Raw genomic sequence first — 44,614 nt, 5'->3', positions numbered from 1 at the left:
TCGTTGAAGGGCGGCAGAAAGGTGGTTGGAAAGAAAGGCACCGCCGCCGCCGCCACGATGACCGCCGCGCCAGCCGCCACCATGGCTGCCTTCGGACGATCGAGCGCGCCTTGCAGGCCACCGCGGTAGCGCGCCTTCAGCCAGGCCAGCACCTTGGTGTCGCCGTGGTCGATGTTTTTCATCCGCGGCAGCAGGTAGAAGCTGAGTACCGGGGTGACCGTGACCGAGACGATGAGGGAAGCCAGCGTCGAGACGATGAAGGCGATACCCAGCGGCACGAAGAGCTTGCCCTCCAACCCCGGCAGCGCAAACAGCGGGATGAAGACGAGCACTATGATCACGGTGGCGTAGAGGATTGCCGAGCGCACTTCCATCGTTGCGCGCGCCACCACCTCGATGGGGTGGATGCGGTGCTCGGGGTGTTTGGCGCGGTCCTCCTTCAGCCGCCGCAGCACGTTTTCTACGCCGACCACCGCATCATCGACCAGGCCGCCGATGGCAATAGCCAGGCCACCCAGCGTCATGGTGTTGATCGACAGGCCGAAGTACTTGAAGACCAGCGCAGTGATGAAGATGGAGACGGGAATGGCCGTCAGCGCAATGATGGTCGGCCGCAGCGTGCCGAGGAAGAAGAACAGGATCGCGGCGACGAAGATCGATGCACCGATGAGCTTGCCTTGCAGCGTGGTGATCGAGGCCTCGATGAAGCTGGCCTGGCGGAAGGTGACCTTGGGTGCTTCCATGCCGGCCGGCAGCGAGGTCTTCAAACCAACGAGCGCCTCTTCGATGGCCAGCGTGAGTGCGATGGTGTCGGCCGTGGGCTGCTTCTGAATACCGAGAATGACCGCCGGCTTGCCTTCGAAGCCGGCATCACCGCGCTTGGGCGCCGCGGCAAAGGTCACCTCGGCGATCTGGCGCATCAGGATCGGCTGGCCGTTCTTGGCGGTGAGCGCCAGGTTCTTCAGGTCGTCCAGGCGCGACGTGCGGCCCAGGTTGCGGATCAGATACTCGCGGCCGTTCAGCTCGAGGAAGCCGCCCGAGGTGTTGCTGGAATAGCCCTTGAGCGCGGCTTCCATCTGCTCGTGCGTGATACCCAGCTCGGCCATGCGCCGCGTGTTGGGCTGCACCTGAAACTGCCGCACTTCACCGCCGATGGGGATGACCTGCGCAACGCCGGGCACCGACAGCAAGCGTGGCCGCAGCACCCAGTCGGCGTATTCGCGCACCGCCATCGGGCTGATCTTGCTCGGATCGACCGGAATGGCGATCTGCATGATCTCGCCCATGATCGAGCTGATCGGCCCCATGTGCGGTGTGATGCCTTCGGGTACGCTGGCTTCCATGCCAGCGAGCCGCTCGGAGACGAGTTGCCGCGCGCGGAAGATGTCGGTGCTCCAGTTGAAGGTGACATAGAGGAAGGACAGGCCAGCCGAGGAGATCGAGCGCACCGACTCCACGCCCGGCAGGCCGTTCATCGTCGTCTCGAGCGGGAAGGTGATTAGCTGCTCCACCTCCTCGGCGGCCATGCCGCCGGCCTCAGTGACGATGGTGACGGTGGGCTTGTTGAGGTCGGGGAACACGTCCACCGGCGTGCGCGTCAGCGTGAACGCGCCGTAGGCCATCAGCACCACGCTGGCAATGATCACCAGCAGCCGGTTTCCGAGGCTGTTGTCGAGTAGCCACTTGAACATGTCAGCGCACCTGGTTGATCAGCGTGGCGCCCCGCGTGACCACGCGGTCGCCGGGTTTCAGGCCGTTGGTGACGGCCACGTTGATCCCGTCGAGCGGCTCGGTGGTTACCGTACGCGGCTCGAAGCGCTCGGGTGCAGTCTTGACCCACACCACCGTCTGGTTCGCCGGGTTTTTCATCAACGAGGCAACCGGCACCGAGATGCCCTTGACCTTCTGCTTGGTCTGCACGAACACACGCACCGGCTGGCCGACGGCCAGGCTCGCGAGCGCCGCACCCTGAGCACGAAAGCCCAGTGGCAACGCCTGCTCACGCAGGCTGCGCGCCGCGCCGACGAAGGTGAGCGGCACGCGCTGATCGCCCACTGCCAGCGTGGCGCTGCCGACATTGGCCGCCAGTGCGGGCTCGAAGGTCAGGGCCTCGATGCGCAGGCGGCCTGGGTCGACGATCTCGAACAGCAGCTCGCGCGCGTCGACCACCTGGCCAGCCACCACATGGGCCGAAGCGATCACGCCCGACACCGGGGCCAAGAGCGCCTCGCGCGTGCCCAAGCCGCTGCCGATGGCGGCGATGCGCTCGGCCAGGCTCGCGGCCTCGCTCTCGACGGCCTCGATCTCCTTGCGCGGCACCGTGTCGGCCAGCTCCTTCAAGCGCGCCACGCGCTTGTCGGCCAGCGCCTTGGCTGCGCGCAGCTCGGCCAGTTGCGCCGATTGGTTGGAGCGTTCAATCGGGGCTGAAGACGACAGCACAAAGGCCAACACCTCGCCCTTGCGCACCGCCTGGCCCGGCTGCGGCAGCCCACGCGGGCCGGGCTCGATGCGGCCGGCGTTGATCGGCTGCACCTTGCCGCCGGCGTTGGGGTCCATCAGCACCATGCCGTTCAGCTCCACCGAGCGCGGCAGTTCCGCTTCTTCGCTGACCAGCGTGCGAACGCCCAACTGGCGCTGCGCGGGCTTGGGCAGGAAGACGCTGCCGTCGGGCTGGCGCTGCGGGCCGTTGGCCGTGGGCGCTGCGGGGCCGTCGCCATGGTCATGGCCCGGGCCGGCGTGCACAGGGGTGAAACTTGCCAGGGCAAGCAGGAGACCCAGGCTCGAAACGATCCCAGCGCGCTTCATGCTGCGGCTCCTGCGCGGACGCTGCGAGCAGCCATGATCCGGCGCGCACCAAAGCCGACCACCATCAGGGCGGCGATGCCGCCGCCCGCCCAGGTGACGTACTCCTTCCACGAGTGCGTGTGCGCGGACTCGGCGGGTGTGTCCTCGTGCAGGTCGAGTTCACCGGCCAGCAAGTCGGTCTCCTCGCCCGCCGTCACCGTGGCAGTGATCGGCAGCACACCGGGCTTGGGGGCGTCGGCCAGCACCACCTCGTACTCGTCGTCGCCCTGGGGTCCTTTCGACGATTGGGCCTTGAACTTCTTGCCGGCGATCTCGAGTTCGATCTGTGCGCCACGCACGGGGCTGTTGTCGGCTGCACGGTCAAGGTAGAGCACGATCTGCTTGCCGCTGAGCACGCCGACCAGCTCGAAGGTCTCGGACACGGCCGCAAAGCGCGGCAGCCCCTGGCCAGCTGCCGCAGGGGGCGCGTCGCCGTGGTCATGGCCTTCGCCGGCCCGGGCCGGCAGCGCAACGAGGGTGGCTGCGGCGAGTGCGCAAGCCAACGAGGTGAGGAGTTTCATGGAAGGGTTCCTGAAAAATGGATTCGGTCGCGCCAAAGCGTTGTCATCACTGAGGCAGCAGGCCCAGCGCCTGTCGCCAGATGGAGATTGCGTGGCTCAGCTCGATGGCAGCGCGGGCGGCTTGCCGCTCGGCCTCGGCCGCTTCGAGCTCCACGCGCAGCCGGCTGGGCAGGTCGGTCTCGCCGGCGCGGAAAGACTTGTCAATGAAGCCCTTGGTCTCGCGGGCCAGTTGCGCGCGACGCTCGGCCGCCTGCAACGCGGCACGTGCGGCCGCCACTCTGGCGCGGCTGGACTCGAGCTCGGACGTCAGCCGTTGCTGCTCGACCGCCAACGCTGCTTCGGCCTCCGCCAGGTCGGCAGCCGCCGTGGCCTGCTTGGCACGGTTGCGGTCCTCGCTGCCGAACGGGATGCGAACACCCAGGGTGATGGTCTGGCCGTAGGACTCACCGGCAGCGCCACGGTCGCGCGTTGTCAGTAGCGTCAGGTCCGGGTTGGCGCGCCGTTGCGCCTGCGCGAGGGCCAGTGAGCGCCTGAGCGTCTCCGCCTTGTCGGCGATCTCTCGTGCCGCCGGGTGGTCGGCCGGCAGGCTGGCCGCTGGACTGGGTTCTGGCTCGGCAACGCTGCTCAGACCCGCCGCAACGACGGCGCCTGTGAGCGATCTCAAGTTCTGCGCCGCTGCGGCCTCGGCGGCTACGTTGGCGGCCAGGTCGGCCAAGGCCGACGCAACCGCACCCTCGGCTTGGTTCAGGTCAGCACGGGCGAGGTCGCCCGCGCGCAGGCGGCGCGCCACGTCGGCCGCGAGTGCCTCGGCTGCCGCGAGCCTGGCGCGCGCGGATTGCACGTCCTGCCGCGCCGTCTGCACGGCCCACCAGGCCTCTCGCACTGAGCCGGCAATCCGCCAGCGGGCTGCCGCCAGGCGCGAATCGACGGCGCCAAGCTCACTGTCGGCAAGCGCTTGCGAGCGTGTGCGTTCACCCGGCAGCCACAGCGGCACTGCCACGCCGACTTCGTACTCGCGGGCGCCGTTGTTGCGCGTGAGGCGGTCGGTGCGCGTCGACGCTTCCAACGCTGCGGGCTCGGGCGTCCAACCCGACGCGACCCTGCGTTGCGCCAACGCGGCATCACGCCGCAGCGGTGCGGCCTTGTTTTCGGGTTGCCGTTCCCAGGCCGCTTCAACGGCTGCGCGAAGCGATGCCGCCTGCGGGGTTTGCGTCTGTTCAGTCGCGACCGATGAAGCCTGGGCTGTTGCAGCGGTCGGCTGCGCGTGGGCGGCACTCACTGTCAACAGCACGCCGAGCGCCCCGGCCGCCAAAGCGTTTGATCCGGGCGCCCACAGACGCGGGGCAACGGCCCGCGATGGAACGAGCAGGTCTCGTGGTAGCGAGATCGCCATCTTCTTCTTCCGATCTTCCTCACGGCGCATGCAGGGCTGCATGTGGTTGGCCGTGTTGCCGACGCGCGTGTCGGCGGTGCATCAAACCGCTGGGCTGTCCTTCGTGTGGAGGCAGCAGGCGGCCGCGGATGACGGCGAGGAAGATGCGCGCGAGCGCGCGCCTAGAGAATCAACCCCGCCGACGAGTCACTGGCGCGGGGCCAGCGGAGGGCGGAAGAGGGTTTCTGCGGGAGAAGCGGGCCAGCTCGCTTGGTAGGCGGCCCCAAGCTCGTTGCCGATGGCTGCCATCGAGAGTTCGACAGCCGACACCGCGGCCTGTATCGCGCCCAGGTGGCAGATGCTGCAATCGGCGTCTGAGGCCAGTTCGACGCTTGCGTCGGCCGCAGCGCCTGAGTCGCTCGCCGACGGCAATACGACCCCACCGTCCGAGGCGTTGGGAACCGCTTGCTTGGGTGCGCGAGAGTGCTCATGGTGCCCAAAGTGCGCCTGCCCCGACGCCGCCTCGTGCTTGCAGTACGAAGCCGCAAGTGCGGCGCCCCATTGCAGGGGCAGCAGCACCAATAGGAAGATGGCAACGACTTTACGCACAGGAAGGAGTTTAGTCAGTTTGCAAGGATGCTGAGGCTGGCGCCGTGGCACAAAGCCACGGCGCCGACTGGAAACAGTTTTGTCAGCGCCCGTGCACTCATCGGCCGCGACCGGTCTGCACGTGCATCTGGCGCCGGTCCTGGAAGGTCATCGACGCCGCCTCGCGAGCCACTTCCTCCCGGCTTCGCCCAGGACCCGCGTTGCGCTCGGGCACCGGCAGGCCGCGCTGCAGGTAGCGCAGCGATCCGTCGGCCCTCGCCGCGTCCAGCTCCGCCATCACCTGCTCGCGGGTCTTGGTGCTCTTGAAGTGGTCGGGATGCACGGTGTAGCCGCGTTCGTTATTGGCCGGGTGCATGTAGCTCTCGGCGAAAGCGACCGGCGGCGCGGCAATAGCAGTTGCCAGCGCGCCGATGCCGAGAAGGGTCTTGACAATCATGGTGTTCCTCTGTGGGATGAGTGTCGGCATGCAGTGCTTGTCTTGGTCGGCAGCTCAGCCGCCCGCAAGAAGCGCTTCACGGGCGCGACGCTCGGCGGCCGGCTCGTTGAGCACCTCGGCGACGACCTGAGCGCGCGTCTTGTTCATGCCCTGGGTTTCGGCGGGCAGCGGCAGGCTGCGCTGGATGCGGAACAAGGAGCCGTCCTTCTGCGCGGCCAGCACTTCGGCCTGCACCTGCGCCCGCGTCTTGGTCGACGTCAGGTGGTCGAGGTGCTTGGTCACGCCGGCTTCACCGTCGGCCGGGTGGTAGAGCGAGGTCGCCGAGGCAGCCATCGGCAGCGCTGCGAAAGTGGCAATGGCGGAGAGAATCAGGGTGCGGTTGAACATGATCGAAGTCCTTTGGCCGGAGGTGACGACGAGCGACTTGCTCTGTCGTATGCCGCAAGGCATGGAAGCCACTGTAGAAATTAGGCCGCGACGCGACGCTGGCGCGTTGATTACATGTTTGTCAGCTTCGCTTCGGGGCGGCACAGCCAATCGACAATGGCTGCATGAGATTGCTGCTGATCGAAGACGAGACCAAGCTCGCGAGCTACCTCCGCCAGGGCCTTACGGAGGAAGGCTTCGTGGTGGAGGTCGCCTCCAACGGCGTGGATGGCCTGCACCTGGCCACCCAGGGCCAATACGACCTCATCGTCCTTGACGGCATGCTGCCCGGTATCGATGGCCTGGGTGTGCTGGCGGCGCTGCGGCACTCGCGCGACACGCCTGTGCTGATGCTCACGGCGCGAGGCGCGGTCGAGGATCGGGTGAAGGGACTGCAGTCGGGCGCGGATGACTACCTGACCAAGCCCTTTGCGTTCTCGGAGCTGGTGGCCCGGTTGCATGTCTTGATGCGCCGTGGCAAAGCAGGAAGCACTTCGGAACCCACGGTACTGCGCCTGCATGACCTGGAACTCGATCTGCTCAAGCGCCGTGCCATGCGTGGCGGTAAACGCCTCGACCTGAGCGCCAAGGAGTTCAACCTGCTGGCCCTCTTTCTGCGCCGTGCGGGCGAAGTGCTGTCGCGCACCGAGATCGCCGAGCAGGTGTGGGACATGAACTTCGACAGCAACACCAACGTCGTGGAAGTCGCGATCCGGCGTCTGCGCAGCAAGCTCGACGAGCCCTTCGACATCACGCTGCTGCACACCGTGCGGGGCATGGGTTACGTGATGGAGCTTCGCGCTTGAATGAGCCGACCACAGTGGCCGCCACAGGCTCCCTCGGCGTGCGCCTGTCATGGTGGCTGGCGGCGCAGTCGCTTGTTGGTCTTCTCATCGTCTCAACGCTTGTCTACGTCGTGAGCTCATCCAGCCAAGACAAGAGGCAGGCGGAGTCGCTGCAACAGAAGCAGGCGATCGTGAACCATCTGCTCGCCGAGGTCGATCTCCAGCGCGACCTCGCTGTCCTGAGACACAAGCTCGATGACTTTTTTCTGGGGCACACCGACCTTCGGGTGCGACTGCAAGGGTCTGGCAACAAGGTGCTCTATGAGAACAGCTTTCCGACGCCGGCTGCGCGCCCGACTCGCAGCGTCGCCTACGAGGCACCTGTTCGAATCGACAACGTACCGGTAAGCGTTCTGCTTGAGCTCGACACCACGGCCGACCGCCTTGCGCTGACCCAGCTTGCCTGGACCTTGTGGGTCTCGGCCCTGCTTGGATCTGCGCTGATCTCGGCGGGTGGCTTTGTGCTCGTACGAGCCGGCTTGTCGCCAGTGCGCGGCCTGGTTCGCCAGACCGATGCGCTTGATGCCAGCACGATGAGTCAGCGCCTGGATGGCAGCCAACAGCCGCGCGAACTTCAGCCGCTTGTTCACCGATTCAACGGTCTCTTGGATCGACTCCAAGGCGCGTACGACCAGGTAGAAGGTTTCAACGCTAACGTGGCTCATGAGCTGTGCACGCCTTTAGCCACACTCATCACCAGCACGGAGGTGGTGTTGCGCCGACCGCATGCGGCTGAGGCGCATCGCGACGTCCTGGAATCCAACCTCGAGGAGCTGCACCGGCTCACCGGGATCGTCAACGACATGCTGTTCCTGTCGCGTGCGGAGCGCGGTGCAACGGCACGCCGCGAACACGTCGAGAGCCTGGCATCTCTGAGCGCCGAAGTGGTCGACTACCACTCGGCGGCTGCGGAAGAGGCAGGAGCCGGTTTTTCGGTCGTCGGCGATGCCCGGCTTCACTGCGACCCCGGCTTGATGAGACGCGCGTTGAGCAACCTGCTGGCCAACGCCACGCGCTACGCTGATCGCGGGAGCGACATCTTGGTCAACATCTCCAGCGCTCCCGATCGGATCGAGCTGGTCGTGAGCAATCGAGGCCCGACGATTCCGCAGGAGCAGCAGCCCCGCATGTTCGATCGGTTCTACCGCGCCGATCCGTCGCGTGCCGACGCGATGCAGCATCATGGCCTGGGGCTGGCCATCGTGGCGGCAATCGCCCGCATGCACGGCGGCCAAGCCTTCGTTCGCAGCGAGCAGGGGCTCACGGCCGTGGGGCTGCGACTTCCTGTTGCCGGCAGCAGCGGCGTTAGAGCTTGACGTCGATCCGCTGGGGAAACGAGCCCTCCAATCCCTGGCAGTTTGGAGTGGTGCCCTCCGACTTGGTTGGCGTGCTTGCTCCCGTTGCTCCGGATGCCGAGGCGCAGCGCCTGATGCGATCGACATTCCGATTCATCATGTGCCGCACGACGCGCTCGAACACCCAGCGCTTGGGCCCTGACAGGTTCGCGCCGTATCTGGCGTAGAAGTCATCAGGGTCACCGAATACGCCAAAGTCCTGGTTGATGCCGTCGCGCTGGATGTAGGTGTCCCCGCAGCGCCAGTCCACCGGTGGGTCGGCGAGGTCAGGGGTGCCCACGCCGTACCCCAGGAACGGACCTCGATGACTGGCAAAGCGTTGCTGCAGCGCCGTGAGGTATCGGCGGTCCAGGATGAAGCCTTCCAGGTTGATCCAGCGTCCCTCGTGCCGCACCTCGACCCAGGAGTGCAGGATGTTGCGCGGTGCCAGCAGATACGCCCAGCCGGTCACGGCGCCCTGCTGAAGCGCCTTGTCGATCGTGAAGCCGTGCAGCCGGCACGGAGTGCCGAGCGCCCGCAACAACGTCATCAGCAGCGTGCTCTTGGTGTTGCACTGCCCGTAGCCGTCTGCCAGGACCGCGGAGGCCGGGAGATCGTCGCTCGTGTTGTAGCCGAAGGCGATCTCGTCGCGCACGAAGGCGTACGCCGCACCGATGCGATCGTGCTCGACCATCGCGAGCCACTTGCGCTCGGCGATCAGCGCTTGCAGTGTCGGGTGCTCGAAGTCCAGCAGCGGCGTCGCCTTCAACAGTTGATTCGTCGTCATCTCAAAGCTCCTTGCGCTCGGGCCGCAGCAGCCGCAGCCCGTTGAAAACCACCAGCAGGCTGGCGCCCATGTCAGCGAACACGGCCATCCACATCGATGCGCTGCCGAACACCGCCAGCACGAGAAACACGGCCTTGATGCCCAAGGCCAGGCTGATGTTCTGCACCAGCACGGCGTGCGCCCGCTTGGACAGCCGGATGATCTCGGGCAAGCGCCTCAGGTCGTCGTTCATCACCACGATGTCGGCCGCCTCCATGGCGGTGTGTGTGCCCGCGCCGCCCATCGCAAAGCCGATGTCGGCCTTGGCCAGCGCCGGGGCGTCGTTGATGCCGTCGCCCGTCATCGCAGTCATGCCCCGCGTGGCTTGCAACTGCTGGATCGCGGTCAGCTTCTCGTCGGGCAAGAGCGGCCCGCGCACCTCATCGATGCCCGCTTGCTGAGCGATCGCCCGTGCAGTGGTGGCGTTGTCGCCCGTCAGCATCACTGGGGTCACACCCAGGGCCAGCAGCTCCTGCACCGCCTGCCTCGACGTGGGCTTGATGCGATCGGCCACCGCGACCACGGCGAGCACTTCGCGCTCGCTCGCCAGCAGCGTCACGGTTCGACCTTGTTTCTCGTGCTCGGCCAGGCGGGCTTCGAGTTCGGCGCTGCACAGGCCCTTCTCTTCCACCCAGCGGTGGTTGGCCAGTGTCAGACGCTCGCCACCGACCAGGCCGCTGATGCCCCGCCCGGGCAGCGCCGTGAAGTCCTCGACCGGCAACTCCTCGGGTCGATCGGCCGACACCAGCCCGGCCGCGATGGCCTTCGACACCGGGTGGTCCGACCGCGCGGCGAGGCTCAGCGCCAAGCCGCGCACGGTGGCCTCGGACCTGGCCGCGGTGACCACAACAAAAGCCACGAGCGCTGGCTTGCCCTCAGTCAGTGTCCCGGTCTTGTCGAGCGCCACGGCCTTGAGCTTGCGAGCTTCCTCGAGGTATATGCCACCCTTGATCAACACCCCACGGCGCGCTGCTGCCGCCAGACCGCTGACAACGGTCACTGGCGTGGAGATCACGAGCGCGCATGGGCACGCGATGACTAGAAGCACGAGCGCCTTGTAGATCGCCTGCATCCAGGTCCAGGCCATCAGCCAAGGCGTGAGCAGCGCCACCAGCACCGCCAGCACGAACACGGCGGGCGTGTAGATCGCCGCAAAGCGGTCCACAAACCGCTGTGTCGGTGCACGGCTGCCCTGCGCTTGCTCGACGGCCTGGATGATCCGCGCCAGCAAGGTGTCGCCCGCCGGTGCGGTGGTGCGAATCTGCAACTCGGACGCCGCATTGACCGTGCCCGCGAAGACTTGATCGCCCGGCGCCTTGTCCACCGGAATGCTCTCGCCGGTCACTGCCGATTGGTCCACGGCACCATTGCCCGACGACACCACGCCGTCCAGCGCGAAGCGCTCACCGGGCCGCACGCGGACGATGCTGTCGACTGCAATCGCCTTGGCCAACATGCGCTGCCAGCTGCCATCGGCTTGGCGCACATCGGCTTCCTCCGGCGCGAGGGCCAGCAGGCTGCGGATGGCGTTGCGCGCACGGTCGACAGCGCGCGCCTCGATCAACTCGGCGATAGCGTACAGCGCCATCACCATGGCGGCCTCTGGCCACTGGCCGATCAGGAACGCTCCGGTGACGGCCACCGTCATCAGCGCGTTGATATTCAGCCGGCCCGCCCGCAGCGCCGCAAACCCCTTGCGATAGGTGCCGAAGCCGGCCAGGAAGATGGCGATGGCCGCCAGCGCCATCTTGGCGATGTCCCATTGCAGCGACGATGGCGCAAAAAACGAAAGCCCCTCCGCACCGATCGCGAAGACGAGTGCCAGGATGAGGCGCGGCAAGCCCTCGCCCAGCCATGACGCAGACGGCTGCGAGCCTTGCTCGCCACCGGCGTGCTCGTGGCCAGCCGGCGAGGCATCCGCCGCACCCTGACCGGCAGGCCGCGCGCCCATGACCTCCGGCTGGAAGCCGGCCTTGCGTATGGCCGCGACGGCCTGATCAAGCTGCGCACCTTGCGCATCGAGCGTCAAGGTTCTTCGCCCCAGGTCGAAGCGCAGGTTGTCCAGATCGCCGAAGGGCTCCAGCGCCCGTCGGATCTCGGACTCCTCGCTCGCGCAGTCCATGTTGGCAATGCGCAGCGTGACCGCGCCCGGCGATGCCGCGGCAGCGGGCTGCTCGTCGATGGACAGATCACCGCAGTGGTCGGAGCAGTTGCTGGATACCAGCTTGGTCGGGTTCGGTTGGTTCATGGCTCCATTGAAAACCCTGCACCTACTACAGAGTCAAGCGTCAGTTGACATCGATGTTGCGCGCCGGTTGATCCACAGTCGTGCGTCGCCTGCTCGGTGATCGACCTGCCGACACAAAGCTCAGCACTTCTCATCGTCCTGCCTCGCTTGGTCGCGTGCTCCAAGTCGGCCTGTACCAGGTCAGAACGATGGCCACGACCGCGGCTGACAGCGACACATCGGCCAGATTGAATGCCGGCCAGTGGACGCCACTCCAATGAAAGTCGAGGTAATCGACGACGTAGCCACGCAGCACGCGCTCGATGCCGTTGCCGAGCGCGCCGCCCGTGAGCAATGCGAATCCCAGCGCCTCCATCGGGTGCAGCCGCGTCAGAAGGGTTCCGAGGAGAACGAGGGACACGGCCGCTGCCAGCGAGGCTAGGAAGTACCGCTGCCACCCACCGGCATCGGCCAGCATGCCGAAGGCCGCCCCGGTGTTCCAGTGATGCACGACGTTGAAGAACGCAGTCACTGAGATCGAGACACCGTATGGCAACCCGCCGTGAATGGCGCTCTTGATCATCAGATCGATGCCGGCAATCGAAAACGCCAGCGCCCACCAAGAAAAGCGCAGGCGACTCGGTAGTTCGGCGGGACGTCGTCCATCCGGTTGCGCGCTCGGGGATTGCGAAGCGAACCGCAAGAGCCGCTCGGCGATGAGGTTGGCCCAAGCGCCGGCCGAGCGACCGAACCGTTGCGCCAGTGTCGTCGACAGTACCCAGCCAGCCAAGCCTGCGCACGCCAAGCCCGTAACCCAGCCCCACACCACGTCGGCCGGGAAGTGAAGCCCTTGCGCCACCCGTGCCCAGCCCACCGCCGCGGCCAGCACCGCCGTGGCAGCTCTGCCAGCAGCCCCGGACAGCGGCCAGAGCGTGGCCACCAGCAGCGCGGCGTAGACCGAGTGGCCGCTGGGCAGGCTTGCCGTGCTCGACGGCCGCGCTATTGCCGGCGCAGACAACTCCATGACCTCGAAGGGACGTGGAAACGAGAACAAGTCCTTGATGAGCCAGGTGTTGCCGCTGACATAAATCCGCCTCTATTCGCTGGCGAGGTGGCGGTTTTTCGGGCGAGCGTGAACATGGGTTGAATTGGTCACGGCCCAATGGCAACAGGGTCTGCATGCAGACCCTGCTGGGGCGGGCTGGGTGTGAGGTCGATCTCGGGAGTCTGGGCTGTGTTTGGTGGGTCAGAACGGCTCGTCGGGAATGAACTCGGGCGGGCCCGTGTCAGGCATGAGCTGTTCGCGCCAGGCCTGCTGCATTTGGGACCCATAGCTGGCCCACAGCGCTTGGCGCATGGCCTGCAGGCATTCGGCGACGGCCAGTGCTTGCTCGGGCGTCCAATGCGCCGGCACGACCACCGCGGCGGACGTGGACGTCGGTGGCCACGGTACGGCGCTCATGCTGCTGCCCGTCGAGGCCGCGCCGGCGTTGCCTTGGCCGAGCGTGCCGCCAGGCGCTGGACCTCGCGCTCCTGGGCTTCCTTGGCCCGGTAGGAGTCGCCGTCAATGCGCACCACCTCCGCACGGTGCATCAGCCGGTCGATCAGCGAGACCACGCAGGCCGCGTTGGGGAAGACCTCGCCCCAGTCGGCGAACGCCTTGTTCGTCGTCACCACCGTGCTTTTGTGCTGGTAGCGCCGGCTGACCAGCTCGAACAGCAGATCGGCGTGGCGATTCGAGTACGACAGGTAGCCGACCTCGTCGATGATGAGGACGTCCGGGGCGGCGTACTGGCGCAGCTTGCGCCGCAGGCCGGAGTCGCTGTCCAACGCGGCAAGCTCGCCCAGCAACTGCCCGGCGGTGGTGAAGAGCACCGTGTGCCCGGCCAGCACCGCCTGGTAGCCGATGTTGCAGGCACACATGGACTTGCCCACGCCGTTGGGGCCGACCAAGACAACATTGCTGGCTTCCTTGATGAAGTCCAGTGTCATCAGTTCTTCGACGGCGGCACGGTCGATCTGCCTGGGCCAGGCCCAGTCGAAGTCGGCCAGTGGCTTAAAGCGCCCGAGGTGTGCCTCGCGCAGACGGCGCTCCAGGCTGCGGCGGCTGCGCTCTGCGGCCTCCCAGCCCAGCATCTGCGCCACCCAGTGCGCCTGCTCCGGTTGGGCCATCACTTGGGCCCAGTGCTCGATCAAGCCATGAAGGCGCAGTGCGGCGGCCTGCTCGCGCAGCGCAGCGGGGGTGTTGGGGTTACTCATCGGGGCTCTCCGCAGGGTCCTGGGGCTGGTCGGCTTGCTGGGCAGGCTGGCGGTCATAGGACCGCAGTTCATGGGTGCGCACCGGCGCGTCGCGCTTGGCCACGTGCTCAGGCAACACCAGCGCCACTGGCGGCGGCTCGCCGCTGGCCATACGGGCGCGCTCCAGCGCCAGGCGCACGGCGTTGGGGTGTGCCACGTCGCGCGCCAACGCCTCGGTGATGCCGGCCTGCAGCGCAGCAGCGCCCCAGCGATCGAGCAGCCGCATCAGGGTGGCGGTGATCGAGCCCAGGTTCTCGCCGCGCTCGCCGGCGCGCTGGAGCAACTGGGCGCTGGCTGGCGCGGCCTGCGCCAGGCGGTCGCAGGCGCGGTGGGCACGGCCTGCGCGCTTGGCTTCGACCAGACGCTGCACATGGGCGTCATCCTCGATCTGCGCGCGGCTGTCCCAGCAACGCCGGTGGCGCGCCAGTTCGGTGGCGCCGTCAAGCACGCGCACCCACTGCTCGTCGGCCAGCACCGTCAGCGTGCGTCGCACATGGGTGTGCGGCACCGAGTAGTCGTTGGTGTCGAAGCGCACGTAAGGTGTCTTGCCGACCTTCACGGCCACGCGTTCGCCCAGTGCGAAGGCTGTCTCGGGCAGTGCCATCAAGCTGCGGCCCTCGGCCTCGAAGGCCTGACGTACGCTCAGGCCGCAGTCCTCGGGCCAACGCCGGTTGGCGGCCACGCCCAGGCACCACAGCCGGGCCTGCGCGTTGAGGTCGGCCAAGTCGGTGAACGTGCGTCCGGCGAAGAAGCTGTCGCGGATGAACCGGATGGCGCGTTCCACGCGGCCCTTCTCGTTGCCCCGTGCCACGGCCACTGGGCGCGGCTCGAAGCAGTAGTGGGCAGCCAGGGCCAGCAACTCGGGGTTGAAGCGGATGGCCTCGCCCTGGCGCTCAAGCACCGCGCTCTTCAGGTTGTCATACAGGGCGACCCGGGGGCAACCGTTGAAGGCGACGAAGGCCTCGACATGGCCTCGCAGGAAGCTATCCATGCGAGCGTCCAGGAAGAAGCGCAGGAAGATCATGCGGCTGTGGCTGAGCACCATGACGAAGGCCATCAGCGGGCGCCGGGCACGGCCGATCTGCAGATGACCGAAGTGGCCCCAGTCCACTTGCGCTTGCTCACCGGGCAGCGTTCGCAGGCGCAGGTAGGCCTGGGCAGACGGGCGCGGACGCAATTCGGCGATGAGGTGGCGGAAGTGAGAGTCACAGCCCACATAGCCGCGCTCGCAGACCATGGCGTACAGCCGCGCCGCGGTCAGCGTGGGGAACTTCGCCAGCGTTGCGAGGATGAACGGCCGGTAGGCATCGATGCGACTGGGACGCAGCGGTGAGGGCGGCACGGCTTGCCCGTTGACCGCCAGCACTCGGCGCACGGTGTCGCGGTGGACATGCAGCTGCCTGGCGATAGTGCCAACCCGCCACTTCTCCGCGGTATGCAGACGCAGGATCTGGGCAACCAGGTCAGGGGCTATGGTCATGGCGCCACCCTGGAGGCGCTGGGCGCGGGCCGTGGCGCAAGAAGCCTTGCCGCACCAAGCCGGGCTGAGGCCTGGCACAACGCCGGCATAACCATGGAGCGTGGGCGGTGGGCACGGTTGCAGTGGCGGTCGCCGTGGCGGGCGTCTGCGCAAGCTCGGGCGTCGAGATGTTGGGTTGTGTCCATAAGGCCAGTGGAGCCGCAGCTGCCGCGGGCGGGCAACCCTGGTGCGTCACGTTCTGCCTCAGACCACTGTCGTTGCAAGCGCCACCATCACCATCGCCGCGTGCACGGCAGCGTTGGCGCCATCGACGCGACCGCTCAGCATGGGCCAGCCGGCCGCGCCGCGAGCGTTGGTATCGACGAGCGCTCTCGCGCCGAGCTGCATCTCGCGCCAGGCGCCAGCAGGGCCGGCCACAGTAGCGATTGCCACGGTCGCAGTGGCTGCACAGCACGACCTGTACGCGGCAGCGTGCGCACAAGAACATGCGCCCTGGAGCATCCATGCTCACCCCGGTCGACAACCGAAGCTGCAGTGCTGGACGGACGCGTCCCAGAGATGCCACACTGACGCGGCACCACCTTCATCGGCACGGTGTAGGGCGCGGTACGGTTGTCAGGCTTGCCGGCGAGATTGGCCGTTGCCGCGCCCACCTTCTTCGGCATGAGCGCTGTTGTATCTCGAGCGTGGCCCCCTACGGCCGGCGTGCCGCCGAGGCCGCCACATCGCCCCGGTATGCATCGACCGCTCCAGCATGGCGCCCCAGCCATTGGCGGCACCTGCCCGGCCGCCCTGCAGGGCGGCCGGGCAGGTGCACCCCCAACCAAGTCCAGTCGATCAGCTCAAATGGAAAACCGCCACCTCACCAGCGAATAGGTGCGGTTCCTGACCAGCGTTCACATGCCTCGATCACCGTCGAATAAGTGCTGAAGCCGTGATCAGCCAGCAGGTGCACCACCGGCTTGAAGCGCCCTTGCCCTTCGACATAGATCGGCTCGGCCACCGAATAACCTTGTTGAATCGCCTTCGGGTTGGCGAGGAAGGGACCTAGGTTGTAGTTGTAAGGCTTCAGTGCCTCATCTCGGAAGCCGTGCACGACCTTCAGCCAAGCCCACCAGCTGAATTGCGCATCCTTGGCGATCAGCGCCATGGGCGCCGATTTCAGCGCTCCGAAGTTCTCGTAACCCTGGCCGGGGTGGGCGATCAGGGCTTGTGGGTCCTTCTGGAACATGCCCGCGACGACGACGGTCGGTACGCCGTTCTTCACGTTGTCGAAGCTGTGCAGCAGGTTTCCGGTCATCAGGAAGTCGATGCGACCTGCCGGCAGAAGCGGCCGGTTGTTCACCTGCGGGCCGCCCTGCAGCAGCGTCACGTCCAGACCGTACTTCTTGTAGGTGCCGTCGGCGATCGCCTGGTAGAAGCCGCCATGCGCCGCCTGTGCCTTCCAGTTGGTGGCAAAGCGGATCTTGTCCTCGGCGTGCGCCGAGGATGGCGACAGGCAGCTCAGGACGATGAGCCCATGGAAACAGGCGACCGCACCCAGGCGAAAAGAAAAAGTCGACATCAATGGCCTCCTGGACTACATCGATTCCCGAGACTGTTCCGCGGCGTGCCAGCGTGCCAGCAGCCGGCGCGACAGCGCGTTCGATGCACCGTAGATCATCAGACCCGTGGCCACCAGCAACAGCAAGGCGGCGAACATCTTCGGTGTCTCGGTGCGAAAGCTCGCCTCCAGAATGCGCGAGGCCAGCCCGGTTTCGCGGCCCGCCGCGCCCGCCACCATTTCAGCTGTGACGGCGCCGATCAGGCTGAGTCCGCCCGACACCTTCAGCCCGGCGACGAAGTAAGGCAGCGCGCTCGGCATCAGCAGCAGCTTCAGTCGCTGCAGTGGTGTCGCTCGGTACAGCCGGAACAGGTCGCGCAGCAAGGGGTCGGCCGCGCGCAGGCCCATCACCGTGTTCGACAGGATCGGGAAGAAGGCCACGATCCAGGCGCACAGCAAAAGCGCCGCGGTGGTGCTGTCGATGTAGATCAGCATCAGCGGCGCGATCGCAACGACCGGCGTCACCTGCAGCACCACCGCCAGTGGCAGCAGCACCGCTTCGATCGATGCCGACAAGGTGAACACCGCGGCAATCATCATGCCGCCGAGGCAGGCCAGCGCCAGTGCGCCAAAAGTGATCTTCAGCGTGAACCACCAGCTCATGGAGAGCGAACCGAGGTTGGCAAACAGGGTCTGCAGCACCACGCTCGGTGCGGGCAGGGTGTACGACGGAATCTGAGCGATACGCACCAGCGCCTCCCAGGCCAGCAACCAGCCGACCACGCTCAGCAGCGGCATCCAGCGTTTCACGCGCTGAGCCCGTCTGCAGCAGAGGCGACTTCCAGAGCGCGCGTCACATCTCGACAGGTCTGAGCGTAGCGCTGCGAGGTGCGGAACTCGGCGGTGCGCGGCATTGGCTCGACCACGACGACCTCTGCCACGATGCGGCCCGGCCGTGCGCCCATCACCAGCACGCGCTGGCTCAGGAATACTGCCTCGAACACGCTGTGGGTGACGAACAGCACTGCCAGCGCATTCGATTGCCACCAGGCCAGCAGGTCGGCATTGAGCCGCTGCCGGGTGATCTCGTCGAGCGCGGCGAAGGGCTCGTCCATCAGCAGCACGTGCGGCTTCGTGACCAGGGCGCGGGCGATCGAAGTGCGCATGCGCATGCCGCCGGACAGCTCCGCCGGAAAGGCCGTTTCAAACTCGGCCAGGCCCACCAGAGCCAGCACTTGTCGCACCTGAGCCGTCGCGTCGTCCTTCGATTGCCCCGCCAGCCGCAGCGGCAGCCAGACGTTGTCGAACACGCTGGCCCAGGGCATCAGCGTCGGATCCTGGAAGACAAAGGCGGTGTCGCTCGTCGTGGCGCTGCCGAGCGCGGGTGAGGAGATGCGTCCGCCGGTCACCTCATCGAGCCCGGCGACCAGTCGCAGCACTGTGCTCTTGCCGCAGCCCGAGGGCCCGAGCAGCGAGACAAATTCGCGAGCTCCGACGTCGAACGATATGCCCTGCAGCGCCAAGGTGCCGCTGGCGTAGCGCTTGACGACATCGTGCAGCTCGATCGTCGGTGCGAGGGCTGCCGTTGTGTTCATCCGCATGACACCGGAGTCACTGAAACGCCACTTCGGAGAAGCTGCGCAGCTTGCGGCTGTGCAGCTGGTCGACCCCGTGCTCGCGCAGCAACTCGATGGCGCGGATGCCGATGCGCAGGTGCTGGTCGACCCGCTCGCGGTAGAAATGGTTGGCCATGCCGGGCAGCTTGATCTCGCCGTGCAGCGGCTTGTCGCTCACGCACAGCAGGGTGCCGTAGGGCACGCGGAAGCGGAATCCGTTGGCGGCGATGGTGGCGCTTTCCATGTCGAGCGCCACCGCCCGGCTCTGGCTGAAGCGGCGCTGCGGCGTGTTGTCCGGCAGCAGCTCCCAGTTGCGGTTGTCGGTGCTGGCCACGGTGCCGGTGCGCATGATGCGCTTGAGCTCCTGCGCCGGCACGCCGGTCACGTCGGCCACGGCGGCCTCCAGGGCCAGCTGGATTTCGGCCAGGGCCGGAATGGGCACCCACAGCGGCAGTTCCTCGTCCAGCACATGGTCCTCGCGCACATAGGCATGGGCCAGCACATAGTCGCCCAGCTGCTGGGTGGTGCGCAGGCCGGCGCAGTGGCCCAGCATCAGCCAGGCGTGCGGGCGCAGCACGGCAATGTGGTCGGTGATGGTCTTAGCGTTGGCCGGTCCCACACCGATGTTGACCATGGTGATGCCGCTGCGGTCGCGCCGGATCAGGTGGTAGGCCGGCATCTGCGGCAGGCGTGGCGGGGCCTGACCGGCGGCATCGTCGGACTCGGGCGGCAGGCCCGCCCGGCGCGTGACCACATTGCCCGGTTCGATGAAGGCGTCGTAGGGGCTGTCGGGGTTGGCCATCTCGGCATGGCCGAGCTGGATGAACTCGTCGATGTAGAACTGGTAGTTGGTGAACAGCACGAAGTTCTGGAACCAGGTCGGCGAGGTGCCGGTGTAGTGGCGCAGCCGCTGCAGCGAGTAGTCCACCCGGGGCGCCGTGAAAAGGGAGAGCGGGTGCGGCTCGCCCGGGGCCGGCACATGGGTGCCGTTGGCGATGCCGTCGTCCATGACGGTGAGGTCGGGCAGGTCGAACACGTCGCGCATCTGCGCGCGGCGGGTGGCGTCCATCTGGCCTTCGATGTGGTCGTTCTCGGCGAACGAGAAGTGGATCGGTATGGGCTGGGTGCTGGTGCCGACCTCCAGCTCGCCGCCGTGGTTGGCCAGCAGCAGGCGGAACTGCTCCAGGTAGTAGTCGGCGTAGAGGTCGGGGCGGGTGAGGGTGGTCTCGAACTTGCCCGGCCCGGCCACGAAGCCGTAGCTCAGCCGGGAGGGCCCGCCCTGGCGCAGCACGCTGGGGTTGTGCAGCCGCACGAAGGGGTAGCAGGCCCGCACGTGGGTGTGCTGGAAATCGCCGCCGGCCACGAACTCGCGCATCGCCTGGCGCAGGAAGTCGACGTTGTGCTGGTAGATGCGCTCGACCTGCTGCAGGGCGGCGGCCGGGTCGGTGAAGAAGAGGGGGGCGGTAAAGTCGGGCGATCGTTGCATGGGCTTATTGTGGCCCGTGCAGTACCCGCTTCACCACCATGACCAGCTCCCTCGATCCCGACCTGCTGCGCGCAGCCACCGTGCTGAGCGCGGCGCTGGGCTGCGGGCTGCTGGTGGGCATCGAGCGTGAGCGCCGCAAGGGCAGCGGACCGACCCGCGCCCTGGCCGGCCTGCGCACCTTCACCCTGACCTGCGTCATGGGGGCGGCGGCTGCGCTCAGCGGCGTGACCGGCCTGGTCGTGGTGGGCGCGGCCTTCGTGGCGGCGCTGGGCGTGGTGGCCTACGCGCGCGACCGGTCCGACGATCCCGGCGTGACCACCGAGGTGGCGCTGCTGCTGACCTACCTGATCGGCGTGCTGTGCACCTGGCGCCTGTTGCCGGCGGCCGCACTGGCCGTGGGCCTGACCGCCCTGCTGGCCGCCCGCGAGCGCCTGCATGGCTTTGCCCTGCACTGGCTGCGCCCGGCCGAGGTGCGCGACGGCATCGTTCTCGCCGCACTCCTGCTGGTGGTGCTGCCCTTGCTGCCCGACCGGCAGATGCTGGGGGACACGGTGAACCCGCAGCGCGTGGGTCAGCTGCTGTCGCTGCTGCTGCTGGTGCAGTCGGGCGCCCATCTGGCCCGCCGGCTGCTGCAGGCGCGGCACGCGGTGGTGCTGTCGTCGTTGGCTTCCGGCCTGGCGTCGAGCACGGCCACGATTGCCACCCTGGGCGTGTCGGCGCGCGAGCCCGGGGCGGCGGTGCGGGTGCTGGCCGGCGGCGGCCTGCTCAGCTGCGTGGCCACACAGGTGCAGATGGTCATGGTGGCGGCGGCCGTGATGCCGGCCTGGCTGCCCCATGTGGGCCTGTCGGCGGTGGTCGCGGCGGGTCTGGCGCTGGCCGCAGGCCTCTGGCTGGTGCACGGTGCGACCGAACCCGGCCCGGCCGAAGGGCCGCTGGCCACACCGCGCATCGAAGGCCTGGCCGGCTCGGGATCGGATCGCATGTTCAGCCTGCGCGGGGCGCTGGCGGTGGCTGCGCTGCTGGCGGGTGTGCAGGTGCTGGTCCACCTGCTGCAGCGCTGGCTGGGCGACGCCGGTCTGCTGGCCGGGGTGGTGCTGGGATCGCTGGCGGATCTGCACGCGGCACTGGCCGCCGTGTTCACCGGGGGGCCGCCGGATCCGGTGGCCGAGCGCGCCGTCGTCCTGGCCCTGCTGGTGCATGCAGCCAGCAAGACCGTGACCGCGGCCGTGTCCGGTGGCTGGGCCTATGTCCGCTGGCTGGCCCCGGGGCTGTGGCTGCACACGCTGGCGGGCGTGGCCGTGCTGCTGGTCTGAACCGGCGGCCGGCCCGTCCTCAGCGCCGCACCGGCTCGCGCATGGTCACGAATTCTTCGGCTGCCGTGGGGTGGATGCCAATGGTGCTGTCGAACACCGCCTTGGTGGCGCCGGCCTTCATGGCCACCGCAAAACCCTGCACGATCTCGCCGGCCTCGGCGCCCACCATGTGCAGGCCCACCACCCGGTCGCTGGCGGTGTCCACCACCAGCTTCATGAGCGTGCGCTCGGTGCTGCCCGAGAGGGTGTGGCGCAGCGCCTTGAATTCGCTGCGGAAGATGGTCACGTCGCCGTAGCGTTCGCGTGCCGCCTGTTCGCTCAGGCCCACGGTGCCTATGGAGGGGTGGGTGAACACGGCCGTGGGGATGTACTCGTAGCTCATGCTGCGCGGCGCCTTGCCCGGCGCGGCGCCCAGGATCTGGTCCACCACCACCATGGCCTCGCCCAGGGCCACCGGCGTGAGCTGCACCCGGTCGGTCACATCGCCCACCGCGAAGATGTGCGGCACGCTGGTGCGGTAGTTCTCGTCCACCCGCACCTCGCCCTGCTTGCCCTGGGCCACGCCCACGGTGTCCAGGCCCAGGTCCTTCACCAGCGGCACGCGGCCGGTGGCGTAGAGCACCGCGTCGGCCACCAGGGTCCGGCCGTCCTGCAGGGTCACAAGCAGGCCGTCGGACTGCTTCTGCACCGACCGAACCTCGGCGCCCAGGCGCAGGTCCACGCCGTGCTTGACCATCTCGCCGGCCACGAAGTGGCGGATCTCGTCGTCGAAGCCGCGCAGCACCTGCTCGCCCCGGTAGAGCTGGGTCACTTTCGCACCCAGGCCGTTGAAGATGGACGCGAACTCGCAGGCGATGTAGCCGCCGCCCACCACCACCAGCCGCTGCGGGAAGGGATCGATGTCGAAGATCTGGTTGGACGTGATCACATGCTCGCGCCCCGGAAAGTCCGGCACGAAGGGTGTGCCGCCGGTGGCGATCAGGATGTGGGCCGCCGTGAAGTCGCGGTGCGTGGTCGACCCGTCGGCCTGCTGCGTGGCCACGCTGACCGAATGCGCCCCGGTGAGGCGCGCAAAGCCGTCGATGCGGGTGACACCCGAGCCGCCCAGCAGGTTGCCGTAGATGCCGTTGAGTCGGCTGATCTCGGCGGCGCGGCGTTGCTTCAGCCGTGCCCAGTCGAGCGTGCCGCCCGCGGTGTCCCAGCCGAAGCCGGCCGCCTCTTCGAACGCCTCGGCATAGTGCGCGGCGTAGCTGTAGAGCTTCTTGGGAATGCAGCCGACGTTCACGCATGTGCCGCCCAGCCCGCTGGTGCCCAGCACCTCGGCCAGGGCCACGCGGGCGCCGCGTTGCGCGGCCATGCGGGCGGCGCGCACACCGCCGCTGCCGCCACCGATGACGAAGAGATCGAAGTCGTGTTGTTCCATGCGGCGCATGGTAGCGCCGGGGTCTGCAGGCCCGTCCGCCGGCACGGCCAAGGCCCCGGATCGGCTGCGGCCATCGCCACCGCGGCCGGCAGCGCCGACCGGTCGTTCCTATGATGGGCCGCCATGGACTCCACCCACGACTCTCCCGCCCTGGCCGTGGTGCTCGGCGGTACCGGCGGCATCGGTGCCGCACTGGCCGAGGGCCTGCGCGAGCAGGGCCACACGGTGCTGGCCATCGGCCGGCGCACCGCACCCGGCCTCGACTACGCCGACGAGGCCAGCGTGGCCCGTGTGGCGCAGCACATCGCCGGCGAGCAGGAACGCACCGGCCTGCCGCTGCGCCGCCTGGTGGTGGCCACCGGCATCCTGCACGAAGGCGCCGTACAGCCCGAACGCAGCTGGAACCACCTGGACGCAGCGGCGCTGCAGCGGCTGTTCCTGGTCAACGCCATCGGCCCGGCGCTGGTCATGCGGCACTGCCTGCCGCTGCTGCCGCGCCAGGGGCGCAGCGTGGCGGCCTTCATCTCGGCGCGGGTGGGCAGCATCGGTGACAACCGCCTGGGCGGCTGGTACGGCTACCGCGCCTCCAAGTCCGCACTCAACCAGCTGGTGCACACGGCGGCCATCGAACTGGCCCGCCGCTGCCCGCAGGCCCTGTGTGTGGCCCTGCACCCCGGCACGGTGGACACCGCCCTGTCACAACCCTTCGCCAAGACCGGCCTGGACGTGCGCCCGCCCGCCGTGGCTGCGCAGGAGCTGCTGCAGGTGATGGACACGCTGCCCGAGGGCAGCAACGGTGGATTTTTCGACCACCATGGGTTGACGATTCCTTGGTGACCAGGCGGGTGGTTCAGTAGTGGTAACGAAGCTGGGCCAGCAGCAGTGCGTCCTGCTCGACCCGGTACACCATGCGGTGTTCGTCGGTGATGCGGCGAGACCAGAAACCGGCCAGGGCATGCCGCAAGGGCTCCGGTTTGCCAATGCCGGAAAACGGGTCGCGCTGGGTGGCGGCAATCAATTCATGGATGCGCCTGACGGTGCGTTTGTCCTGCTGCTGCCAGTAGAGGTAGTCCTCCCAGGCTTCCTCTGCGAAGACCAGCTTCACTTGACCAGCTGCCGGGTCTTGCCCTTGCCCGCGCCCAGGGATTCAACCGCCGACAACAGGCGCCGGGCGTTTTCGGGATTGCGCAGCAGATAAGCCGTTTCTTCCAGCGACTGGAAGTCTTCCATCGACAACATCACCACCGACGGTTGCCCGTTGCGCGTGATGATCAGGGGCTCATGGTCTTCGCAGACCCGATCCATGGTGTGGGCCAGGTTGGCCCGGGCGGCGGTGTAGCTGATGGCGTTCATGGCAGGAACCGTCTGTGCAAGTACAGAAAATTGTACAGGCGGGATCCTGCCGATCGGATGCCGGCGATCGGGTGGGGTCAATACGTGTACACACCGCGCCCGGTCTTGCGGCCCAGCCAGCCGGCCGCCACCATTTCCTTGAGCAGCGGGGCCGGGCGGTACTTGCTGTCGTTGAACTCGGCCATGTAGACGTTCATCACCGCCAGGCACACGTCCAGGCCGATCATGTCGGCCAGGGCCAGCGGGCCGATGGGCTGGTTGGTGCCGAGCTTCATGCCGGCGTCGATGTCTTCCGGGGTGGCCAGACCTTCGGCCAGCACGAAGAAGGCCTCGTTGATCATGGGCACCAGGATGCGGTTGACCACGAAGCCCGGCGCGTTCTTGACCGTGATCGGGCTCTTGCCCAGGCGCTCGGCCAGGGCCTTGACCGCGTCGTGCGTGGCGTCACTGGTCTGCAGGCCGCGGATGATCTCCACCAGCGCCATCAGCGGCACCGGGTTGAAGAAGTGCATGCCGATGAAGCGGTCGGCACGCTGGGTGGCGGCGGCCAGCTTGGTGATGGAGATCGAGCTGGTGTTGGTGGCCACGATCACCTCGGGCGCCAGCAGGCCGTCGAGCTGCTGCAGGATCTTGACCTTGAGCGCCTCGTTCTCGGTGGCGGCCTCGATGACCAGGTCGGCGCCCTTGAGGTCGTCGTAGCTGGTGGAGCCCTTGATCAGGGCCAGCGCCTGGGCCTTGCCTTCGGCGGTGAGCTTGTCCTTCTTGATCAGCCGGTCCAGGCTGCCGGCGATGGTGGCCAGGCCCTTGTCCACGGCGGCCTGCGCAATGTCGACCATGACCACGCGGATGCCGCTGGTGGCGCAGGCCTGCGCGATGCCGTTGCCCATGGTGCCCGAGCCGATGATGCCCACGGTCTGGATGCTGCTCATTCAATAAACCTCGTGTCGATGTTGGGGGAAACCCGGCGATTCATGCCGCACGGGTCGCTGTGGCGTCATTCCTAGGCGGTGCTGCCTAAAGGGCGCGCAGGCCCTGTGCTAACTTGCCCGGCGATTGTCGCGCACCACCCGGGGCGCGCGGCTCACCATGGAGACAGACAGGCATGTACGACTACATCATCGTGGGCGGTGGCTCGGCCGGCTGTGTGCTGGCCGGCCGGCTCAGCGAGGACCCTGCGGTGCGGGTGGCCCTGGTCGAGGCCGGCCCGCCGGATGCCAGCGTGCTCATCCACTGCCCGGCCGGGCTGGCCCTGATGGCCCGCAACGGCCAGGCCAACTGGTGTTTCGACACCGTGCCGCAGCCCGGCCTGAACGGCCGCCGGGGCTACCAGCCGCGCGGCAAGGTGCTGGGGGGGTCCAGCTCCATCAACGCCATGATCTACGCCCGCGGCCACCGGCAGGACTACGACGCCTGGGCCGCCCAGGGCAATCCGGGCTGGTCCTTCGACGAGGTGCTGCCCTACTTCAAGCGGGCCGAGCACAACGAGCGCGGCGCCGATGCCCTGCATGGCCAGGGCGGCCCGCTCAACGTCATGGACCTGTGCAGCCCGAACAGCTTCCTGCCTTCGTTCGTGGAGGCCGGCCAGCAGGCAGGCCATCCGTTCAACCCCGACTTCAACGGCCCCGACCAGGAGGGCGTGGGGGTCTATCAGGTCACCCACAGGAACGGCGAGCGCTTCAGTGCCGCCAAGGCCTACCTCACGCCAAGTCTGGGGCGTGCCAATCTCACCGTGGTCACCGGTGCGCTGGTGTGCCGGGTCTTGACCACCCCCGGTGCCGGCGGCCGCCTGCGCGCCACCGGCATCGAATACCGTGCTGATGCCGGCCGTGGCCCGCTGCAGCAGCTGTCCTGCAAGCCCGGTGGCGAGGTGGTGCTGAGCGCAGGGGCCTTCGGTTCACCGCAGCTGCTGATGCTCTCGGGCATCGGCCCGTCCGATCACCTGCGCGGGGTGGGCATCGAGCCGCTGCACCCCTTGAGCGGCGTGGGCGCCAACCTGCACGACCATGTGGACGTGGTGCTGGTGATGAACGCGCCCGGCGTGAAGGACCTGCTGGGCATCTCGCCGCGCGGCATCTGGGCGGCGCTGCGCGGCATCGTTGAATGGCGACGGCACCGTCGGGGCATGCTCACCACCAACTTTGCCGAGGCCGGCGGCTTCATCCGCAGCCAGCCGTCCGAAGCCATCCCCGACCTGCAGCTGCACTTCGTCATCGGCAAGCTGGTGGACCATGGCCGCAAGACGGTGCTGGGCCATGGCTATTCCTGCCATGTGTGCCTGCTGCGGCCCAAGAGCCGGGGCACCCTGCGGCTGGCCAGCGCCGATCCGCAGGTCGCGCCCCTGATCGACCCGGCCTTCCTGCAGGACCCGGACGATGTGGCCCGGCTGGTGCGGGGTTTCCGCGAGGTGCGGCGCATCCTGGGCCAGCCGGCGCTGGCGCGGCATGGCGGGCGCGAGTCGGCGGCCAGTGCCGACGCGCAGACCGATGCCCAGATCGAGCAGTTCGTGCGCCGGCATGCGGACACCATCTACCACCCGGTGGGTACCTGCCGCATGGGGCCCGATGCCGCCGCCGGTGCGGTGGTGGACGCCCAGCTGCGGGTGCACGGCATGGACGGCCTGCGGGTGGTGGATGCCTCGGTCATGCCCGAGGTGGTGGGGGGCAACACCAATGCCCCGGTGATCATGATGGCCGAGAAGGCGGTGGACCTCATGCGCGCGGCGCGCGCTGCCGCATGAGGGTGGACTTGCCGAACAGGCTCTCGATCAGGTCCACGGCCACCAGCGCGGTGCGGTTGCGTTCGTCGAGCGCCGGGTTGAGCTCCATCACGTCCAGCGAGGCCAGGCGCCCGGTGTCGGCAATCATCTCCATGCACAGCTGCGCCTCGCGGTAGGTGGGGCCGCCGGGCACGGTGGTGCCCACGCCCGGGGCGATGGCGGGGTCCAGAAAGTCCACGTCGAAGCTCACATGCAGGTGGGTGTCGTCATCCAGGCCCGCCAGGGCCTGCTCCATGGTGTGGCGCATGCCCATCTCGTCGATGTAGCGCATGTCGAACACCTCGAGCCCGTGCTCGTGCACCAGGCGCTTCTCGCCCGGGTCCACGCTGCGGATGCCGATCTGCCGCACCACCGACGGGTGAATGGCCGGCGTGGTGCCGCCGATGCCGGTGAGCGCCGCCGGCCCCATGCCGCACAACAGGGCCACCGGCATGCCGTGCAGGTTGCCGCTGGGGGTGAGTTCGGCGGTGTTGAAGTCGGCATGGGCGTCCAGCCACAGCACCCGCAGGCGCCGGCCCGTCTCGCGGCAGTGGCGGGCCACCGCGCTGATGGAGCCCAGGCCCAGGCAGTGGTCGCCGCCCAGCACGATGGGCATGCGGCCCCCGTGCAGTTCGGCGTGCACGGCCTCGTGCAGGGTGCGGTTCCACTCGACGACCTGGTCGATGTGGCGGTAGCCGTCCACCGGCGGCAGCCAGGGGTTGGCCGGGCCGCTCAGGTTGCCCCGGTCCAGCACATCCAGCCCATGGCCGGCCAGCACGGAGGCGAGGCCCGCCACGCGCAGGGCTTCAGGCCCCATGGAGGCGCCGCGCGCGCCGGCGCCGATGTCGGTGGGAACGCCAATCAGGCTCACGTAGGTGTTCATGGCCGGTATTGTCGCCAGCGACCGCATGGGGACAAGGCCACTGCCGCACAATCCCGGGGTTCCACGCGGCTGCGGCCGCAACCCCACCTGTCTGCGTGCCCGCCGTGACCTCTGCCCCCGCCTCCCCCACTTCGTCCGCTGCCCTCCTCTGGCCCGGCTGCGGCCTGTCCGCCCTGGGCCGCGATGCGCGCGGCCACTGCGTGCCCACGCCGGATTACTGGCGGGTCTGGCTGCAGCGGCCCGAGCTGGCCTTGGTGGAGGAGTCGTGCGTGGCCGAACAGGGGCTGCACGAGGCCCTGCTGCTCGACCCGCTGCGCAGCGTGCTGCCGGGGCAGATCCAGGCCCTGCGCGACCCCGATGTGCGCGACAACTACCGCCTCTTCCTGGCCCTGCGCGACGCGGTGCAGGGCGCCGGCACGCTGGAGGCGGCGTGGTGCAGCTTCTTCCGCAGCGGGGCCATCCAGCTGCCGCCGCTGTTCCTGGACCTGCTGGTGCAGGCCATTGCCGGTCGTGCCCTGGAGACGGTGGACGACGCCTGGCAGTGGCGTGCCGCCGAGCTGCTGTTCCGCCGGCAACGGGTGCGGGTGCAGGACGGCCGCGTGCTGCTGGGCGATGCCGACACGCTGGACCGCCTGAACGAGACCGGCGGCCTGGGCAGCATCGGCAGCCTGCTGCGGCAGGCCGGCGCCAGCGTGCCCCAGGCCCAGGTGCGGGTGCTGGACGACGGCAACGCCGCCGCCTACCTGGCCAGCCGCGCGGTCAACGACCACCACCCCTTCGTGCTGGACGCCACCCACGAGGTGCAGCAGCACCTCTCGCATGGACTCACGCTCACCATGACCCGCAGCCAGTCCGGCCTGAAGGCCCTGGCCCGGGTGCTGGAGCGCTGGCTGTCCCACGTGCACGGCCTGACGGCCACGGTGACGCCCGAGGCCCGGGTGGACGATCCGGCCTGGCGCTGGCACCTGGGGCTGGATGCCGAATCCACTGCGCTGCTCAACGACCTGTACGAAGGCCGGCCGGTGGACGAGGCGCGGCAGCAGCGGCTGATCAGCCTGTTCCGGCTGCAGCTGCCCGCCGATGCGCCGCTGCGCGAGGACCTGGCCGAAGGCCTGCGAGGCCGGCCGATCTACCTGGGTCTGGCCATGAATGCCGATGGCCTGCTCAAGCTCAAGCCGCAGAACCTGCTGCTCAACCTGCCGATCGATCCGGACCGCCTGGTGCCGGCCTGACTCAGCCCTGGCGCACCGCCTGCAACGCAGCCGGCTGCACCACCACCCGCAGCCGGGCGGTGCGGCCCAGCCATTCGCCATCGGCGGCCACCGGCACCGGGGCGGGGCTGCTGATGGCGAGTTCGCGGTACCTCAGCATCTGCACCCGGGCATGGCCCCGGTGGGTGCCGGTCAGCAGCCGCGGCAGCATGCCCAGGGCGCCCAGCCGCCCGAAGCGGCCCGCCAGCAGCAGATCGAGCTGGCCGTCGTCGATGCGGGCATCGGGCGCGGCCGGCATGCCGGCGCCGAAGGTGGGCGTGTTCAGGCTGGAGGCCATGAGGGCAGGGCCCTGGTGCACCGCACTGCCGTCGGCCGTCACCGTCAAGGACCAGTTGCGCAGGTGCACCAGTTCGCCCAGCGTGGCCCACAGGTAGCGCGGCAGTCCGCGCAGGCCCGAGGGCACATCCAGCGTGCGGCGCACCACGGCCGAATCAAAGCCCACCGTCAGGCTGGAGATGAAGGGCCGCACTTGCGGCTGTCCGTCGGCGTCGGTCCATTCCACCCGGCCCAGGTCGATCGGCCGCGCTGGCGCCCGCAGCGCGTGGGCCAGCCGGCGCACCAGCGTGTCGGTGGAGCCGCTCACCCATTCCGCCGTGCGCAGCGGCACCAGGCCCAGGGCGCGGGCCACATCGTTGCCGTTGCCCATGGGCACCACCGCCAGCTCGGCCTGTGCGGTCATCAGGGCGGGCAGCCAGCGGTGCAGCGTGCCGTCGCCCCCCACGGCCACCACCCGCGTGCCGGCCGGCAATGCGCCGATCACCCGGGCGGCTTCGGCCGGGGTGTCGAGCGACCGCAGGCTGGCCTGCGGGTCGAGGGCCGGCAGCACCCGTTGCAGCACCGGCCACAGACGCGCCACCCGACCCCCCTGGGCGTGCGGGTTGAGCAGCACACAGGGCGGCGGGCCGGACGGCTTCACATGTTGCGGCGGTACTGACCGCCCACCTCGAAGAGGGCGCTGGTGATCTGGCCCAGCGAACACACCCGCACCGCGTCCATCAGCACCTCGAACACGTTGGTGTTGTCGATCACCGCCTGTTTCAGGCGCTGCAGCATGGCCGGGGCCTCGCCGGCGTGGCGGGTGTGGAAGTCGGCCAGCCGCTGGAGCTGGCTCTGCTTTTCCTCTTCGGTCGAGCGGGCGAGTTCCAGCTTCTCCGGGATGGCATCGCCGTGCGGGTTGCGGAAGGTGTTGACGCCGATGATGGGCAGCTCGCCGGTGTGCTTGAGCATCTCGTAGTGCATCGACTCGTCCTGGATGCGGCCGCGCTGGTAGCCGGTCTCCATGGCGCCCAGCACGCCGCCGCGCTCGGCGATCTTCTCGAACTCGGCCAGCACCGCTTCTTCCACCAGCTCGGTGAGCTCGTCGATGATGAAGGCGCCCTGGTTCGGGTTCTCGTTCTTGGCCAGTCCCCATTCGCGGTTGATGATGAGCTGGATGGCCATGGCCCGACGCACCGACTCTTCGGTCGGGGTGGTGATGGCCTCGTCGAAGGCGTTGGTGTGCAGGCTGTTGCAGTTGTCGTAGATGGCGATCAGCGCCTGCAGCGTGGTGCGGATGTCGTTGAACTGGATCTCCTGCGCATGCAGGCTGCGGCCCGAGGTCTGGATGTGGTACTTGAGCTTCTGGCTGCGCTCGTTGGCACCGTACTTCTCGCGCATGGCCACCGCCCAGATGCGGCGCGCCACGCGGCCCATCACGGTGTACTCCGGGTCCATGCCGTTGCTGAAGAAGAAGGAGAGGTTGGGCGCGAAGTCGTCGATGTGCATGCCCCGGGCCAGGTAGGCCTCGACGAAGGTGAAGCCGTTCGAGAGCGTGAAGGCCAGCTGGCTGATCGGGTTGGCCCCGGCCTCGGCGATGTGGTAGCCGCTGATGGAGACCGAGTAGAAGTTGCGCACGTCGTGGTGCACGAAGTACTCGGCGATGTCGCCCATCACCTTCAGGCTGAACTCGGTGCTGAAGATGCAGGTGTTCTGGCCCTGGTCTTCCTTGAGGATGTCGGCCTGCACCGTGCCGCGCACGTTGGCCAGCACCCATTCGCGGATCTTGGCGGCTTCGGTGTCGGTGGGCGCGCGGCCGTTCTCGGCTTCGAACTTCTCCAGGTTCTGGTCGATCGCGGTGTTCATGAACATCGCCAGGATGCTGGGCGCCGGGCCGTTGATGGTCATGGACACCGAGGTGGCCGGGTGGCAGAGGTCGAAGCCGCTGTAGAGCACCTTCATGTCGTCCAGCGTGGCGATGCTCACGCCGGAGTTGCCGATCTTGCCGTAGATGTCCGGGCGCAGGTCGGGGTCGTTGCCGTAGAGGGTGACCGAGTCGAAGGCGGTGGACAGGCGCTTGGCCGGCATGCCTTCGGACAGCAGCTTGAAGCGGCGGTTGGTGCGGAACGGATCGCCCTCGCCGGCGAACATGCGGGTCGGGTCCTCGCCCTCGCGCTTGAAGGCGAAGGTGCCGGCGGTGTAGGGGAAGCTGCCGGGCACGTTCTCCAGCATCAGCCACTTGAGCAGTTCGCCGTGGTCTTCGTAGGTGGGCAGGGCCACCTTGCGGATGGTGGTGCCCGAGAGCGACTTCGTGGTGAGCGCGGTGCGGATCTCCTTGTCGCGGATCTTCACCACGTACTCGTCGCCGGCATACGCCTTCTGCATGTCGGGCCACTGCTGCAGCAGCTTGCGGGCGGCCGGGTCCTGGTCGAGTTCACGCACCTGGGCCAGGTCGATGGTGGCCTCGGCCGCGCGCGAGCGCTCGGGCTTCTCGACGCGCAGCATCTCGGCGGCGGCGCGCAGCTGCTGGATCTCGCGGGCCAGTTTGGCCTGCTGGCGGGCGCGCTGCTTGTAGCCGCGCACCGTGTCGGCAATCTCGGCCAGGTAGCGGGTGCGCGCGCCCGGCACGATGGGCGTCTGGTTGGTGCTGTGGCGCACCGCCACCGGCCGCAGCCGGCCCTCGGTCAGCGGCAGGCCGAGTTCGGCCAGCCGGCCACGCAGGGCCTGGTAGAGGGCGGTCACGCCGTCGTCGTTGAAGCGGGCGGCCATGGTGCCGAACACCGGCATCTGCTCGGTGGGCGTGCCCCAGGCCTCGCGGTTGCGCTGCACCTGCTTGGCCACGTCGCGCAGCGCATCGGCCGCACCCTTGCGGTCGAACTTGTTGATGGCCACGAACTGGGCGAAGTCGAGCATGTCGATCTTCTCGAGCTGGCTGGCGGCGCCGAATTCCGGCGTCATCACATACATGGGCACGTCCACGTGCGGGACGATGGCGGCATCGCCCTGGCCGATGCCCGAGGTTTCCACCACCACCAGATCGAAGCCGGCGGCCTTGCAGGCGGCCACCACGTCGGGCAGGGCGGCGCTGATCTCGCTGCCGAAGTCGCGCGTGGCCAGGCTGCGCATGAACACGCGCGGGCCCTGCTGCCACGGGTTGATGGCGTTCATGCGGATGCGGTCGCCCAGCAGGGCGCCGCCGCTCTTGCGGCGCGAGGGATCGATGCTGATGACGGCCACGCGCAGGGCGTCGTTCTGGTCCAGGCGCAGGCGGCGGATGAGTTCGTCGGTCAGGCTGGATTTGCCGGCACCTCCGGTGCCGGTGATGCCCAGCACCGGCACCTGGCGCGCGGCGGCGGCCTGGCGCACCGAGGCCACCAGGGCGCTGTCGGCGCTGCCGTTCTCCAGCGCGGTGATGAGCTGGGCCAGGGCGCGCCAGTTCATCTCGCCATGGCCGGTGATGGCGCTCAGGTCCTTGGGGGCGTGCGGCGTGAGGTCCTGGTCGCAGCGCATGACCATCTCGCCGATCATGCCTTGCAGGCCCATGCGCTGGCCGTCTTCCGGGCTGTAGATGCGGGCCACGCCGTAGTCCTGCAGCTCCTTGATCTCGGCCGGCACGATCACGCCGCCGCCGCCGCCGAACACCTGGATGTGCGAGCCGCCGCGCTGGCGCAGCAGGTCGACCATGTACTTGAAGTACTCCACATGGCCGCCCTGGTAGGAGCTGATCGCGATGCCCTGCACGTCTTCCTGCAGGGCGGCGGTCACCACCTCGTCCACGCTGCGGTTGTGACCCAGGTGGATCACCTCGGCCCCCATGCCTTGCAGGATGCGCCGCATGATGTTGATGGCCGCGTCGTGCCCGTCGAACAGGCTGGCAGCGGTGACGAAGCGCACCTTGTGGGTCGGCCGGTAGTTGGCCAGGGCCTGGTAGTCGGCGGAAAGCTGGGTCATGGTGTCTCTCTCTTCTCGGGGGATCGGGTCAGGTCGGTGAGGCGGCTCAGGTCACGCGCAGGCCATGCAGCGTGGGGTCTTCGGGCGGAAAGCGCAAGTCCAGGGCACGCAGGCAGTCGCGCACCAGGGTGGCGATCATCAGGTTGCGGTGCGTCTTGGAGTTGGCCGGCACCACGGTCCAGGGTGCCCAGGGCGTGCTGGTGGCGGCCAGCAACTGGCCGTAGGCCTGCTGGTAGTGGTCCCATTTCAGGCGGGCGTCGAGGTCGCCACGGCTGAATTTCCAGTGCTTCTGCGGGTCGTCGATGCGGTCCTGCAGGCGCTGGCGCTGTTCGTCGCGGTCGATGTGCAGCATGAACTTGAGGATCACGGTGCCGGTCTCGGCCAGCAGGCGCTCGAAATCGTTGATGTGGCGGAAGCGGCGCTGCTGCATGTCGGCATCGATCCAGCCCTCCACCACTGGCACCAGCACGTCCTCGTAGTGGCTGCGGTTGAACACCATGATCTCGCCGTTGCCCGGCATGCGCTGGTGGATGCGCCAGAGGTAGTCGTGGGCGCGTTCAAGCTCGGTCGGGGCCTTCCAGCCCACGGTGTGCACACCCAGCGGGCTGGTGCGCGCGAACACGCTGCGCACCGTGCCGTCCTTGCCCGAGGTGTCGGTGCCCTGCAGCACCACCAGCAGGCGGTGGCGGCCGTCGGCATGGAACAGGTTCTGCAGTGTGTCGATCTGGCCGGCCAGCGCTTCCAGGGCGGTCTTGTCGGCGGCCTTGTCCCCGCTGGAGAAGGGCTTGGCCGAAGGATCGAGCGCCTTCAGGTCCACCGGCTTGCGCAGGCCGGTGTCGATCTGCCATGCGGCCCAGGCACTGCCCTTGGCGGCCTCTATGGCGGCAGTGGGGAAGGGCAGGCGGACGTCGGCGGCGTTGGGCATGGACGTGGCAGCTGGATTGACGTTAACGTAAACGTCAATGGTAACCCCATTCGTCGGAATCGACCATCCGGACCGACCATGAAAAAGGGGCGCTTTCGCGCCCCTGGAGGAATGAGGAACTGTCTCCGGCTTACCGGTACAGCACCTCCGGCAGCCACATGCCGATCGCCGGGAACTGGTAGAGCAGGATGATGGCGATGATCTGGATCCCCATGAACGGCAGCATGCCGGCGAAGATCTGGTTCAGCGTCACATGCTTCGGTGCCACGCCCTTGAGGTAGAACGCGCTCATGGCCACCGGCGGGCTCAGGAAGGCGGTCTGCAGGTTCAGGGCCACCAGCAGGCCGAAGAACAGCGGGTCGACCCCGAAGTTGTCCAGCAGCGGGATGAAGATGGGCATGAAGATCACGATGATCTCGGTCCACTCCAGCGGCCAGCCCAGGATGAAGATCAGCACCTGCGACATGATCAGGAACTCGGTCTTCGACAGGTTCATCGACAGCACCCACTGCTCCACCAGCTCCTGGCCGCCCAGCAGGGCGAACGCTGCCGAGAAGATGGCCGAGCCGACGAACAGCCAGCACACCATGGCGCTGGTCTTGGCGGTGAGGAACACGCTTTCCTTGACCACGTTGAAGGTCAGCTGCCGGTAGGCAGCGGCCAGGATGAAGCCGCCGAACGCGCCCACGGCCGCTGCCTCGGTGGGCGTGGCCAGACCGAACACGATCGAGCCCAGCACCGCCAGGATGAGCACCAGCAGCGGGAAGAAGCTGGAGAGCAGCATCTTGAAGATCTCCAGCCGGGCATGGCTGAGGATGCAGTAGAACGCCACCAGCGCCAGCGCGCCGACACCGAACCCGATCCAGAAGCCGGTGGACGCCGGCTTGGTGGTGGCACCTGCGGCAGCGCCCTCGGCAGCCGCACCACCGGCACCCGGCGGGAGCGCCACTGCATCGGCAGCGGCCGGTGCTGCGGCTTCCTCGGCCTGGGCCTTGTCGTCTTCGGCACCCGGGGGCAGGGCCACGCCGTCGTCAGCGCCTTCCGGCTCCGACACACCTTCCGGCTCGGCCAGACCCCCTTCGTCCTCGCCGCTGGCCTCGGTGCTCGAACCCGAACCCATGGCCTGCAGCTCGGTGTAGGTCTCTTCCACCACCACGGTGGTGGCGTTCAGGTAGCTGGCGTAGGACACGGCAGCGAACAGCACGGCCGGTGCCAGCACGATGGCCAGCTGGCCCAGCAGGTACTTGGTCGACACGTTCTGGTTGTTGCGGCCCTTGAGTGCCTTGATCAGGTTGCCCAGCGCCCAGCCGTCGCTGGTGGCGCCGATGGCCTTGAGCTGCGGCGGCAGCGGCACCATGCGCTGTTCGGCGGTGAGTGCAGGTGCCCAGGCCGGCTTGATCTTGGCCATGATGATGAAGTAGGCGATGTACAGACCCGCCAGCATCAGACCGGGGAAGAAGGCGCCGGCGTACAGCTGCACCACCGACACGCCGGCGGTGGCGCCATAGACGATCAGCAGCACCGACGGCGGGATCAGGATGCCCAGGCAGCCGCCGGCGGTGATGGCACCGGCCGACAGGCGCACGTCGTAGCCGTTCTTGAGCATCTGCGGCAGGGCCAGCAGGCCCATGAGCGTCACCACGGCGCCCACGATGCCGGTGGCGGTGGCGAACACGGCACAGGTCACCAGCGTGGCCACGCCCAGCGAGCCGGGCAGACGGGCCAGCGACAGGTGCAGGCTGTGGAACAGCTTCTCGATCAGGTTGGCGCGTTCGACCAGGTAACCCATGAACACGAACAGCGGGATCGAGATGAGCACGTCGTTGCCCATCACCGAGAAGGCGCGCTGCACCATCAGGTCCAGCGTCTGCTTCATGGCGCCGGCCGCGGTCTGGTCGCCCGAGTGGTAGGCGAAGAACGCGAACATCATGCCCATGCCCATCAGGGTGAAGGCGGTCGGGAAGCCCAGCATGATGGCCACGACCACCAGCGAGAGCATCAGCAGGCCGTAGTGGCCGTTGGTCATGGTCTCCACGCTGAAGACCATGGTCAGGGCGGCTGCAATGATCAGCCCCATCAGCGAGAAGCCGAACCAGAGTTCCTTGCGGATCTTCATCACTGGCCACCTTTCTTGGCCGGGGCCAGCTGGTCCAGCGCTTCAATGTCGGCGTCGTTCACGTTCACCATCTGCTTGAGTTTGTCCACGTCGACTTCTTCCACATCCTCCTCGCGCGAGGGCCACTCGCCGGTCTTGATGCAGATGACGCAACGGATGATTTCCACGATGCCCTGCAGCAGCAGGAAGGCGCCGGCCAGGGGCACCACGAACTTGAACGGGTAGACCGGCAGCGGGTCGGCGTTGAAGGTCTGTTCCTTGATGGCCAGGGAATCCTGGAAGAAGAACCAGCCGGCATAGGTCAGTGCGATGATGCCGGGCAGGAAGAAGACGATGTAGAGGATCAGGTCGACCCAGGCCTGGGTGCGCGGCTGGAAGAAGCCGTAGAGCACGTCGCCGCGCACGTGGCCGCTCTTGGCCAGGGTGTAGGCGCCGGCGGTCATGAACAGCACGCCGTACAGCATGATCTGGGCATCCAGCACCCAGGCATGCGGGTTGTTGAGCACGTACCGGGAGAAGACCTCCCAGGTGATGAGGAGGGTGAGACCAACGACGGTCCAGGCGCAGATCTTGCCGAACCAAGTCGACAGCCGATCCACCGTGAGTAATAGTTTTTGCATGTCAGCTTCCGAAAGAGAAAAGGGCGCCCGCAGGCGCCCTTTGCGATCCACGAACGATCAGCTCTTCTTGGCGTTGCGGCCGAAGTAGTGGTTGTAGGCCATCTTGAAGTCGACCATGTAGTCGTTCTGCCACTGGCCGGCACGCTGGGCGAAGGCGCGCTGGGAATCCAGCACCTTCTTGAACAGCGGGTTCTCGGCGGCCTTCTTGGCGATGGTCTTGTCCCAGGCAGCCAGCTGGGCGCGCAGGATGGCGTCCGGGGTCTTGTAGAACTTCACACCCTGCTTCTTCAGCTCGATGTAGTCCTGCGAGTTGCGCTGGATGGCTTTCCACGACATGTCGGCGCTGGCGGCCTGCACGGCGTAGTCGATGATGGCCTTGAGCTCGGCGTTCAGGGCGTTGTACTTGGCGCCGTTGAACAGGATCTCGAACTGCTCGCCGGACTGGTGGAAGCTCTGCAGCATGCAGTTCTTCACCACATCGGGGAAGCCCAGCAGGCGGTCGGACGACGCGTTGTTGAACTCGGCGGCATCGATCAGGCCACGGTCCAGGGCGGGGACGATCTCGCCACCGGGCAGCGGGTTCACGGCAGTGCCCATCTCGGTGAACACATCGACCGCCAGGCCCACGGTGCGGAACTTCAGGCCCTTCATGTCCTCGACCTTGGCCACCGGCTTCTTGAACCAGCCCAGCGGCTGGGTGGGCATCGGGCCGTACAGGAAGGACACCACGTCCATGTTCAGGGACTTGTAGATCTCGGCCACCAGCTCCTTGCCGCCGCCGTAGTTGTGCCAGGCCAGGACCATGTTGGGGTCCATGCCGAAGGCCGGGCCCGAACCCCACAGGGCCAGGGCGGAGTTCTTGCCGTAGTGGTAGGCGATCACGCCGTGGCCACCGTCCAGGGTGCCTTTGTTCACGGCTTCAAGCAGCTGGAAGGCCGGCACCACGGAACCGGAGGGCAGCACCTCGATCTTGAGGCGGCCACCGGCCATGTCGTTCACCTTCTTGGCGAAGTCGTTGGCGTACTCGTGGAAGATGTCCTTCGAGGGCCAGGTCGACTGGAAGCGCAGGGTCGTGGTCTGAGCACTGGCCACCATCGGCACCGACATGGCACCGGCTGCAACGGCGGCGCCCTTGAGCATGCCGCGGCGGGACGTGACGGTCTTCTTCTCTGTCATGGATGTCTCCAAAGGGGTGAACAAAATGAAACGGGCCGCGAATGATGAACCCAACCCGGTCTGCCGGTCGGCAGGGTTTCTACGCACATGGGGGTCCAAGTTGTCGCCATCCGGACCCCCATCGCCAGAAAACTGTCAGCATTTGAAGCGATCTTGAAAAATCTTGCTGACCGCCTTGAATTTATTTCCTCCACAGGCCTGCTGCACCAGAATGGTCCCTCCGAACCACCCCGACCGCCCCATGAAGCCCCTGCAGCTGTTCGACCCCGCATCCAGCACCTACACCTACATCCTGTTCGACCCCGTCAGCCGGGACGCACTCATCATCGACCCGGTGGACGAACAGATCGACCGCGACCTCGCCGTGCTGCGGGACCACGGGCTGCGCCTGGTCTGGGCGGTGGAAACCCACGCCCATGCCGACCACATCACCAGCGCCGGGCGTCTGGCCGAACTGGCGGGCGCCCGGCTGGCCGCTCCGGCCGGTTGCGGCATCGGCACCGCGGCCACGCAGCTCCAGCAGGACGACACCCTCTCCTTCGGTCAGGAGTCGCTGCGCGCCCTGCACACCCCGGGCCATACCGCCGGCAGCATGAGCTTCCTCTGGCGCAACCATGTGTTCACCGGCGACACGCTGCTCATCGGCGGCTGCGGCCGGACCGACTTCCAGTCGGGCAGTGCCGCCGATCTGTATCGCAGCATCACCGAAGTCCTGTTCCGGCTGCCGGACGACACCACGGTGTGGCCGGGGCACGATTACCAGGGTCGAACCCACTCGACCATCGGCCACGAGAAGCTGCACAACCCCCGTCTGGCCGGGCGCAGCGAGGCGGCGTTCGTGTCGCTCATGAACAGCCTGCAGCTGCCCCGACCGCGCCGCATCGACGAAGCCGTGCCGGCCAATCTGACCTCCGGCCTGCGGCACGATGTGGATGGCGCTGCCCTCATGCAGCCCCGCGAGGTGGCCGATGCCAGCTACGCCGGCGACGTGTCGCCGCAGCTGGCCTGGGCCTGGGCCCAGGCGGGCGAGGCGGTGCTGGTGGACGTGCGCACCGACGCCGAGCGGGAATGGGTCGGCTTCGTGCCCGGCGCGGTGGCCGTGGCCTGGAAGCAGTGGCCCGGCATGGCGCTCAACCCCGGTTTCGACGAGCAGATCCGGGCTGCGTCCCAGGGGCGCAAGGTGGTGCTGCTGTGCCGCAGCGGCGTGCGCTCGGTCGCTGCCGCCCGCCGGGCCACCCAGCTGGGCATCGAGGCCTACAACATCCTCGACGGCTTCGAAGGCGATCCGGACGGGCAGGCCCATCGGGGGCGGCAGGGTGGCTGGCGATTCCTGGGACTGCCGTGGCGCCAGAACTGACCGATCTCCCTGCCATGCGCTGTCAGATCTGACAGGTCGCTGTCTGCACGAAGGTTGGCGTTTTTTCCAATGGGTACCTTTTCATTAACTGGAGTACTCCATGGAAACCGATCTGTGCACCCACCGTTCCGTGCAGCACCGACCCGCCCTGTCGGCCGGTCTGCTTCGGCGCATCGAGCGCGACTTTCAGCCCCGCTGGAAGCGGGACTGGGGTGGACGCTCGCTGCTCGAGGGCCAGGCCCCCGGCCCGAACGCGGTCCGGCTGGACGGGAATGACTATCTGGCTGTGACGGGCCACCCGGACATCGTGGCCGCCCAGGTCAAGGCCCTGATGCATGGAACCCAGGCGGTGGTTCAGTCAGGGCTGTTTCAGCGTGAGGAGCATCCTGCGCGCGCACTCGAACTGGAGCTGGCACGCTGGACCTGCCACGAAGACGCACTGCTGTGCCAGTCGGGGTACGCCGCGAACATCGGTGCCATGCAATGCCTGGCGCCGAAGGACAGTCCGGTCTACATCGACACGCTGGCCCATGCTTCCCTGTGGGAGGGCATTCGTGCAGCCGGCGCCGTCGCTCATGCATTTCGGCACAACGATCCCGAACACCTGGAACGGCTGGCGCTGCAGCATGGGCCGGGCCTGGTGGCGGTCGACTCGGTTTACAGCACGACAGGCGATGTCTGCCCCCTGCAGGCCATGGTGGAGGTGGCCGAACGCCGCGGCTGCATGCTGCTGGTGGATGAGTCCCATTCGTTGGGCACCCATGGTCCTGCCGGAGCAGGTCTGACTGCTGCACTGGGATTGAGCCACCGTGTGCATTTCATCTCCTCCAGTTTGGCCAAGGCGGTAGCAGGCCGCGCCGGGTTCTTTACCTTGCCGGCCTGTCTGAGGCAATACGTCATCACCAACAGCTACCCGACGATGTTCAGCTCCTGCCTGCTCGGGCACGAGGTGGCGGGCCTCCAGGCGACAGTGCGCCTGCTGCAAGGAGCCTGCGAAGCCAGGGTACGGCTGAAAGAGCATACCCTCAGGGTGCGGGAGCGTCTGTCGGCACTGGGCTATGCGCTGCCCGGCAGCGAGCAAATCATTGCGCTGGAGATCGGTACCGAAGTTGCTGCCCGCGATCTGCGAGATGCCATGGAAGACCGAGGCTTGTTCGGTTCCATTTTCTTTCCGCCAGCCACGAGCCGCAACCGGTCCATGGTCCGATTGACCCTGAATGCCGGGCTGACCGACAGTGAGCTGTCCCACCTGGAGCAGGTCATGGCTGACCTGGTGCCGCAGTTCAGACCCGACACCTGGGGAATCGCCCGCCGGATGCGCAGGGCGCGCGCTGACTGACCGACCACTCCGTCAGGTCTGGTCCACCGAGCGGTGTTCGGCGGCCCGCAATACGGCACGGTAGGCGGGCAAGGGCGGGTGCTCGGTCGGCGTCAGCGGGAACAAGGCACTGGTCAGCAGCCCGTCGTCATCCAGAGGCTGTGCCGGCGCCTCCTGGATGGGCCCCTTCAGGCCCAGCTGCTGGTGCAGCTCCACCGCTGCCAGACGTTCACCGGCGCGGACCGAGCGGACGGTGTCGAAGTCCATGCCGGCAGAACCCGCGAGTTCGGCCAGTCCGGCCAGCCCGGCCACCGGCTCGAGCTGCAGCCATTCACAGGCACCGTCGGTGGTGGCCCCAAGCATGCCAAAAGGGGCACCCAGCACCACGTGCTCGACCCAGCGGGTCTGGCTGAGGTGCTGCAGCGCCTCGGTGGCCGCCGGTATCTGCAGCAGCGATTGCTGTTCCGGCGTGAGCACGCTGCGCCACAGGGCATTGAGACGAACATGCGGCGTCTGGGCCAGCTTGCGCAGCACGGCCAGCAAGTGCCGGGTGATGTCATGGGTCTGCTTGGGCACGAACTGGTCGATCAGTCCGCTGTTGAAGGCCTTCACCGCGATCTGCTCGTCGGCCTGCCCGGTCAGCAGCACACGGGAGCCCGGCCAGTCCAGCAGGGTGTTGAGCACAGCGAGTCCGTCGGTGCCGGGCATGGCGTAGTCGACCACGCAACTCTGCACCAGCCGGTACCGGTCCGGGCGGGTGGACCAGTAATTCAGGATCTGCGGCAGCAAGGGCACGCCGTTGCGCCAGCGGTCGATCATCTGGAGCTGCAGCAGCGCGTCGGCCTCCCAGCGGGCGGTCTCTTCTTCCATGCGCCGGCCGAAACCGGCAGGCCGGGAAAACAGCTCGATCTGGATGTGCCCGGGGATCACCATGCCCAGCATCTCCAGATAGTCGACATCGTCATCCAGAAACAGGATGCTGCCGGGGCGGCGGATGAGCGGGAGTGTCAGTGGCATGGATCGGGCGAGATCGGTGCAGGCGGGTGTGTCGGGGCTTCTGAACGGACCAGCGGCAACTCGATGGTGAACACGGCACCTTTGCCGGATTGTGAATGGACGCTGAGCTTACCGCGAGCGTCCTCGACCACGTTCTTGCAGAAACTCAGGCCCAGGCCGTTGCCGGCGCCCGCCTGGGTGGAATAGAAGGGCTCGAAGATACGCGATTGCAGTTCATTCGGTATGCCGATGCCGTCATCGGCCACCACGATGCGGCCTCTGCGGTTGCGCACGCTCACCGTCAGGCGCAGGTCGCCCGCACACAGTGCCGTGCTGGACGATACCAGGGCATGCAGGCCGTTCTTGATGAGGTTGGCCAGCACCTTGGAGAACAGGGGGTGCGCCCCCCGGAAGTGGAAGTCTTCCTGGATGTGCACGCTCACGCAGTGGCGCTCGCGCGCGGTCCGGTACGGGTAGTTGTCGACCACGCTGGTCACCAGATCGCCGGCCTGGATAGGGCTCTGCTCCCGCGGCAGTCGCATGAGCTGTGCGTTGGCGATCTGCATGTCGATGTGGCGGTGCATGCCGCGGACCAGGTTCTGCAGGCGGTGGCCCAGGTCGTCGAGCTTGCGGCGCCGGGCCTCGGGCTGATCCAGCTGGGCCATGTTGCGCAGCACGTCGCCCATCAGGTGCACCGTGGCCAGTGGTGTGCGCAGTTCATGGGCCATCACGCCCATGGTGCTCAGCGTGTTGACCAGTCGCACCCGCCGCAGGTTGGCGCTCGACATGCCCAGCAGCAGCCCCATGGCAGTGGCGAAGAGGATGATCAGCTGATGTTCAGGGGCGGGCAGATGCACCTCGTGCCCATGCACGGCCCATGCCGCCATCATCCCTGCGGGCGCGCCCAGCGCGAGTCCGGCAATCGCAAGGCGCCAGTCTGTGAAGTGGAAATGGATGAGGATCATGGCGGCCAGGCTGGCCAGCCAGACCGCATTGCCGTCGTTCATGATGTACATCCAGCTGAAGAACCATGGCAGCTGCAGCCATGTGGCCGCACTGAACCAGCGGCTGCTTGAGGCACTGTTGAAGTCGCGACGCCACCCGATCGTGAAGTACACGATCGACGACAGCACCATGAATCCCCGCGCCCAAGCCGATTCATACGGCTGCGGGATCCACCAGGCCCAGATGCAGTAGAACGCCAGATGCCCGAAGCAAGTGAACAGACCAATGCCCATCAGCCGCAGACGCGAAGGGTGCAAAATAGGCTCGAGGGGTGCATTGAGCACGTCATCGCGCCACCAGCGCCGCAGTCGTGCTCTGGCGTTGTGCCACCACAAACGGTCGATTGCCAACATGGTCTCCTGTGAAACTGCATTCATCGGAAGCATTCCCCGCCCGGAGGGACCGGGCATTGTCGGCGTCGCCCGAATCGGACACCCATGACCCTACCTGTCAACTTTGACAACATGGGGGTCGATGCCCTGCTGACCGACTGGCTGACCGCACTGGCCGAACAGGGTGTCGAGGGTCTGGTGGTGCTGGGGCCCGTGCCCACCGGCACGCCCCACGACCGCGAGGTGCTGGCGGTCCACCCGCCGCGGTTTGTGGGTGCCGCGCTGTCGCTGGCCGAGAGCAGTGATTTCGGTGCCGACTGGCGCGAGAGCGATGCGCCCCTGGTGGCCTGGCAGGACATTTCCAAGGCGGTCGGGGAGAAGGATGGCCGCTGGCGGCGGCTGTGGCTGGCCCACGGGCAGCAGTCGCTGGTGTGGGTGTCGTTTCCGCTGCCGGCAGGACGCGCGTTCGAATGCTTCATGTTCAGCCCACGCATGTTTGCCAGCCGGGCCGACGCCACCCAATTGGCCTGGTCGGCCTTCAATGTGTGGCCCATGCTGCGCCGCATGATTGCCGAGCAGCGTGTCTCGCTCACCCCGCGCGAGCTGGAGAGCCTCAATCTGGCGTTCGAAGGTCTGACCGCCCGCGAGACGGCCGCCCGCATGGACTGCACCGAGCGCACGGTCAATTACCACCTGGCCAATGCCATGGCCAAGCTGCAGACCGACAACAAGCTGTCTGCGGTCCAGCGCGCCTGCTGGCTCGGCCTGATCTGAGCCTTGCTGCAGGGCAGCATGCCCGAGTTTGGCGCTTGGTGATAATCCGCCCATGAGTTTTCTGGCCCTCGATGTCGGCAACACCCGCCTGAAGTGGGCCGTGTACGACGCTCCCCGCCCCGGTGCCCGCCTGCTGGCCCATGGTGCCCAGTTCCTGGAGAACATCGAGTCGCTGGAAGACGGCGACTGGAACCGCCTCTCGTGTCCGAGCTGGGTGCTGGGCTGCGTGGTGGCTGGCGACGCCGTCAAGCGCCGGGTGGAGGAGCAGCTGGAAATGTGGGACGTGACCCCGCGCTGGGTCGTGTCCTCCCAGGCCGAGGCGGGTCTGGTCAACGGCTACGACCATCCGGCCCGGCTGGGCTCCGACCGCTGGGTCGCCATGATCGGCGCTCGCCACCGGCTGCTGGCGCAGGGCCGGCCCCGTCCCTGTGTGGTGGTGATGGTGGGCACAGCCGTCACGGTGGAGTGCATCGACACCGAAGGCCGGTTTCTGGGCGGCATCATCCTGCCGGGCCACGGCATCATGCTGCGGGCCCTCGAATCCGGCACGGCCGGCCTGCATGTACCCACCGGTGAGGTGCGCGACTTTCCCACCAACACCAGCGATGCGCTCACCAGCGGCGGCACCTTTGCGATTGCGGGCGCGGTGCAGCGCATGGTGGAGAACCTGCGCCGCCACTGCGGCGAGGACCCGGTCTGCTACATGACCGGGGGGGCCGGCTGGAAGATGGCGCCCAGCATGTCGACCGAAGTCGAACTGGTGGAAAGCCTGATCTTCGACGGCCTGCTGGAGATCGCCAGCCGGCGGCTGGTGCTGGCCTGAGCGCGGCGCCGGTCAGTCGGTCTCGCCCCAGGGCAGCATCAGCGTGAGCGTGAGCAGGCGCTGGAATTCCGGCGTGAACCGGTCGACCACCTGTTGCGGGTCGGG

Annotated in this window: 42 protein-coding genes and 1 pseudogene (1 of these 43 running past the window's edge); 11 read left to right on the top strand and 32 right to left on the bottom strand. The window is 67.7% G+C overall.

The window, feature by feature from the left end; translation table 11 throughout:
• The 7 genes from CAP38_RS10750 to CAP38_RS10720 all read right to left on the bottom strand — a co-directional run.
• Window positions 1–1,691 (bottom strand): efflux RND transporter permease subunit (locus CAP38_RS10750; protein WP_143435814.1); only part of this gene is annotated, 1,691 nt, incomplete at its 3' end.
• A 1-nt stretch (window position 1,692) separates the two neighbouring features.
• A complete protein-coding gene (locus tag CAP38_RS10745) occupies window positions 1,693–2,805 on the bottom strand; it encodes an efflux RND transporter periplasmic adaptor subunit (RefSeq protein ID WP_086121397.1) in 1,113 nt (370 codons plus the stop codon).
• Window positions 2,802–3,365 (bottom strand): hypothetical protein, encoded by a 564-nt coding sequence (locus CAP38_RS10740; RefSeq protein ID WP_086121396.1) that lies wholly within the window; start codon window positions 3,363–3,365, stop codon window positions 2,802–2,804. The genes CAP38_RS10745 and CAP38_RS10740 overlap by 4 nt, the downstream gene beginning before the upstream one ends.
• Window positions 3,366–3,411: 46 nt before the next feature.
• Entirely contained in the window at window positions 3,412–4,788 is a 1,377-nt protein-coding gene (locus tag CAP38_RS10735) for a TolC family protein (protein ID WP_256924418.1), read from the bottom strand.
• A gap of 156 nt (window positions 4,789–4,944) precedes the next feature.
• Window positions 4,945–5,346, bottom strand: coding sequence for a hypothetical protein (locus CAP38_RS10730; protein ID WP_086121395.1), 402 nt, complete (start codon window positions 5,344–5,346; stop codon window positions 4,945–4,947).
• Window positions 5,347–5,443: 97 nt separating this feature from the next.
• Window positions 5,444–5,782: a DUF4148 domain-containing protein gene (locus CAP38_RS10725; RefSeq protein ID WP_086121394.1), complete on the bottom strand. Its 339-nt coding sequence runs from the start codon at window positions 5,780–5,782 to the stop codon at window positions 5,444–5,446.
• Between the two features lie 54 nt (window positions 5,783–5,836).
• Window positions 5,837–6,169 (bottom strand): DUF4148 domain-containing protein, encoded by a 333-nt coding sequence (locus CAP38_RS10720; protein ID WP_086121393.1) that lies wholly within the window; start codon window positions 6,167–6,169, stop codon window positions 5,837–5,839.
• A 164-nt stretch (window positions 6,170–6,333) separates the two neighbouring features.
• On the opposite strand from CAP38_RS10720, the gene CAP38_RS10715 reads away from it, so the two are divergent.
• Window positions 6,334–7,014 carry a heavy metal response regulator transcription factor gene (locus CAP38_RS10715; protein ID WP_086121392.1) on the top strand — a complete coding sequence of 227 codons (681 nt, stop codon included), beginning with the start codon at window positions 6,334–6,336 and terminating at the stop codon, window positions 7,012–7,014.
• Window positions 7,011–8,369, top strand: a complete 1,359-nt coding sequence (locus CAP38_RS10710) for a heavy metal sensor histidine kinase (RefSeq protein WP_256924417.1) — start codon at window positions 7,011–7,013, stop codon at window positions 8,367–8,369. The genes CAP38_RS10715 and CAP38_RS10710 overlap by 4 nt, the downstream gene beginning before the upstream one ends.
• Here CAP38_RS10710 and CAP38_RS10705 read toward each other — a convergent pair.
• The 11 genes from CAP38_RS10705 to CAP38_RS10660 form a co-directional block, all read right to left on the bottom strand.
• Window positions 8,359–9,174: a transglutaminase family protein gene (locus CAP38_RS10705; protein WP_086121390.1), complete on the bottom strand. Its 816-nt coding sequence runs from the start codon at window positions 9,172–9,174 to the stop codon at window positions 8,359–8,361. The genes CAP38_RS10710 and CAP38_RS10705 overlap by 11 nt on opposite strands.
• 1 nt (window position 9,175) lies before the next feature.
• Window positions 9,176–11,461 carry a cation-translocating P-type ATPase gene (locus CAP38_RS10700; RefSeq protein WP_086121389.1) on the bottom strand — a complete coding sequence of 762 codons (2,286 nt, stop codon included), beginning with the start codon at window positions 11,459–11,461 and terminating at the stop codon, window positions 9,176–9,178.
• 130 nt (window positions 11,462–11,591) lie between these two features.
• Window positions 11,592–12,494, bottom strand: coding sequence for a signal peptidase II (lspA, locus tag CAP38_RS10695; RefSeq protein WP_143435813.1), 903 nt, complete (start codon window positions 12,492–12,494; stop codon window positions 11,592–11,594).
• 192 nt (window positions 12,495–12,686) lie between these two features.
• Complete coding sequence (locus CAP38_RS10690) at window positions 12,687–12,902, bottom strand: hypothetical protein (protein ID WP_086121387.1); 216 nt, start codon at window positions 12,900–12,902, stop codon at window positions 12,687–12,689.
• On the bottom strand, window positions 12,899–13,699 hold the full coding sequence (gene istB, locus CAP38_RS10685; RefSeq protein ID WP_086121386.1) for an IS21-like element helper ATPase IstB: 801 nt from the start codon (window positions 13,697–13,699) through the stop codon (window positions 12,899–12,901). Before istB ends, CAP38_RS10690 begins: the two co-directional genes overlap by 4 nt.
• A complete protein-coding gene (istA, locus tag CAP38_RS10680; RefSeq protein ID WP_086121385.1) occupies window positions 13,692–15,218 on the bottom strand; it encodes an IS21 family transposase in 1,527 nt (508 codons plus the stop codon). The genes istB and istA overlap by 8 nt, the downstream gene beginning before the upstream one ends.
• 243 nt (window positions 15,219–15,461) lie before the next feature.
• Window positions 15,462–15,650 carry a hypothetical protein gene (locus CAP38_RS15390; protein ID WP_179188523.1) on the bottom strand — a complete coding sequence of 63 codons (189 nt, stop codon included), beginning with the start codon at window positions 15,648–15,650 and terminating at the stop codon, window positions 15,462–15,464.
• Between the two features lie 430 nt (window positions 15,651–16,080).
• Window positions 16,081–16,782, bottom strand: coding sequence for an ABC transporter substrate-binding protein (locus tag CAP38_RS10675; RefSeq protein ID WP_256924416.1), 702 nt, complete (start codon window positions 16,780–16,782; stop codon window positions 16,081–16,083).
• Between the two features lie 15 nt (window positions 16,783–16,797).
• The gene (locus CAP38_RS10670; RefSeq protein ID WP_306297702.1) at window positions 16,798–17,571 is read right to left on the bottom strand and encodes an ABC transporter permease; all 774 of its coding nucleotides are present in this window, start codon (window positions 17,569–17,571) and stop codon (window positions 16,798–16,800) included.
• Window positions 17,568–18,362 carry an ABC transporter ATP-binding protein gene (locus tag CAP38_RS10665; RefSeq protein WP_086121383.1) on the bottom strand — a complete coding sequence of 265 codons (795 nt, stop codon included), beginning with the start codon at window positions 18,360–18,362 and terminating at the stop codon, window positions 17,568–17,570. The genes CAP38_RS10670 and CAP38_RS10665 overlap by 4 nt, the downstream gene beginning before the upstream one ends.
• A gap of 10 nt (window positions 18,363–18,372) precedes the next feature.
• On the bottom strand, window positions 18,373–19,863 hold the full coding sequence (locus CAP38_RS10660; RefSeq protein ID WP_086121382.1) for an AMP nucleosidase: 1,491 nt from the start codon (window positions 19,861–19,863) through the stop codon (window positions 18,373–18,375).
• 38 nt (window positions 19,864–19,901) lie between these two features.
• Here CAP38_RS10660 and CAP38_RS10655 point away from each other — a divergent pair, with 38 nt between their 5' ends.
• On the top strand, window positions 19,902–21,176 hold the full coding sequence (locus CAP38_RS10655) for a DUF4010 domain-containing protein (protein ID WP_086121381.1): 1,275 nt from the start codon (window positions 19,902–19,904) through the stop codon (window positions 21,174–21,176).
• A 19-nt stretch (window positions 21,177–21,195) separates the two neighbouring features.
• Here the strand turns inward: CAP38_RS10655 and gorA are convergent, their stop codons facing one another.
• Window positions 21,196–22,599: a glutathione-disulfide reductase gene (gene gorA, locus CAP38_RS10650; protein ID WP_086121380.1), complete on the bottom strand. Its 1,404-nt coding sequence runs from the start codon at window positions 22,597–22,599 to the stop codon at window positions 21,196–21,198.
• A 123-nt stretch (window positions 22,600–22,722) separates the two neighbouring features.
• Here gorA and CAP38_RS10645 point away from each other — a divergent pair, with 123 nt between their 5' ends.
• Window positions 22,723–23,436: an SDR family NAD(P)-dependent oxidoreductase gene (locus CAP38_RS10645; RefSeq protein ID WP_086121379.1), complete on the top strand. Its 714-nt coding sequence runs from the start codon at window positions 22,723–22,725 to the stop codon at window positions 23,434–23,436.
• Between the two features lie 13 nt (window positions 23,437–23,449).
• On the opposite strand, the gene CAP38_RS10640 is transcribed toward CAP38_RS10645, so the two are convergent.
• The 3 genes from CAP38_RS10640 to CAP38_RS10630 all read right to left on the bottom strand — a co-directional run bounded on the left by CAP38_RS10640 (window position 23,450) and on the right by CAP38_RS10630 (window position 24,881).
• A complete protein-coding gene (locus CAP38_RS10640; protein ID WP_086121378.1) occupies window positions 23,450–23,704 on the bottom strand; it encodes a Txe/YoeB family addiction module toxin in 255 nt (84 codons plus the stop codon).
• The gene (locus tag CAP38_RS10635) at window positions 23,701–23,952 is read right to left on the bottom strand and encodes a type II toxin-antitoxin system Phd/YefM family antitoxin (protein WP_086121377.1); all 252 of its coding nucleotides are present in this window, start codon (window positions 23,950–23,952) and stop codon (window positions 23,701–23,703) included. The genes CAP38_RS10640 and CAP38_RS10635 overlap by 4 nt, the downstream gene beginning before the upstream one ends.
• A gap of 77 nt (window positions 23,953–24,029) precedes the next feature.
• Window positions 24,030–24,881, bottom strand: coding sequence for a 3-hydroxybutyryl-CoA dehydrogenase (locus CAP38_RS10630; protein WP_086121376.1), 852 nt, complete (start codon window positions 24,879–24,881; stop codon window positions 24,030–24,032).
• 173 nt (window positions 24,882–25,054) lie between these two features.
• On the opposite strand from CAP38_RS10630, the gene CAP38_RS10625 reads away from it, so the two are divergent.
• A complete protein-coding gene (locus tag CAP38_RS10625; RefSeq protein ID WP_086121375.1) occupies window positions 25,055–26,689 on the top strand; it encodes a GMC family oxidoreductase in 1,635 nt (544 codons plus the stop codon).
• Here CAP38_RS10625 and rocF read toward each other — a convergent pair.
• Window positions 26,661–27,590, bottom strand: a complete 930-nt coding sequence (rocF, locus tag CAP38_RS10620) for an arginase (RefSeq protein ID WP_086121374.1) — start codon at window positions 27,588–27,590, stop codon at window positions 26,661–26,663. The two genes, CAP38_RS10625 and rocF, sit on opposite strands and share 29 nt — an antisense overlap.
• Before the next feature lie 104 nt (window positions 27,591–27,694).
• Between rocF and CAP38_RS10615 the strand changes: the two genes are divergently transcribed.
• Window positions 27,695–28,822 carry a DUF6352 family protein gene (locus tag CAP38_RS10615; protein ID WP_256924415.1) on the top strand — a complete coding sequence of 376 codons (1,128 nt, stop codon included), beginning with the start codon at window positions 27,695–27,697 and terminating at the stop codon, window positions 28,820–28,822.
• 1 nt (window position 28,823) lies between these two features.
• On the opposite strand, the gene CAP38_RS10610 is transcribed toward CAP38_RS10615, so the two are convergent.
• From CAP38_RS10610 to CAP38_RS10585, 6 genes are all read right to left on the bottom strand, one after another.
• Window positions 28,824–29,777, bottom strand: coding sequence for a diacylglycerol kinase family protein (locus tag CAP38_RS10610; RefSeq protein WP_179188522.1), 954 nt, complete (start codon window positions 29,775–29,777; stop codon window positions 28,824–28,826).
• Window positions 29,774–33,067, bottom strand: coding sequence for a fused isobutyryl-CoA mutase/GTPase IcmF (gene icmF / locus CAP38_RS10605; RefSeq protein WP_086121372.1), 3,294 nt, complete (start codon window positions 33,065–33,067; stop codon window positions 29,774–29,776). The genes CAP38_RS10610 and icmF overlap by 4 nt, the downstream gene beginning before the upstream one ends.
• Window positions 33,068–33,113: 46 nt before the next feature.
• Window positions 33,114–33,992 carry a PPK2 family polyphosphate kinase gene (locus CAP38_RS10600; protein WP_086121371.1) on the bottom strand — a complete coding sequence of 293 codons (879 nt, stop codon included), beginning with the start codon at window positions 33,990–33,992 and terminating at the stop codon, window positions 33,114–33,116.
• 130 nt (window positions 33,993–34,122) lie between these two features.
• Window positions 34,123–36,108, bottom strand: a complete 1,986-nt coding sequence (locus tag CAP38_RS10595) for a TRAP transporter large permease subunit (protein ID WP_086121370.1) — start codon at window positions 36,106–36,108, stop codon at window positions 34,123–34,125.
• A complete protein-coding gene (locus CAP38_RS10590) occupies window positions 36,108–36,728 on the bottom strand; it encodes a TRAP transporter small permease subunit (protein WP_086121369.1) in 621 nt (206 codons plus the stop codon). The genes CAP38_RS10595 and CAP38_RS10590 overlap by 1 nt, the downstream gene beginning before the upstream one ends.
• Window positions 36,729–36,785: 57 nt before the next feature.
• Window positions 36,786–37,904: a TRAP transporter substrate-binding protein gene (locus tag CAP38_RS10585; RefSeq protein WP_086121368.1), complete on the bottom strand. Its 1,119-nt coding sequence runs from the start codon at window positions 37,902–37,904 to the stop codon at window positions 36,786–36,788.
• A gap of 211 nt (window positions 37,905–38,115) precedes the next feature.
• On the opposite strand from CAP38_RS10585, the pseudogene CAP38_RS15505 reads away from it, so the two are divergent.
• From CAP38_RS15505 to cqsA, 3 genes and pseudogenes are all read left to right on the top strand, one after another.
• Window positions 38,116–38,646, top strand: a pseudogene (locus tag CAP38_RS15505) (MBL fold metallo-hydrolase); the annotation flags it as partial.
• A gap of 204 nt (window positions 38,647–38,850) precedes the next feature.
• Window positions 38,851–39,261, top strand: coding sequence for a rhodanese-like domain-containing protein (locus CAP38_RS15500; RefSeq protein WP_256924425.1), 411 nt, complete (start codon window positions 38,851–38,853; stop codon window positions 39,259–39,261).
• Window positions 39,262–39,361: 100 nt separating this feature from the next.
• Window positions 39,362–40,600, top strand: coding sequence for an alpha-hydroxyketone-type quorum-sensing autoinducer synthase (cqsA, locus tag CAP38_RS10575; RefSeq protein ID WP_086121367.1), 1,239 nt, complete (start codon window positions 39,362–39,364; stop codon window positions 40,598–40,600).
• Window positions 40,601–40,612: 12 nt separating this feature from the next.
• Here cqsA and CAP38_RS10570 read toward each other — a convergent pair whose 3' ends face one another.
• Together CAP38_RS10570 and CAP38_RS10565 are read right to left on the bottom strand one after the other, a co-directional pair.
• On the bottom strand, window positions 40,613–41,596 hold the full coding sequence (locus CAP38_RS10570) for a response regulator (RefSeq protein ID WP_086121366.1): 984 nt from the start codon (window positions 41,594–41,596) through the stop codon (window positions 40,613–40,615).
• Complete coding sequence (locus tag CAP38_RS10565) at window positions 41,587–42,930, bottom strand: sensor histidine kinase KdpD (RefSeq protein ID WP_086121415.1); 1,344 nt, start codon at window positions 42,928–42,930, stop codon at window positions 41,587–41,589. Before CAP38_RS10565 ends, CAP38_RS10570 begins: the two co-directional genes overlap by 10 nt.
• Before the next feature lie 87 nt (window positions 42,931–43,017).
• Between CAP38_RS10565 and CAP38_RS10560 the strand changes: the two genes are divergently transcribed.
• Window positions 43,018–43,686, top strand: a complete 669-nt coding sequence (locus CAP38_RS10560; RefSeq protein ID WP_086121365.1) for a helix-turn-helix transcriptional regulator — start codon at window positions 43,018–43,020, stop codon at window positions 43,684–43,686.
• Between the two features lie 52 nt (window positions 43,687–43,738).
• Window positions 43,739–44,509 (top strand): type III pantothenate kinase, encoded by a 771-nt coding sequence (locus tag CAP38_RS10555; RefSeq protein WP_086121364.1) that lies wholly within the window; start codon window positions 43,739–43,741, stop codon window positions 44,507–44,509.
• 12 nt (window positions 44,510–44,521) lie between these two features.
• Here the strand turns inward: CAP38_RS10555 and CAP38_RS10550 are convergent, their stop codons facing one another.
• Window positions 44,522–44,614, bottom strand: partial view of a wax ester/triacylglycerol synthase family O-acyltransferase gene (locus CAP38_RS10550; RefSeq protein ID WP_373271409.1) — the 3' portion only. 1,401 nt of this gene lie beyond the right edge of the window; 93 of the gene's 1,494 nt are visible here — the last part of the coding sequence; the start codon falls outside the window, past its right edge; it ends in the stop codon at window positions 44,522–44,524.

It is taken from the genome of Hydrogenophaga sp. IBVHS2 (genome assembly GCF_002127215.1).
Classification (GTDB): Bacteria; Pseudomonadota; Gammaproteobacteria; order Burkholderiales; family Burkholderiaceae_C; genus Hydrogenophaga.
Note: the sequence above shows the minus strand (reverse complement) of the source record. Positions and strands in the feature narration are given on the sequence as shown.

Excerpts from the sequence above, each read along its gene's own strand:
- CAP38_RS10745 (WP_086121397.1), bottom strand. The coding sequence starts at position 2,805 with ATGAAGCGCGCTGGGATCGTTTCGAGCCTGGGTCTCCTGCTTGCCCTG.
- CAP38_RS10740 (WP_086121396.1), bottom strand. The coding sequence starts at position 3,365 with ATGAAACTCCTCACCTCGTTGGCTTGCGCACTCGCCGCAGCCACCCTC.
- CAP38_RS10735 (WP_256924418.1), bottom strand. The coding sequence starts at position 4,788 with ATGCGCCGTGAGGAAGATCGGAAGAAGAAGATGGCGATCTCGCTACCA.
- CAP38_RS10725 (WP_086121394.1), bottom strand. The coding sequence starts at position 5,782 with ATGATTGTCAAGACCCTTCTCGGCATCGGCGCGCTGGCAACTGCTATT.
- CAP38_RS10720 (WP_086121393.1), bottom strand. The coding sequence starts at position 6,169 with ATGTTCAACCGCACCCTGATTCTCTCCGCCATTGCCACTTTCGCAGCG.
- CAP38_RS10715 (WP_086121392.1), top strand. The coding sequence starts at position 6,334 with ATGAGATTGCTGCTGATCGAAGACGAGACCAAGCTCGCGAGCTACCTC.
- CAP38_RS10705 (WP_086121390.1), bottom strand. The coding sequence starts at position 9,174 with ATGACGACGAATCAACTGTTGAAGGCGACGCCGCTGCTGGACTTCGAG.
- CAP38_RS10700 (WP_086121389.1), bottom strand. The coding sequence starts at position 11,461 with ATGAACCAACCGAACCCGACCAAGCTGGTATCCAGCAACTGCTCCGAC.
- CAP38_RS10690 (WP_086121387.1), bottom strand. The coding sequence starts at position 12,902 with ATGAGCGCCGTACCGTGGCCACCGACGTCCACGTCCGCCGCGGTGGTC.
- istB (WP_086121386.1), bottom strand. The coding sequence starts at position 13,699 with ATGAGTAACCCCAACACCCCCGCTGCGCTGCGCGAGCAGGCCGCCGCA.
- istA (WP_086121385.1), bottom strand. The coding sequence starts at position 15,218 with ATGACCATAGCCCCTGACCTGGTTGCCCAGATCCTGCGTCTGCATACC.
- CAP38_RS10675 (WP_256924416.1), bottom strand. The coding sequence starts at position 16,782 with ATGTCGACTTTTTCTTTTCGCCTGGGTGCGGTCGCCTGTTTCCATGGG.
- CAP38_RS10665 (WP_086121383.1), bottom strand. The coding sequence starts at position 18,362 with ATGCGGATGAACACAACGGCAGCCCTCGCACCGACGATCGAGCTGCAC.
- CAP38_RS10660 (WP_086121382.1), bottom strand. The coding sequence starts at position 19,863 with ATGCAACGATCGCCCGACTTTACCGCCCCCCTCTTCTTCACCGACCCG.
- CAP38_RS10655 (WP_086121381.1), top strand. The coding sequence starts at position 19,902 with ATGACCAGCTCCCTCGATCCCGACCTGCTGCGCGCAGCCACCGTGCTG.
- gorA (WP_086121380.1), bottom strand. The coding sequence starts at position 22,599 with ATGGAACAACACGACTTCGATCTCTTCGTCATCGGTGGCGGCAGCGGC.
- CAP38_RS10645 (WP_086121379.1), top strand. The coding sequence starts at position 22,723 with ATGGACTCCACCCACGACTCTCCCGCCCTGGCCGTGGTGCTCGGCGGT.
- CAP38_RS10635 (WP_086121377.1), bottom strand. The coding sequence starts at position 23,952 with ATGAACGCCATCAGCTACACCGCCGCCCGGGCCAACCTGGCCCACACC.
- CAP38_RS10630 (WP_086121376.1), bottom strand. The coding sequence starts at position 24,881 with ATGAGCAGCATCCAGACCGTGGGCATCATCGGCTCGGGCACCATGGGC.
- CAP38_RS10625 (WP_086121375.1), top strand. The coding sequence starts at position 25,055 with ATGTACGACTACATCATCGTGGGCGGTGGCTCGGCCGGCTGTGTGCTG.
- rocF (WP_086121374.1), bottom strand. The coding sequence starts at position 27,590 with ATGAACACCTACGTGAGCCTGATTGGCGTTCCCACCGACATCGGCGCC.
- icmF (WP_086121372.1), bottom strand. The coding sequence starts at position 33,067 with ATGACCCAGCTTTCCGCCGACTACCAGGCCCTGGCCAACTACCGGCCG.
- CAP38_RS10600 (WP_086121371.1), bottom strand. The coding sequence starts at position 33,992 with ATGCCCAACGCCGCCGACGTCCGCCTGCCCTTCCCCACTGCCGCCATA.
- CAP38_RS10595 (WP_086121370.1), bottom strand. The coding sequence starts at position 36,108 with ATGAAGATCCGCAAGGAACTCTGGTTCGGCTTCTCGCTGATGGGGCTG.
- CAP38_RS10590 (WP_086121369.1), bottom strand. The coding sequence starts at position 36,728 with ATGCAAAAACTATTACTCACGGTGGATCGGCTGTCGACTTGGTTCGGC.
- CAP38_RS10585 (WP_086121368.1), bottom strand. The coding sequence starts at position 37,904 with ATGACAGAGAAGAAGACCGTCACGTCCCGCCGCGGCATGCTCAAGGGC.
- CAP38_RS15500 (WP_256924425.1), top strand. The coding sequence starts at position 38,851 with ATGCAGCCCCGCGAGGTGGCCGATGCCAGCTACGCCGGCGACGTGTCG.
- cqsA (WP_086121367.1), top strand. The coding sequence starts at position 39,362 with ATGGAAACCGATCTGTGCACCCACCGTTCCGTGCAGCACCGACCCGCC.
- CAP38_RS10570 (WP_086121366.1), bottom strand. The coding sequence starts at position 41,596 with ATGCCACTGACACTCCCGCTCATCCGCCGCCCCGGCAGCATCCTGTTT.
- CAP38_RS10560 (WP_086121365.1), top strand. The coding sequence starts at position 43,018 with ATGACCCTACCTGTCAACTTTGACAACATGGGGGTCGATGCCCTGCTG.
- CAP38_RS10555 (WP_086121364.1), top strand. The coding sequence starts at position 43,739 with ATGAGTTTTCTGGCCCTCGATGTCGGCAACACCCGCCTGAAGTGGGCC.